Annotated in this window: 29 protein-coding genes, 4 pseudogenes and 1 riboswitch; of the genes and pseudogenes, 32 read left to right on the top strand and 1 reads right to left on the bottom strand. The window is 32.6% G+C overall.

Features of this window, described 5'->3' with window-relative positions; genetic code table 11:
- Positions 1-25 precede the first annotated feature (25 nt).
- From Q428_RS08675 to cobO, 6 genes and pseudogenes are all read left to right on the top strand, one after another.
- A pseudogene (locus tag Q428_RS08675) lies at positions 26-382 on the top strand (NifB/NifX family molybdenum-iron cluster-binding protein).
- A gap of 22 nt (positions 383-404) precedes the next feature.
- Positions 405-878, top strand: coding sequence for a Fur family transcriptional regulator (locus tag Q428_RS08670; RefSeq protein WP_035380088.1), 474 nt, complete (start codon positions 405-407; stop codon positions 876-878).
- Positions 848-1,285 carry a DUF134 domain-containing protein gene (locus Q428_RS08665; protein ID WP_035380086.1) on the top strand — a complete coding sequence of 146 codons (438 nt, stop codon included), beginning with the start codon at positions 848-850 and terminating at the stop codon, positions 1,283-1,285. The genes Q428_RS08670 and Q428_RS08665 overlap by 31 nt, the downstream gene beginning before the upstream one ends.
- A 72-nt stretch (positions 1,286-1,357) precedes the next feature.
- A complete protein-coding gene (locus Q428_RS15185; protein ID WP_152539101.1) occupies positions 1,358-1,552 on the top strand; it encodes a hypothetical protein in 195 nt (64 codons plus the stop codon).
- Positions 1,545-1,811: a cysteine-rich small domain-containing protein gene (locus tag Q428_RS08660; protein ID WP_035380084.1), complete on the top strand. Its 267-nt coding sequence runs from the start codon at positions 1,545-1,547 to the stop codon at positions 1,809-1,811. Before Q428_RS15185 ends, Q428_RS08660 begins: the two co-directional genes overlap by 8 nt.
- 18 nt (positions 1,812-1,829) lie before the next feature.
- Complete coding sequence (gene cobO, locus Q428_RS08655; RefSeq protein ID WP_035380082.1) at positions 1,830-2,345, top strand: cob(I)yrinic acid a,c-diamide adenosyltransferase; 516 nt, start codon at positions 1,830-1,832, stop codon at positions 2,343-2,345.
- A gap of 230 nt (positions 2,346-2,575) precedes the next feature.
- Here the strand turns inward: cobO and Q428_RS08650 are convergent, their stop codons facing one another.
- Positions 2,576-3,889 carry a 4Fe-4S binding protein gene (locus Q428_RS08650; RefSeq protein WP_051515068.1) on the bottom strand — a complete coding sequence of 438 codons (1,314 nt, stop codon included), beginning with the start codon at positions 3,887-3,889 and terminating at the stop codon, positions 2,576-2,578.
- Positions 3,890-4,169: 280 nt separating this feature from the next.
- Positions 4,170-4,340, top strand: a riboswitch (cobalamin riboswitch).
- Between the two features lie 150 nt (positions 4,341-4,490).
- Here Q428_RS08650 and Q428_RS08645 point away from each other — a divergent pair.
- The 26 genes and pseudogenes from Q428_RS08645 (at position 4,491) to Q428_RS08520 (ending at position 40,880) form a co-directional block, all read left to right on the top strand.
- Entirely contained in the window at positions 4,491-5,207 is a 717-nt protein-coding gene (locus Q428_RS08645; RefSeq protein ID WP_035380080.1) for an energy-coupling factor ABC transporter permease, read from the top strand.
- Between the two features lie 4 nt (positions 5,208-5,211).
- Positions 5,212-5,502, top strand: coding sequence for an energy-coupling factor ABC transporter substrate-binding protein (locus Q428_RS08640; protein WP_035380078.1), 291 nt, complete (start codon positions 5,212-5,214; stop codon positions 5,500-5,502).
- A gap of 139 nt (positions 5,503-5,641) precedes the next feature.
- Complete coding sequence (locus Q428_RS08635; RefSeq protein WP_035380076.1) at positions 5,642-6,139, top strand: SEC-C metal-binding domain-containing protein; 498 nt, start codon at positions 5,642-5,644, stop codon at positions 6,137-6,139.
- 113 nt (positions 6,140-6,252) lie between these two features.
- Complete coding sequence (locus Q428_RS08630; protein ID WP_035380074.1) at positions 6,253-11,661, top strand: diguanylate cyclase; 5,409 nt, start codon at positions 6,253-6,255, stop codon at positions 11,659-11,661.
- A gap of 109 nt (positions 11,662-11,770) precedes the next feature.
- Positions 11,771-12,868 (top strand): AI-2E family transporter, encoded by a 1,098-nt coding sequence (locus tag Q428_RS08625; RefSeq protein ID WP_035380072.1) that lies wholly within the window; start codon positions 11,771-11,773, stop codon positions 12,866-12,868.
- Positions 12,869-13,474: 606 nt separating this feature from the next.
- Positions 13,475-13,972, top strand: coding sequence for an NADH-quinone oxidoreductase subunit NuoE (gene nuoE, locus Q428_RS08620; protein ID WP_035380093.1), 498 nt, complete (start codon positions 13,475-13,477; stop codon positions 13,970-13,972).
- Between the two features lie 11 nt (positions 13,973-13,983).
- The gene (locus Q428_RS08615) at positions 13,984-14,385 is read left to right on the top strand and encodes a (2Fe-2S) ferredoxin domain-containing protein (RefSeq protein WP_035380070.1); all 402 of its coding nucleotides are present in this window, start codon (positions 13,984-13,986) and stop codon (positions 14,383-14,385) included.
- Positions 14,386-14,400: 15 nt separating this feature from the next.
- Positions 14,401-16,193, top strand: a pseudogene (gene nuoF / locus Q428_RS08610) (NADH-quinone oxidoreductase subunit NuoF).
- A gap of 25 nt (positions 16,194-16,218) precedes the next feature.
- Entirely contained in the window at positions 16,219-17,955 is a 1,737-nt protein-coding gene (locus Q428_RS08605) for an NADH-dependent [FeFe] hydrogenase, group A6 (RefSeq protein ID WP_035380069.1), read from the top strand.
- Between the two features lie 424 nt (positions 17,956-18,379).
- Entirely contained in the window at positions 18,380-18,625 is a 246-nt protein-coding gene (locus tag Q428_RS08600) for a TM1266 family iron-only hydrogenase system putative regulator (RefSeq protein WP_035380067.1), read from the top strand.
- Between the two features lie 10 nt (positions 18,626-18,635).
- Positions 18,636-19,667 (top strand): [FeFe] hydrogenase H-cluster radical SAM maturase HydE, encoded by a 1,032-nt coding sequence (gene hydE, locus Q428_RS08595; protein ID WP_035380065.1) that lies wholly within the window; start codon positions 18,636-18,638, stop codon positions 19,665-19,667.
- A gap of 22 nt (positions 19,668-19,689) precedes the next feature.
- On the top strand, positions 19,690-21,111 hold the full coding sequence (gene hydG / locus Q428_RS08590) for a [FeFe] hydrogenase H-cluster radical SAM maturase HydG (RefSeq protein ID WP_423219582.1): 1,422 nt from the start codon (positions 19,690-19,692) through the stop codon (positions 21,109-21,111).
- Positions 21,112-21,124: 13 nt separating this feature from the next.
- Entirely contained in the window at positions 21,125-22,327 is a 1,203-nt protein-coding gene (gene hydF / locus Q428_RS08585; protein WP_035380061.1) for a [FeFe] hydrogenase H-cluster maturation GTPase HydF, read from the top strand.
- Positions 22,328-22,514: 187 nt separating this feature from the next.
- The gene (locus Q428_RS08580; RefSeq protein ID WP_051515067.1) at positions 22,515-23,351 is read left to right on the top strand and encodes an ABC transporter substrate-binding protein; all 837 of its coding nucleotides are present in this window, start codon (positions 22,515-22,517) and stop codon (positions 23,349-23,351) included.
- A gap of 38 nt (positions 23,352-23,389) precedes the next feature.
- On the top strand, positions 23,390-24,076 hold the full coding sequence (locus Q428_RS08575) for an ABC transporter permease (protein ID WP_242847808.1): 687 nt from the start codon (positions 23,390-23,392) through the stop codon (positions 24,074-24,076).
- A 15-nt stretch (positions 24,077-24,091) separates the two neighbouring features.
- Positions 24,092-25,900: a sigma 54-interacting transcriptional regulator gene (locus Q428_RS08570; protein WP_035380059.1), complete on the top strand. Its 1,809-nt coding sequence runs from the start codon at positions 24,092-24,094 to the stop codon at positions 25,898-25,900.
- A 544-nt stretch (positions 25,901-26,444) separates the two neighbouring features.
- A complete protein-coding gene (carA, locus tag Q428_RS08565; RefSeq protein WP_035380057.1) occupies positions 26,445-27,512 on the top strand; it encodes a glutamine-hydrolyzing carbamoyl-phosphate synthase small subunit in 1,068 nt (355 codons plus the stop codon).
- 2 nt (positions 27,513-27,514) lie between these two features.
- Positions 27,515-30,708 (top strand): annotated as a pseudogene (carB, locus tag Q428_RS08560) (carbamoyl-phosphate synthase (glutamine-hydrolyzing) large subunit).
- 301 nt (positions 30,709-31,009) lie between these two features.
- A complete protein-coding gene (locus tag Q428_RS08555) occupies positions 31,010-31,540 on the top strand; it encodes a tetratricopeptide repeat protein (RefSeq protein WP_035380055.1) in 531 nt (176 codons plus the stop codon).
- 210 nt (positions 31,541-31,750) lie between these two features.
- Positions 31,751-32,959 carry a hypothetical protein gene (locus Q428_RS08550; RefSeq protein WP_035380054.1) on the top strand — a complete coding sequence of 403 codons (1,209 nt, stop codon included), beginning with the start codon at positions 31,751-31,753 and terminating at the stop codon, positions 32,957-32,959.
- A 100-nt stretch (positions 32,960-33,059) separates the two neighbouring features.
- Positions 33,060-34,577, top strand: a complete 1,518-nt coding sequence (locus tag Q428_RS08545; protein ID WP_084478238.1) for an ABC transporter substrate-binding protein — start codon at positions 33,060-33,062, stop codon at positions 34,575-34,577.
- Between the two features lie 69 nt (positions 34,578-34,646).
- Positions 34,647-35,609: an ABC transporter permease gene (locus tag Q428_RS08540; protein WP_035380049.1), complete on the top strand. Its 963-nt coding sequence runs from the start codon at positions 34,647-34,649 to the stop codon at positions 35,607-35,609.
- A gap of 20 nt (positions 35,610-35,629) precedes the next feature.
- Positions 35,630-36,601, top strand: a complete 972-nt coding sequence (gene opp4C / locus Q428_RS08535) for an oligopeptide ABC transporter permease (RefSeq protein ID WP_035380047.1) — start codon at positions 35,630-35,632, stop codon at positions 36,599-36,601.
- A 19-nt stretch (positions 36,602-36,620) separates the two neighbouring features.
- A complete protein-coding gene (locus Q428_RS08530; protein ID WP_035380045.1) occupies positions 36,621-37,607 on the top strand; it encodes an ABC transporter ATP-binding protein in 987 nt (328 codons plus the stop codon).
- Positions 37,607-38,570 (top strand): annotated as a pseudogene (locus Q428_RS08525) (ABC transporter ATP-binding protein). The gene Q428_RS08530 and the pseudogene Q428_RS08525 overlap by 1 nt, the downstream one beginning before the upstream one ends.
- Positions 38,571-38,750: 180 nt before the next feature.
- Positions 38,751-40,880 (top strand): heavy metal translocating P-type ATPase, encoded by a 2,130-nt coding sequence (locus tag Q428_RS08520; RefSeq protein ID WP_278244891.1) that lies wholly within the window; start codon positions 38,751-38,753, stop codon positions 40,878-40,880.
- Positions 40,881-41,016: the final 136 nt, after the last annotated feature.

The following is a 41,016-nucleotide window of genomic DNA, read 5'->3' as shown; positions in this document are numbered from 1 at the left end:
CCAATAAATTTGAGGAGGAATAGAAATGAAAATAGCAGTTGCTTGTGAAGGAAAGGTTGTCAGTGGACATTTTGGACATTGCGAAGGATTTGAAATTTATGAGGTAGATGAGAATAAAGTAGGTAAGAAGGAGTTTGTTGCAAATCCAGGACACAGACCAGGTTTTCTGCCTGTATTTTTAAAGGAACAGAATGTAAATGTAATAATCGCTGGTGGCATGGGAGAAACAGCACAACAACTTTTTTGCCGAAAATGGCATTCAGGTAGTAGTTGGGGCAAAAGGAAATTGTGATGAGGTTGTTAAGGAATATATAGGCGGTACGTTAAAATCAACAGGAAGTGTTTGCAAAGAACATCAGCATGAAGCCATTGCCACGAATAGGGTTAATTAGGGTGTAAGTTTGATGGAAGATAATTTTCAGATTATAAAAAAAATTATTGAGAAGAAAGGATATAAATTTACACAGCAGAAAAGAGTTATACTTGAGGAATTAGTTAAGTCTAAGACACATATAAATGCAAAGGAAATATATGAGAGAGTTAAAGATAAAAATATTGGATTGGCCACTGTCTATAGAAATATAAGGCTATTTAGTATGCTAGGAATAGTAAAAGAGATTGTTATTAAAGGACAGAGTTATTATGAAATAAAAATATTTAGTAGAAAGCCCCTGCATATACATTTTAAATGTGCTAATTGTAATAGTATAATAGATATAGATGACTATAATATAACTTATGAGTATGTAAAGCTTAACAAAGTTGTTGAAGAAAAATATAATATACAAGTATATGATTCCGATATTATGCTTATCGGACTGTGTGATAGATGCAGGGAGGAAGAAAGATGCCAAGACCGACAAAATTCAGAAGGGTAGAATACTTTCCAGAGAAAACCTATTTTATACCATTTGGAATGCCAAAATGTCAGGTTGAAGAAGTTGTATTAAAATTGGAAGAACTGGAAGCTATGAGATTAAAGGATATTGAAGGGTTAAGTCAGGAGGAATGTGCAGAAAAAATGCATGTATCCAGACAGACTTTTCAAAACATAATAGATAGTGCCAGAAAAAAAGTAGCCATTGCATTAACTGAGGGTAAGGCAATTAATATAAGCGGTGGTCATTTCACATCCAAGTATTGCAAGATGAAATGTTTAACCTGTGGTAATGAATATAATATAAATTACCAGCAGGATAGGTATACATGTCCCGAGTGTGGCTCTAAGGAAGTGTTATGTAGTAGAAAAAGTGGTATTTGCAATAAGTGGTGTGGCAGGGAGTAAATAATAAAAATATTTTCAAACTTGCCTTCGTTGAATAACGAAGGCTTTTATTATATATAAAATTAGGAATTTTTGGGTCAACTCAAAAGAAATTATGTTAAAATAGAAGGAGATATGGAAGAGCTTCTTGAAAACTCAAAGGGAGAATTTCAGGGCGGTAGAATAGAAGTTCAAAATTATAATGAAGTAAAGGCTTGGAGGGATAACCTTAAGGAGATTGAGGATGTTTTCAAATTAAAAGGAATGGAGAGTGTTAATAATGAGTGAAAAGTATAAGTTTTTTCAACACAAAGAGTGTGAGTTTTTTCCATGTCATAATGTAAAGAATACTGAGAAATTTAATTGTTTATTCTGCTATTGTCCACTATATTTTCTAGAGGACTGCGGTGGAAATCATACATATATAAATGGAATTAAAAACTGCACTGATTGTATGATACCACACTCAGAAAAAGGATATGACCATATTATAGGTAAAATAGTTGAGCATAACAAAAAGAAAGCTCAAAATGGGGACAGTAAATAATTATCAGGAAGTGATGCTATGGATAAAGGTTATATACATATTTACACTGGAAATGGAAAAGGAAAAACCACTGCTGCCTTTGGGCTGGCTGTAAGGGCCGCCTGTGCAGGCCTTAAGGTCTATATAGGTCAGTTTGTCAAGGATATGAAATACCACGAAGTTGGTGTTGAAAAGGTTTTACCTAATATTAAGATTGAACAGCTGGGAAAGGGATGTTTTATAGATAAGCTTCCAGATGAAAAGGATAAACTTTTAGCAAAGGAAGCCCTTGACAGATGCGCAGAAATATTAAAGGACGGTAAATATGATGTTGTTATTCTTGATGAAATAAATATAGCCCTGTATTTTAAACTGCTGAATGTAGAAGACGTAATAGAGGCTTTAGAAGAAAGAAAAAATAATGTTGAGGTTGTATTGACAGGAAGATATGCCCCAAAGGAGCTTATTGAAATAGCTGACTTGGTTACGGAAATTAAGGAAGTAAAGCATTATTATGAACAAGGTGTACTTTCAAGAAAGGGCATTGATAATTGAGTTAGATTTAATTATATTTTAGAACGTCATAAATGATTGCATAAGTTGCAGGTCACTTCATCAAGTAAGTCAAAATTTTTATAAGACTTATCATCATTCACCGTATGCACTTTTGCAATTATTTCAATGACGTTCTTGTGACTTTTTTGTAAATAATGTTAGTAAACAATCTGAGTACCAAGTAAGCGGGGTAGCCTTTTTAGTATATTGGCATATTAAAAGAAATTGTGTTAATTAATTTCAGCCTTTGCCAGGGCATCATTGACAGCATTTATTATTCCAATTGAGCTCATAGTTGCTCCCGATACTGTATCGATATTTGTTGATTGATTTTCGATGATTTTTGTGGGTATAGTTTCAAAGGCTTTTTCATAGAAACCAGGTGTTTCGTTGTGAGATATAATTTCAATTGATTTAATTTCGTTGTTTTTAACTGTAACTGATACTGTAAGATTTGGAGAATATCCTACAGCTTCGCCAGTGAATACCCCATCTTTATATTTTTTGTTTTTCATATCTATATTGTTCATTATTACCTGTTGTTCATGCTGATACCTCTTTCTTTTATGATGAAATCCATCAGGTCTATTGTTTTCAGGGGAGAAAGTACTTTCTTTTTTCAAATCTTTTATAGAAAAGAATGTCCATATACCTAGTATAATGGTTATACATGTCAGGATTATTAATTGTACCACTTTTTTGTCGTGTTTTATTTTACCTTTATCTATTTCAGATAAATTAAATCCATCATTAGTACAAAATCTTCCTAATGAACATTCCATACATGATATACATTGAATGTCTCTAATTTCATCCAGGTCTGAAATTTTAATATTCATTGGACATTTATTATCACATTTTCTACAGTTAACACATGTTTTTTTCTCATTTTTTATAGTTAACAGCTTAATTTTATTACTTAATCCCAGTAAAGCTCCATATGGGCAGAGGTATTTACACCAAGGTCTTTGAATAATTAAAGATATCAATGAAATAGCAGATAATACGATAAACCCCGAGAGTGTAAATTTATTTTGGAAAAAATTTAATAAACTATGATAGGGATTTATTTTTTCAAGAAGACTGATATATGACCTTGACGTCATATATATAACTACAATTAAAACCACATATCTCAACCATTTTAAAGTGTTATGAGTTTTACCCTTTACTGATGTATTATAGTTTTCCTTAAAAAGTCGTTTTCCCAACTTAGCTAATAAATCTTGATATGCACCAAAAGGACACATCCACCCGCAGAAAACAGGGCCCCCAATTACTGCTATTACCAAGGAGATAGTTACTATTAGCGTAACTGGATTCAACAGCTTGTCCTTTATTAAAGTTCCAGAGAATATCAGCTGTTGAATTGTAGTAATACCACAAATAGGACACACGTAATGCAGATATGAATTAGAAAGCCATTGTAGCCCTTTTCCACTTTGTATTAAAACATGATTAATTGTCACAATTACAGCTATTATTAAAAAGGTTGCTTGTATATAAATTCTATTTTTGATTAGTCTTTTGGTGAAGTTCTTCATAACTGCCTCCTTTGAAGTATAATAATGGTTTGCTTAGTTGTTTAACTTGATAATATTTTAATATATATTTGTGTGTTTTCTGTGATGAATTATTAAGAAATATGTTTTTTATATGAAAAATAAATAGAATTTATTTAATTAATGGTAATTATATCATGAAATAATAAGGAATTATTAAAAATTAAAATGTCAAATAATGTAAACAGATGATTTTTGCAGAAAATATTCAAAAAATATTGTATATTGTAGTGCAAAAGTTTATAATTATATTTAAGAGAAAACTGAATAATATGTTTTAGGCACCTGATTAGGTTTAATAGGGAAAGTGGTGAAAATCCACTGCAGCCCCCGCTACTGTATACGGAGACAAAGCCAGATCCACTGGGAAACCGGGAAGGATGGTGGAGGATGACCCGTCAGCCAGGAGACCTGCCTAAAGCAGAAAATGGAACTTCGGAGGGAAGGGAAACCATGATGAGATAGTTATGTGGAATCCTGCCTTTTTGGCGGGATTTTTTATAGCTATGATTATGAAAAATATTTGTTTTTGTCCTTCGTAGTTCTATACGAAGTTTTTTTATTTATTAAGGGAGGTTTTATTATGAAGAAAAAACTTTTATACTCATTACTGCTCTTAATGGCAGTTCCAACTGCTGCCAGTGCTATGCATATAGCAGAAGGATTTTTACCTGTTAAGTGGTCTGCTTTTTATTTTATACTATGTGCTCCATTTGTAATAATGGGAATAAAGTCAATTAAAAGTCAAACCCAGTCTAACAAAGATTTAAAAATGCTGTTAGGTCTTGTTTCTGCATATTGTTTTGTTCTTTCTGCGTTAAAACTGCCTTCAGTAACTGGAAGCTGCTCACATCCAACAGGTACAGGCTTTGGAGCCATAATTTTTGGGCCATTCACTATGGCTGTAATAGGTTCTTTAGTTCTTTTATTCCAGGCAATATTCCTTGCACATGGTGGACTTACTACCCTTGGTGCAAATGCTTTTTCCATGGCAATTGCAGGGCCAATAATATCCTTCTTTATTTATAAATTACTAAAAAACAAAAATAAATCCTTGGCTGTTTTCCTTGCAGCAGCATTGGGGGATTTAGCTACATATACCATAACTTCTATGCAATTAGCACTTGCTTTTCCAACAAAAGATGGAGGTATCTTAGCTTCCTTTGGTAAATTTATTGCAATATTTGGCTTAACTCAAGTTCCCTTAGCAATAGTTGAAGGTATTGTAACTGTAATGATTTTTAATTTTATCGAAAGATATTCAAAGGATGAAATAGAGATATTAAGCAGGGAGGTGTAAAATAATGAAGAAAAAAAATATTATGCTTATTTCTGCCTGTATAGCCCTTATTATAGTATCATTAGTATTAGGCGGAAGGGCTGGGGAATTTTCAGGTGCAGATAGTCAAATAGAAGGCGTTATTTCAGAGGTTAATAAAGACTATCAGCCATGGTTTGAAAGTGTCTGGGCACCACCATCCGGTGAAATAGAGAGTATGTTGTTTGCGCTTCAAGCTGCAATTGGAGCAGGCTTCGTAGGATATTATATTGGGAAAAAAAAGAAATTGCAATCAAAGGCAGGCTGCAGGAAATAAGTAAAAATTAATTAAAGAACTAAGGCATACATAGCCTTAGTTTTTTAAATTTAAAATTGAATTTTTGATGAAAATTAATTATAATATGATATAATATTTATGAAATTTACAAATGAATTTTACAAAAGGAGCAGTGAAAATGAGTTTATACGATAAGTGGTTGGATTTAGTAAATATTGAAAGAGATCAGGAAGAATATGATGAATTTTGGGAAGGCTATTTTGTTGCAGAGGAAAAGGTTTACCAGAAAATATTAGGGGACAAGCTTGAAGTAGTTTCTGGTAAGGTTTCAGAACTTGCAGAGGGCTTTAAAATGGATTTGGTAACTTTTGCTGGTTTCCTTTCAGGTATAAATACTAGTTTAAAACAGGAAATAGATTTAGATAGTATAACTGAAGAAAGTGAAATTAAACTAGAAATAGATTTTGAAAAACTATATTTTAATATGCTTGATGCTCAGGCAGACTGGTTATACACGTTAAAAGAATGGGATGATATTTTAACTGTTGAGAAAAGAAAGGAAATAAAAAAGCAGTACAATGCAACAAAGACCATTGTAAAGGAAGACAAGACAGGAAGAAATGAGCCATGTCCATGTGGAAGTGGAAAGAAATATAAAAAATGCTGTGGTAAGTAGCAACAAAAATGACCTCTTGAAGGTCATTTTTTGCAAGAAAAAAAGGAAAATTTATCATTATGTAGAAATATTTACATAAAATTTTATTAATAACTTTTTGGTGGTGAAGAAAAGTGCAGATTATCAATAACAGATACAGAGTAATAAACCAAATAAATCAGAATCCAATATATGCAACTTATTATGTTAACGATATAAAAAAAGATATGGAGCAGATGGAATTAACACTTATAAATCCAGAGCATTTAACGGAGAATTTAAAGAACTTTTACATAGATGAATTTATAAATCTAACAAATATAGATCATCCCAACATAATTAAGTTGCATAAATTTGGTACTGTTAGATTTATTGATAATAAACTTGTAAAAAATAATTTGTACTATTTTACACGCCAAAATAATTCTTGGAGTTGTGATATTTTTGAAAAAATTAAAAATATCAACCAGAATGAGATATTAGTTATTTTTTCCCAAATAAGTGAAACGGTTAACTATTTGCACAAAAAAGGCTTTATTTATGGCGAAATAAATTTAAATAATATAATGCTAAATTATAATAATGGTGGTTGGAGAATTACCTTTAAGGATTTGGCAACAGTTAAGCTGGAAACTACTAACCCTTGGCTAGATAAGACCGGTCAAACAGTTTTTAAAGCACCGGAACTATTACTTAATTACGATGCTTCAATATCATCGGATATTTATTCACTTGGTGTCTTGCTTTTGGTTTTATGCAAAATAAACGTTTTTGCTGCTGATGATAATAAAATCAAGATAGAAGACATTAAATTAAATATACAGAAACAGCAAATGAATGAAGAAAGCAAAAGGTTTATAGACAAAATAATTCCTATTGTTGAGAAGATGATAGATCCTGATAAAGATAAAAGATTTAAAAACATATGTGAGTGCATAGGAGAAATAAATTCTGTTTTTTATAAGGAATTTAAATCTTTTAACAAGCCTCTATTAGAGAAACTTTCCTTTAAGACGAAGATGTCAGGAAGAAAATATGAGTTAGAACAGATACTAAATGTATTTGAATCCGTTGAACAACACAAAGCACATGGCAAATGGGTTTTTGTACATGGTGAAACAGGAATAGGTAAAACAAGATTACTAAAGGAAATAAAGCATATTTTAAGATTTAGAAATACAAAGATATACTATTACATCGATAACAATAAAGGTAATAATCAAATGGTTTTTGCTGAAATATTAAAGAATTGTATTTTAGAATGTGATAAGGAATTGATAGAAAAATACAAGCAGTATCTATGTAAATTGATTCCTGAGTTAGATGAGCAGCAACACATGATTGAAGCAGAATATTTATCCAATGAAAAAGAAAAAATAAAGCTTTTGAATAATATCTATGGATTTATTTCGGAATTTGTAAAGGGGAAAACTTTAGTTGTTCTGATAGATGATATACATTTAATTGATGATTTATCAATTGAAATTTTGGATTATATTTATACAAGAAATTATAAAAACAAAAATGTAATTGTTGTAGCAGCTTATAATGATGGGGAATATTATTTCAGCCCTAAATTCAGTGGCTTTTTAAAGAAAACTGATAAAGTTCATACACTGGATATGCCAATACATTCATTAAACGATGATGAAGCTGGTATGATGGTAAAAAATATACTTGGAATATCATATGTACCTAAAAATTTTTCTTCTACTTTAAATTCTGTTGTCTTTGGAAACCCATTGTTTTTAGAGGAAGCTGTTAAATATTGTTTTAACAAAGGCTATGTTTATATAGATGACTTCACTGGAAACTGGACTACTTCATATGATGATTATAGGGAAATCCTTATTCCTTCAACATTGGAACAGATATTGCAAAATCAAATAAAAGAATTGGATGGATTGAGTTTAGACATACTTACAAGTATTTCAATTTTTACAGAAGCAGTTCTTTTTGAAGTTTTAGAAAAGTTGGTTGAAGGCAGCAGTGAAGAGATAAAGAATTCTCTGCAATACTTGATATCCAGAGGTATAATATGTAAGAAAATTGAAGATAAAGGATTTGCCTTTGATTTTAACAATAAGGTACTTAAAAATCTTATTTATAGCAGGGTAAAGGATGACGAAAAGAAAACTAAACATCAAAGAGCTGCAGATATATTAGAACAAAACTATATCGATGACTACGAAACAAACAATGAGCTTATTACCCACTTAGAGATGGCTGGAAATTATGAAGGTGCAATTAAATATTGTGTGAAGAATGCAGAAAAAATGGAAAAGCTTCGAAACAGATATGATGCTATAAAAAACTATAGTAAGGCAATCAGCTTATTTTCTGATGATAGTAAGGATGACTATAAGATCGAATTGCTATTAAAAACAGGAAAGATTTACTACGATATAGGTGATGTTAAAGAAGCTTCTAATGCATGTGATTTGGCGAATAAACTTTCAACTGAGACGTCAAAGCATAGCTATAAAATTGACGCATTGATTTTAAAATCAAGAATTTATCTGGATAAAAATGATATATTAAAGGTTATTGAAACCTTGAATGAAATTGATGAGATTTTAAAAATTTCATTTGATTTAAATGGTTATTTAGATAGTATGCATATAAAGTGTGTAGTTGCAATGAGAAAAGGGGACTATACACGAACGATTGAAATATGTAAAGAGTGCCTTGAAATATGTCCTGAAAATCTTGTAACCTTCAGAGGAAAATTTCATAAATCCCTAGGGGATGCTTATGTTTATATGCATGAGATTGACAAAGCCGTTATTCATTTTGATAAAAGCCTGATGTATTTTGAAATGGCTGGAGATTATAATTATAAGGTAATGGTGCTTAACAATATAGGTGGAATTTATGCTGATTATTACATGAACGATGAGGAAGCACTAAGATATTTCCTGCAGGTTAAAGAAATCAGCGAAGCAAACCATATACTTAAGTCTGAGATTTTAGCTTTAACTAACATTGCTTCAACTTATTGCAGCATGATGAAATATGATCGTTCATATTTCTTCTTCAAAGAGAGCATAGATAAATCAATTAATATGGAGTTTATTGATAATTTATTTTATTGTTATATACATATATGTGAAGTTTGCATAAAGACAGGTAATTTAAAGGAGGCAAATCATTATTATAAACTAGCTAAGGAGTTAGTAAGTAAAAATCATGTTTATCCAAGTGAAATAATAGATTATTATGCTATAGGTGCAGAGCTATTTTATCAATTAGGGGATATAGACAAGACTTTTAAAAATGCAGACTTGGCAATTGAAAAAGCTGATAAATTTGATTTTAAAACAAAGTGGAATACGGAAATCATTAGAGAAAGAGCTAACATTGTAAAAACTAATAAATTAAGTGAAATAAAGAACTCTGTAACAATAATCTTAAGTTTAAGTAAAAAATATGTTTCATATCTGGACCAATTTAATATAATACTTGATCTTTGTTTATTGCTATATGATAAGAATTTAGTTGAAATGGCAGGAAGTATTTTAAAAGAGTATGAGAATATAAGCAAATTTCAGCAGATAGAATATCTGAAGGTTAAATATCTGTTTTTAAAGGGAATCCTTAGCGATAAAACCTATAAATTAAAATATTTGATAAATGCTCTTGAAACAGCAAAACAAAAGAACATAAAGCAGTTTTTATGGAAGATTAACTTTGAAATAGGAAATTATTATTTAGATAATAACAATTATTTTAATTCAATAAACTACTATTTTGAATCCTGTGAAAATGTAAGAGAGTTATTAAATTTAGTTCCAAATAGTAAGAGGGTTGATTATATCAAATTTCATAAACTGTTTGTTCCATTTAATAAAATCAGGCTGATAAAACAAAGGGGAAATTCAATTATCCTTGATGAGTTGAATGAAGCAGCTTGTTCCTTTGATGTGACAAAGGAAGATATAGATAAGATTTTAGGTTTTGAAGATATTATAGATATTTTATCCAACAGATATTTTATTAGGTCGGCAATGGAAATGTACGATACTACTATGCCCTTTAAAGCTAACAGTGTAAGGGACATTGTGGCTAATATGCATCAGGACCCCTTGAAAAACCTTGAGTGGATTTCTAAGTACCTTGCTAAAATAACTTTAGCTACAAGATGTTTAATTGTCCAACAGAATATAGGGGATAACATAAATATAATAGCATCAAGCAACGAAAACTTATCTTTGCCAAGGGACAACAGTATATTCAAGAAAGTAAGCGAACTGAAGGAGAGCATAGTACTAACGGAAAGCCAATTAAGGGATTACAATAACAGATATTTAAATTCAGATGATACATTAAAGTCTGTAATGTGTATTCCCATTTTGCTTAAATTTGATAGAGATATGGCTTATACAAACAGGATTAGCAGTGTGATGGGACACATCTATCTAGAGTCGGATAGGGTGATAAATAATTTTAATCAAAAGAGTCTTAAAAAGTGTAAAGAATTAACAGGGTTAGTAGCTTGCATGGTAGATAAATACAACCTGATTTTAACATCAAATATAGATAAACTTACAGGGGTGTATACTAGAAAGTATTTAGAGGATACACTAGAGCTTCTTATACAAAATGCAGAAAAGATGCATACTACCTTTTCTTTGATTATGTTTGATATAGACCATTTTAAAAAAGTAAATGATACTTATGGACATCAAACAGGGGATGAAGTACTTGCTAATGTGTGTAAAATTATAATGAATAACATAAGAAGAGGGGATATGTGTTATAGATACGGGGGAGAGGAATTTATTGTTGTTCTTCCATGTACAGATTCAAATGAAGCCTTTGATATAGCAGAGCGTTTAAGGAGTAAAATTGAAGATGAAAAAATATTAGGAAGCAAATTTTCTGTAACAGCAAGTATGGGTATTGCAACATATCCAACCCATGGCAGGTGGAGAGAAGAGCTGATAGAGAAAGTCGATAAAGCCCTTTATGTAGCGAAGGAATCTGGGAGAAATCGCTGTATCTTGTGGGATGAAGAATACTCAGGCAGAACCAGTGGAACTGACAAGTTAACAGGAATAATTACAGGCAATCCTGTACAGGATTCAAGAAATGTTCTTGTTATGGTTGAATTAATAGAAATGATAAAAAATGGAGATGACTTTGAAGAAAAAATATATAATCTGTTAGGAAGAATAGTAGAAATTACTGAGTCTCAGTATGGCATGTTATTTTTAGTCAAGGATAATGAAGTAGCTAAATCATATTGCAGGAAAATTTATGAGAATGATTGGCTTGAAGGAAGGTGCTATAACGAGGAATTACTTCAGTCAATAATCAGCAGTAAACAAGGAATACATGGTATTGATTGGGACAAGGTTATTGATTATGATTCAATCAGCGGGTTACCAAATTTTAATTCGGTTGTGGTTTTACCTTTGATTAAATCAAATGAGCTTAAGGGAATATTGTATTTGACTGTACCTTCAAAATTAAAGGAATATAAATCATCAGAATATAACTATATTAAAACTTTGGGAGATATTGTATCTGCAATATTATAGCCGCTGTTAAAACAGCGGTTATTTTGTTTACATAATAATTACAAAGTATATGATTGATGTTATAATTAAGTATATTGAAGTATAGTGAATAAACAAAGGAGAATGAATTATGAATGACAGGATGCAGTATTTAAAGATATTATCAATCATTCTAATATCAATTATCTTTTATAAAATAATTGATAACATAAAAGTTGTTGTGGAATTGATGAATGTAGTGTTATCCTTAATAAGTCCTCTATTGTGGGCCTTTTTAATAGCATATTTACTAAATCCTTTTATGAAATATCTACAGAGTAAATTTAAATTTAACCGGGCAATTTCAATACTTGTTGTATACTTTGTAGTAATTGGAATAACAATACTTTCAATAACTATTATAACTCCAAAGGTTGTTTCAAATAGTGCAGAGATTTTAGAAAATCTTCCTGACTATATAAATAATACAAAGGAATTTTTAATAAAAAAAATATCAGATGCAAATCTTTTGGAAAAATATGGAGTAACCCAATATGCATTAGATAATGTTGACTATTTTATTGAAAGTTCAAAGAATTTTTTAGATGAGTCTTTAAATATTATTTTAGCAAAACTGATAGGATTTACATCAGAGCTTTTGAAATTTATTATTGGCCTTATAATTTCAGTTTATATGTTAATAGAAAAAGAAAGCATTTTAAAGGGAGTAAAAAGAAGTATAAATGCCTTCTTTAGCATTTCAAAGGCAAATAAAATAATTACCTTTATTAAAAGCATCGATACAATTTTTTCAGGTTATCTTACAGGTAAGATTCTAGATTCAGTAATTATGGGAATTATTTGTTTTATAGGATTAATTTTAATAAAAGCACCATACAGTTTCTTAATTGGTTTACTTTTTGGATTAGCAAATTTAATACCTTATTTTGGACCAATTATAGGCATGGCAATAGCAGTTGCAATAACATTATTTTACAGTCCTATTAAGGCAATCTGGGTGTTAATCTTTATATTGATTTTAGAACAATTTCATGCATGGTGGATAGCACCAAAGATTTTAGGAGATAAAGTCGGTCTTAAACCATTTTGGATAATAGTAGCTATTGTAGTTGGAGGAGAAAGTTTTGGGGTTATTGGAATGTTCTTTGCAGTGCCGGTTATGGCGATAATAAAGATGTACTATGAGGAGCTAATAAATAAAAGGCTAAGCTTAAAGGGAAATATATAAGATAAATTAATAATAGCGGCTGCATGTAAAGTAGAGTAAAAAAAATCATGCAGTCTTTTTTTATGGAGCATAAAAATATGAAATTAATCATGTTAAATACATCACAAACAATTCAGTTCATAATGTTAAAAAAGTGAAGGAAAATATGTTGAAATTCACAATAAAATATGCAGTTATGTGTCTAAATAACGTAATAAATATAAAAATAAATCCATTAACTTAATCGATTAAATAAAAATAAAAAATTCAGCAATTTGAGAATATTTTAACTATTAATTAAAATTAACAATTTTATTACGAATATAATAGATTTTTTGTGTTCTATTACAGTTGATATTTTGATATAATAGCATTAGCATAGAGAGTAAATGCATATAAGAAGATATCGATGAAGACGAAAATATGTCGTAATTGGTAATTTTATATGTATTTTATTATGTCTATATGTGAAAGAATTCTTGCATATATAATATTCTAATAATTCTATAAATTCAATCTAATAAATAATGTCCTGCAAAATATATGCAAGATATCAATTGTTGAATTTTTAATTGCAAAAACAAGTTAAGTATTTAACAAGAAAGGGAGAGATGTGTGGTGTCAAATATGGAAAACAAGTGCTGCTGCTGCAATTGTGGACAGCCAGATGAAAGGCTTGAAAAAGTTAAAAAGTTTATTAATGACCACAAGGATGTAAAGGGAGGATTAATTCCTGTTTTACATTTCATTCAGGAAACATATGGATATTTACCTGAGGATGTTTTAGAACATGTTTCAGATGGATTAAATATACCAATGACAGAGATTTTTGGTGTTGCTTCATTCTATCATTTCTTTTCACTTGAACCAAAGGGAGAACATATTATCAGAGTATGTATGGGTACAGCTTGTTATGTAAAAGGTGCTCAAGGTATATTGGACAAGTTTGCTAGAGAGTTAAACGTTGAGGTTGGTAAAACAACTGAAGATGGAAAGTTTACACTTGAAGCTACAAGATGCCTAGGAGCCTGCGGATTAGCACCAGTATTGACAATAGGCGAAAAGGTTTATGGAAGATTAACTGTTGATGATGTTCCAAGAATACTTGATGAATATAGAAAGTAAGGGGGATATATATGAAGACAATTCAAGAACTAGAAGAAATAAGAAAGAAAACTGCAAGTCGTATAAATCAAAGACAAGATAGGGATACAACAAGAATAGTTGTTGGAATGGCAACTTGTGGTATAGCTGCAGGAGCTAGACCTGTTTTGATGGCAATAATGGATGAATTAAAGGAGCTTGGAATTAACGATGTTGTTGTTGCACAAACAGGTTGTATTGGAATGTGTAAGTTAGAACCAATAGTTGAGGTTATAACACCAGGCAGTGAGAAGGTTACATATGTAAAAATGACAGCTGAAAAGGCAAAGAGAATGGTAAGGGAACACATTAAGGATGGAAAAGTAGTTGATGAATTCACTATGCATATTGTAGATGGAAAAATTTTAAACGATTACACAGTTCAAAACGACTAATAAGGAGGGGTTGAAATGTCATTCTATCGTTCACAGGTATTAATTTGCGGTGGTACGGGATGCACATCATCAGGTTCAATGGATTTGATGAGCGCTATTAAATCAGAAATAAAAAAGCACGGAATAGAAAATGAAATAGAAGTAATCAGAACAGGTTGCTTTGGTTTATGTGAATTAGGACCGATCATTATAGTTTATCCAGAAGGGGCATTTTATAGCAGGGTTGAAGTTAAGGATATACCAGAGCTTGTTGAAGAACATCTGGTTAAGGGAAGAATTTTAAAGAGACTTGTTTATCATGAGGCTATCGAAAATGATAGAGTAAAATCATTAAATAACGTAGATTTTTATAAAAAACAACAAAGAATTGCACTAGGAAATTGTGGTGTTATTGATCCAGAGGAAATAGATGAATATTTAGCAGTTGATGGCTATAAGGCACTTGAAAAGGTTTTAACTTCAATGACTCCTCAGGATGTTATCGAAGAAATGAAAAAATCAGGTCTTAGGGGAAGAGGAGGCGGTGGCTTCCCAACTGGTTTAAAATGGGAATTTGCTGCAAAACAGGTAAATGAACAGAAATATATTATCTGTAATGCTGACGAAGGAGACCCAGGTGCATTTATGGATCGTTCTATACTTGAAGGAGACCCACATGCAGTACTTGAAGCAATGGCAATAGGCGGTTATGCAATAGGTGCAAACCAGGGTTATATATATGTCAGAGCAGAATACCCAATTGCTGTTGAAAGATTAAAGGTTGCAATAAAGCAGGCAAGGGAATATGGACTATTAGGGGAAAATATTCTAGGAACAGGATTTAAGTTTGATGTTGAGATAAGGTTAGGAGCAGGTGCCTTCGTTTGTGGAGAAGAAACTGCACTTATGAACTCAATTGAAGGTAAGAGAGGTATGCCAAATCCAAAACCTCCATTCCCAGCAGTAAGTGGATTATGGGAAAAACCAACTGTTATTAATAACGTTGAAACATATGCAAATATTCCTGTAATAATAAGAAATGGTGCTGAGTGGTTTGCAAATATAGGAACGGAAAAGAGCAAGGGAACTAAGGTTTTTGCTTTAGGTGGAAAGATTACAAACACAGGACTTGTGGAAGTTCCAATGGGTATTACGTTAAGGGAAGTTATTTATGAAATCGGTGGAGGAATACCAAACGGAAAGAAATTTAAGGCAGTTCAAACCGGTGGACCATCAGGTGGATGTATTACAGCAGAACACCTTGATACCCCAATAGATTACGATACATTAACAGCATTAGGCTCCATGATGGGTTCAGGTGGAATGATTGTAATGGACGAAGATAACTGTATGGTTGACGTTGCAAGATTTTACCTTGATTTTACTAAGGATGAATCCTGTGGTAAGTGTACTCCTTGCAGGTAGGTACAAAGAGATTACTTGAAATGCTTGAAAAGATTACTGAAGGCAAAGGAACATTAGAAGACCTTGACAAAATGGAAGAACTTGCTAAGCAGATTAAGGCTTCATCACTTTGTGGTCTTGGACAAACAGCACCAAACCCAGTTTTATCAACACTTAAATACTTCAGAGATGAATATATAGCACACGTTGTTGATAAGAAATGTCCAGCTGGTGTTTGTACGGCTCTTATGAAATACACAATAATACCTGAAAAATGTAAGGGATGCAGTATTTGTGCTAAACAATGTCCTGTTAATGCAATCAGTGGAAAGGTTAAGGAACCATTTGTAATAGATCAGGATAAGTGTGTAAAATGTGGTGTTTGTATGACTAAGTGCCCATTCAAAGCTATTGAGAAGAAATAATATCAGCATGTAAGGAGTGAATATGATGGAAATGATTAAATTTAAGATAGATGGCATTGAACTAGAAGTTCCAAAGGGAACTACGGTTTTAGAAGCTGCAAGATCTGTTGGCATAAAAATTCCTAGTCTTTGTTACTTAAAGGATGTCAACAAATCATCAAGCTGCAGAGTTTGTGTTGTTGAAGTAGGACCAAGACTTATTGCTTCATGTACACTGGCAGCTGAAAATGGTATGGATATAAAGACAAATACAGCTAAGGTCAGGGAAGCAAGAAGAACAGTTGTTGAACTTTTATTATCAAATCATAAAAGAGAATGTACAACCTGTGTAAGAAGTGAGAATTGCGAACTACAGGCTTTAGCAAAGGATTTAAACATCAGGGATATAAGATTTGAGGGAGAAAAAACAACTTGCCCAATAGATGATTCTTCAACTTCCGTTGTAAGGGATCAAGAAAAGTGTGTACTTTGCGGCAGATGTATAAGCACATGTGGAAATGTACAAAGTGTTCATGCAATAGGTTTTGCAAACAGAGGATTCTCAACAGTTGTTGCTCCAGCCTACCACAAGCCACTTTCAGATACAGTTTGTATTAACTGTGGACAGTGTATAATGGCATGCCCTGTTGGTGCATTACATGAAAAGGAAAACATTAAGGATGTTTGGAATGCTATTGCTGATCCAGATAAATATGTAGTTGTTCAAACTGCACCAGCTGTCAGAGTTGCTCTTGGAGAAGAATTTGGAATGCCAGTTGGTTCAAGGGTTACAGGTAAAATGGTATCAGCTTTAAGAAAACTAGGTTTCGATAAGGTATTCGATACTGATTTTGCAGCTGACCTTACTATAATGGAAGAAGGAACTGAACTATTGAAGAGACTTGAAAGCGGAGAGAATCTTCCACTTATGACATCATGCTGTCCAGGATGGGTAAAATTTGTTGAGCATTTCTATCCAGATATGCTTGATAACCTTTCAACATGTAAGTCACCACACCAGATGGAAGGTGCTTTAATTAAGTCATATTTTGCAAAGAAAATGGACATTGATCCAGCGAAGATTACTGTTGTATCAATTATGCCATGTGTTGCCAAAAAGTTTGAGAACCAAAGAGAAGAACTTTCAAGCGAAAACCTTCAGGATGTGGATATAGTTCTAACAACTAGAGAACTTGCACAAATGATAAAGGAGGCTGGAATTGACTTTGCAAATCTAAGTGATGAAGAATTTGATAACCCATTAGGTGAGTCAACAGGTGCTGCTGTAATATTTGGAGCAACAGGGGGAGTTGCTGAAGCTGCTCTTAGAACTGTTTTTGAAATAACAGCAGGAAAGGAGCTTGAGGCAATTGACTATGAAGTTGTTAGAGGAACTGAGGGAATAAAGGAAGCTACAATAGAACTTCCAAATGGTAAATCAATAAATGCAGCGATTGCTCATGGTCTTGCTAATGCAAGAAAACTTCTTGATATGGTTAAGAGTGGAGAGAAGAAAATTGATTTCATTGAAGTCATGGCATGTCCAGGAGGATGTGTAACTGGTGGAGGACAACCAATAATAGATGCAAAGACAAGGGAAGTTATGGATGTGAAGATTGAAAGAGCAAAGGCTATCTATGATGAAGATAAATCTCTTCCAATCAGAAAATCACATAAAAATCCATATATTAAGCAGATTTACGAAGAATTCCTTGGTGAACCAAATGGTCACTTAAGCCATGAGTTACTTCATACACACTACCAAAAGAGAAACAGATTCTAATAGGGACATTTAATTTTTGATTCATTCTAAGGGGGTTGTGCCCCCTTAGAATGTTAAAAAGTAGCAGGGACATTTACTTACCTTTGTTACAATACTAGTGAAGGTGAAATTACTTTATTAGTTCATGGAAATAACATTTTATGACCAGAAATGGATTATACAGTGCTAATCTGTTCTTAATCAAAGGACAGATTTATATAATCTATTTTTATTAGATGATGTATTAAAATTCTGTGTTAAAGACATGAGTTAATACATAAAATATACTGTAATGCATCTGTTAAATTGGAAATTTCTGATTTGATGGACAAAACTAATTATCCTGATTGCAAGGTAGTTCTAAGCAAAAGGGGAGAAGGGAATAAAAGAAATTTTTTTCATCCTCTAGCCTTTGCTAGGGGATTTTTTGTTGGAGGAGATTTATATGGAAAAAAGAATTGGTGTTGTTGGAATTGTTGTTGAAGATTTAGAGGCTGCCCCAAGGGTAAACAGCGTTTTGCATGAGTTTGCTGAAATTATTGTTGGTAGAATGGGTATTCCCTATAAGGAGAAACAAATATCCGTTATTTCTCTTATTGTAGACGGTACATCTGATGAAGTCAGTGCCCTTACAGGTAAGCTTGGTAAAATAAGTGGGATAAGCGTTAAATCAGCATTAACTAAGAAATAGGTGAAATAAAATGGATTTTAAGAATTTAATAAATAAAATTGCAGATAACTATATTCCAACTATAAAAGAGATGGCTGCTATTTTAGAACTTGATGAAGAGAAAAGTCAATATCTATTTCGTGTGGCAGATGAAGTTAAAAAGATATATCATGGCAATTATATACACATAAGAGGAATCATAGAGTTTTCAAATTACTGCAGGTGTTTATGCAAGTACTGCGGACTTCAGGCCGATAATAACGAACTTATAAGATACAGGATGACACCTGATGAGATTGTTGAGAATACAAGGGAAGCATTTGAAGCAGGGTACAAGACAATTGTTCTTCAATCAGGTGAGGATATGTGGTATACAAGAGAAAAAATTTCCTATATTATAAGAAACATAAAAAAAATTGGGGATATTGCAATAACCCTGAGTGTAGGAGAAAGAGACTTTGATGACTATAGACAATGGAAGGAAGATGGTGCAGATAGATTTTTAATAAAGCAGGAAACGGCAGATGAAAACTTATATAACAGCCTTCATCCCCATTCAAATTTTAAAAATAGAATTGCTTGTTTAAAAGAGCTTAGTAGACTTGGTTATCAGGTAGGTAGCGGCTTTATGATAGGGCTGCCTGGGCAGACAACTGAAACCATAGCTAAGGACATTATGCTTTTGGGTGAAATAAAAGCTGGAATGGCAGGTATAGGGCCATTTATTCCACATAAGAGAACACCTCTTAAAGAGCATCCAGTTGGTGATGGATTTATGACACTGAAAGCAGTGGCATTATCCAGGTTGTTATATAAAAAAATGCATCTTCCAGTAACTACTTCCCTTGGAGTTTTAAGTTCAGAGCATAAGGATATTGCCTTTAAAGTTGGAGCCAATGTAATAATGCAAAAGGTTGAACCTTATAAATTCAGAAGGCTTTACGAGATTTATCCAAAAAAAATAGGAGATGAATCCACTATAAAGGAAGAAAGGCTAAGACTGGAAGCTTATTTAAAATCCCTTGGACTTGAAATTGCAACAGACAGAGGAGATGCCTTTTGAAAAATATTATTTTAATGGAGGGATAATTATGAATAATGAAGTTAAGCAGGATTTTATAATAGACAGAGAGATTGTATCAACATTGGAGGAAGCGGAAAAACTGGCAGAGGATAAGGAATATGTAAGAAAAATTTTAAATAAGGCAAAGACTTGTGTTGGTCTTAGTCATAGGGAGGCAGCAGTATTACTTAACATTAAAGATAAGGACATATTGGAAGAAATGTTCAGTATGGCAAAGGAAATAAAGGAAAAAATTTATGGAAAAAGAATAGTTCTTTTTGCACCTTTGTATGTAAGCAACTATTGTGTAAATAATTGTGAATATTGTGGATATAAGCATTGTAATGACAGCTTCAAAAGAAGAAAACTTAATATGGAGGAGCTTGGAGAAGAAGTTAAGATATTAGAATCACTGGGACATAAGAGATTAGCACTTGAGGCTGGGGAAGATCCTGTAAATTGTCCAATTGATTATATTTTAGAGTGCATCAAGAAAATATATTCAATAAAATTTGAGAATGGAAGTATCAGAAGAATAAATGTAAACATAGCAGCAACCACAGTTGAAAATTATAAGAAATTAAAGGAGGCAGAGATAGGAACATATATTTTATTCCAGGAAACATATCATAAGCCTACCTATGAAAGTATGCATAAAACAGGACCTAAGCATGATTATGACTATCATACAACAGCAATGGATAGAGCTATGATGGGTGGAATTGATGATGTAGGTATTGGTGTTTTATACGGTCTTTATGATCACAAGTATGATACCGTGGCAATGCTGATGCATGCAGAGCACCTTGAAGACAGGTTTGGAGTTGGACCACATACAGTTTCTGTTCCAAGATTAAGGGCAGCTGAAGGCGTTGATATAAAAAAATATCCTTATTTAGTTTCTGACGAAGAGTTTAAAAAAGTAGTTGCTGTATTAAGATTGTCTTTACCTTACACTGGTATGATTTTATCAACAAGGGAGGAAGCTGTCCTTAGAGATGAGATTATAGCTTTAGGGATTTCACAGATAAGTGCCGGCTCTTGTACTGGGGTTGGTGGTTATGTCGATGAGTATAAGAAACATCATCACGACGAGAAACCACAGTTTGAGGTTGGAGATCACCGATCACCACTGGAAATAATAAAGAGTTTATGCAGAGGTGGATATATTCCAAGTTATTGTACAGCTTGTTATAGAGAAGGAAGAACTGGTGACAGATTTATGAGACTTGCAAAATCTGGTCAAATTCATAATGTATGCCAGCCCAATGCTATTTTAACCTTTAAGGAGTTTTTACTGGATTATGGAGATGATGAGGCTAAAAATATAGGAGAAGAGGTAATTAAAAAATCTCTGGATGAAATTCCAAAGGATTCAGCTAGAATTGCAACACTTGAACGTTTAGAAAGAATTGAAAAGGGAGAAAGAGATTTAAGGCTTTAAAGGGGAGAAAAATATGATAAATACACCTAATGCTAATAGACTTCATATAGGGATTTTCGGAAGACGAAATGCAGGAAAATCAAGTTTAATTAATGCAATTACAGGTCAGGATATTGCCCTTGTTTCTGATTTTGCCGGGACAACAACTGATCCTGTCTATAAGGCTATGGAGCTTCTTCCTATTGGACCTGTGGTATTTATAGATACGGCAGGTATTGATGATGAAGGAACAATAGGTGAACTCAGGGTTAAAAAAACCAAAGACGTCCTAGATAAAACTGATATTGCCCTATTAGTATTTACAGGAGAAAGTAGCAATTTAGAGTTAGAACTAGAATGGTATAAAAGTTTAAAGGACAGAAATATTCCTATAATAGGGGTTATTAACAAAATAGATGAGATTAATGTTGATGAAGATAAACTAAAGTCAAAGTTCAATATTCCCTTTGTTAAAGTAAGTGCAAAAAATAAAACAGGAATAGGATTAGTAAAGGAAGCAATTCAAAATTATGCACCTATGGATTTTGAAAAAGAAACCATAGTTGGAGATATTATTAAACCTAAAGAACTTGTATTATTGGTAGCACCACAGGACATACAGGCTCCAAAAGGACGTTTGATTTTACCACAGGTTCAGGTAATAAGAGATTTACTTGATAATGATGCCATGGTTTTAACAGTAAAGGACACGGAGCTTGAGGATTCATTAAAAGCCCTTAATAGAAAACCAGATTTAGTTATAACTGATTCTCAGGTGTTTAAAAAAGTCAATGAGATAATTCCAAAGGATGTTCCACTTACCTCCTTTTCAATATTAATGGCAAGGTATAAAGGAGAATTAGACATATTTATAAAGGGGGCTGAGGCCATTGATAAATTAAAGCCGGGGGATAAGGTTTTAATAGCAGAGGCATGTACACACCATCCTTTAAAGGGAGATATTGGACGTGAAAAATTACCAATGTGGCTTGAGGATAAAGCGGGTGGAAAACTAGACATAAGAGTTAATGCTGGAGTTGATTTTCCAGAGGATTTAACCCAGTTTAATTTGATAATTCATTGTGGGGCATGTATGTTTAACCGAAGGCAATTGCTAACAAGACTAATAAGGGCAAATGAACAAAATGTACCTATAACTAACTATGGTACAGCCATAGCACATATTAATGGAATACTTAAAAGAACAACAGAAGTATTTTATAGAATAAACAAATAGAAATATAAAAAATTGTTTATAATTATTTGTATAGCAAAAAGTGGTAATGTATAATTATAATAGAGTTGGTAATAAAATGAACTTTACAAAATGAAAAATTAGCATTTTGTAAAGTTTATTTTGTTAGTAATTATAAAATATCTATTTATTATCTATATAACATTATTAATTATAGAGTGGTGAGATTATGAAAGGGTCAAAAAAATTTACTTTCCATCTGGTAATTTTTATGTCTATGGCTTTATTTTTTTCATCCTGTGGAAAGGCTTTAGATAAGAAAAAATCAATTATTTTAGCTACAACTACAAGTACCAGGGATTCAGGACTTTTAGACTTCTTATTTCCTGAATTCACAAAGGATACAGGCTATGCAGTTGAAGTTGTAGCAGTTGGAACAGGACAGGCGTTGAAGCTTGCGAGGGATGGAAATGCAGATGTTGTGTTAGTACATGCTAAGGAGGAAGAGGAGAAATTTGTTTCAGAGGGTTTTGGACTTAAAAGGTACGAAGTAATGTATAATGATTTTGTAATTGTTGGCCCTAAGAGAGATCCCGGTGGAATAAGATTTGTTTCAGATGCAGGAGAAGCATTAAAGCTGATAGCAGAGAATAAAATTAATTTTATTTCAAGGGGCGATGAGTCAGGTACTCATAAATTTGAGAAAAAGATATGGAATAAAATAAACATTAAACCATCAGGAAGGTGGTATATTTCAGCAGGTAAAGGGATGGCTGAAGTTTTAGCTATGGCAGAGGAACTTGGCGGATATACAATCACTGACAGGGCAACATATTTGTCTTTAAAAGAGAAACTTAATCTGGAAATTTTATTTCAAAAAAGCAGTGATTTAAAAAATGAGTATGGCGTAATTGCAGTAAATCCAAAGATACATTCTGATGCAAATATACAAGGAGCACAGAATTTGATTAATTGGCTAATTTCACAAAAAGGTCAAATGATGATAGGGATATATGGAAAAGATAAGTATGGAGAGTCTTTGTTTATACCTGATGCACAAAAATAGATTTCTTATTTTGGTTTGTTTATTGCGGGGGGATTTTATTGGATTATTTATTATCTGGCTTTATCGGGGCACTAAAACTACTGTTTAGTTTTGATAGGGAGATACAGGAAATAATATGGTTGTCTTTATTTGTATCCTCTTTATCTACGATATTTGCATTTATTTTATCAATTCCATCAGGAATACTTATAGGTTTAAAAACATTTAAAGGTAGAAATATATTAATAAAAATTATAAATACATTAATGGGGTTTCCACCAGTATTAGCAGGTCTTTTAGTATACATTACTGTATCCAGAAGGGGGCCTTTAGGAAGTTTAGGTATCCTTTTCACTCCTGCTGCAATGATTATAGCTCAGACACTTTTAGTCTTTCCAATAATCTGCGGCATGATAATAAATTATGTTGAAACAAAAGGAGTCAGGGTATATGAAACTCTCTACGCCCTTGGAGCAAACAGATTTGACATGGCTAAATATATAGTAATTGAACTTAAAAAAGAGATAACATCTTCAGTAGTTGCAGGCTTTGGTAGGGCAATATCTGAGGTTGGGGCTGTAATGTTAGTTGGAGGTAATATACAGCATAAGACAAGGGTGATGACAACCTATCTGGTTTTGCAGACTAATATAGGCAATTATCAAGGAGCCATAGCAATAGGATTAGTGCTGCTGACAATTTCCTTTTTGGTTAATACTATTTTAAATAGAATCAGCAGAAAATAATCTGAGGTGATAGTTATGATTGAAGATACTATTTTAAGTCAAATAATGGATAATATTTCAGAAGGAATAATTGCAATTGATAAAAATGGAATTATAAAGGTAATTAACGAAAGGGCTAAGGAGATTTTTGGTATAAAAATAAAGCAGGGAATTGGTCATAAAAAAGGAAAAATAGAAAAAGGAGATGTTGTAATAATAGGAAATAGTTCAGTAGGACTTGATGACGGTGGAATGAAATATGAAGATTTTATGTTATTAGGAATAAATGAAAAAATACCTGAAAACTCAGCCTTCGCATATATCGGAAGATATAATGAGGGCGGGGAATATATCTTTGTGGATAAAATGGAAAAACCACTCAGATTGAGTAAGATTATTGATGACAAAAAATTAGAGGTTGAAATTGACAGGTTGGGTAAGGTTATTAACATAAAGTCAGGCGATATATCATTCCCATATAGTTATGTTAAAGGAATAGGTCATATTGTGATTCTGGATAAGGATACACTTGAAGTGAAATTTTATCAAAGTAAAGGATATACAGTAAGAAAAGAAGATTTAAAAAACATATTAAATGGAAAAAACTACATGGAAAAGCTTCCAGGTGAAGATACGGAGTATGATGTTATAAGCAAGGATGTAAAGGATGTTCTTGGAAAATCCAAGAGTATCAAAGCATTGATTAGTTGTGCAAAGGGGAAAGAACAAAAGGTATTAAGTGAATTTGATGAAATAAATGGGAGACCAGTAAGATGCAGTGTATATCCAATTTTATCTAAAAAATTAGTTGTTGGAGCTTATATCCTTATTGAAGATATGTCAGAGATTAACAGGCTTCTAAAGGAACGGGATGAGTTTTTAGGCAGAATTTTGCAGATTCAGGACATTGCATATAATCCCTTTGAGTTACTTGTTGGAGAAAGTTATACAATTAAGAAAATAAAAGATAATGCCAAGAGGATAGCATTATCCAACTCCAATGTCTTAATACTTGGTGAAAGTGGTACAGGAAAAAGTCTTCTGGCTAGGGCTATTCACGTATATAGCAATAGAAAAACAGAAAAATTTGTTGAGATTAATTGTGGAGCCCTTTCTGAAACTCTTCTTGAGAGTGAGCTTTTTGGATATGTCCCTGGTGCTTTCACTGGAGCCAATAGGGAAGGAAAGATAGGTCTAGTTGAATATGCCAACGGTGGGACGTTATTTTTGGATGAGATATGTGAAATGCCACTAAATTTACAGGTCAAACTTTTACATGTATTGCAAAATAGACAAATTACTCCTGTAGGTGGTACAAAACCAAAGGATATAGATGTAAGGTTTATTTGCGCAACAAACAAGGATATATTGGAGCTTGTTAAAGCTGGGAAATTCAGAGAAGATTTATATTATAGAATAAATGTTATGTCATTGGAACTGCCTCCTCTTAGGGATAGAAAGGAGGATCTGCCTTTGCTTTGTCAATCAATAATATCAAGGATTTGTTCAAAAAATATTATACCCCTTAAACAAATAACGGATAAAGGAATAGAAAAGTTGTATCAATATAATTTTCCAGGAAATATACGTGAACTGGAAAATATATTGGAACGTTCTTTGTATTTTTCAGAGGGAAAATACATAAATGATGAGGATATAATTTTAAATTACAGAAAAACTCAATATGAAGGAAATTATACTTTGAAAGAGATTGTGGAGGAAACTGAAAAAAGGGTAATAAAAGAAACATTACAGAGGTTTGGAGGAGATAAACAAAAAGCCATGGAGGCATTAGGAGTTAAAAAGACATCTTTTTATGAAAAATTAAAGAAATATGAAATGTAAAAGGGATGGTCAGTAACAATTTCGAGGTAATAATTAAGGACATCTCATTAATTTATACTATAGCGAGGAGTAAATGGATGGTATAAACAGAAGGACACTTAATATATCATGTTATCAATAGGAAACTGAAATCTTTGACATTAAAACTGAAAATTTGACAAAATACATGAATTATGATAAGATGATACAAAATATAGTAGACATTACTTTAAGTCAGTCCAGAGAGGCTGGAAAGGATGTTTGAGTCTGATAGTGCAGAGAAAATTCTGTCTATCTTTAATTAGTATGTAAAAACACGCCTTCTACCTGCTGGTAGAAGGCTTTTTTATGGAATTAATATGCTAAAAAAATAATAAATTCAAATTTTGAAATGAATTTTATATGAATAATAATAACAAAAATCAAAATAATTATACTAATTAACTCAAACTTGGGGTAAAAGTGTGTCTATATCCAAATCAAAAATTAAAAGGAGGAGGGTGTAAACTCAAGGTTTATTTTCAGCAGGCAACTTTCAAAAGAAAAAACAGTAAGAGGTGCAGTTATGAAAGGAATATTATATCTTGAAGATGGTACACTTTATACCGGTATAGGGATAGGCAAAAAAGGAACTTCTGTTGGCGAATTAGTCTTTAACACGTCTATGACTGGATATCAGGAGATACTAACAGATCCTTCTTATGCTGGTCAGATAATAACAATGACATATCCGTTAATAGGAAATTATGGAGTAAACAGTTTTGAAAAAGAATCCAATTATGTATATGCCAGAGGTTTTGTGGTAAAAAATATTTGTGAAAATCCATCAAACTATATGTCCGAGAAAACGATAGATGAAATGTTAAAGGAAATGGGCATAGTAGGTATTTCAGGGGTAGATACAAGAAGTATAACTAAGAAAATAAGAAACTGTGGAGCATTAAAGTGCGTAATTACCAATGAAGAATTATCGGAAGAAGAGTTAAAGCTGCATTTAAAAAATCTTCAGCAAAGGGAAGATTGGATGAAGGAAGTTGGAACCCGGGAGATTATCCATATACCAGGAGAAGGACATAGAGTTGTACTTGTTGATTTTGGAGTAAAGAGAAACATAGTTAGAAATCTAATGGCAAGAAATTGTGATATAACTATAGTTCCATATAACATAACCTTTGAGGAAATTGAAAGAATAAATCCTGATGGGATACTTTTAAGCAATGGACCTGGAGATCCAAAGGAAGCAACTGAAGCTATAGAAATGGTGAAAAAGACAATGCTTAAATATCCTATATTCGGAATATGTTTAGGACACCAGATATTAGGACTTGCTGTTGGAGGCGACACATATAAGTTAAAATATGGGCATAGAGGTGGAAATCACGGAGTTAAGGATTTAGATTTGGATAGAGTATTTATAACATCACAGAACCATGGTTTTGCAGTAGATGAAGAAAGCATAAAGGATAAAGATATGATAGTAACCCATATAAACCTTAATGATAATACTGTTGAGGGTATGAGACATAAAACATTACCGGTCTTTTCTGTTCAGTTCCATCCAGAGGGAGCACCTGGACCACAGGATTCTGCTTATCTATTTGATAAATTTATCAACAGTATGAAGGGGGAATAAAGATGGGTAAAAACCAGGATTTAAAAAAGGTTATAATAATAGGCTCAGGGCCAATAGTTATAGGACAGGCTGCAGAATTCGACTATTCAGGAACCCAGGCATGTAAAGCCATAAAGGAAGAAGGAATTGAAACAATATTAGTCAACAGTAATCCTGCTACAATAATGACAGATGAAAATATAGCTGATAAGGTTTATATAGAACCTCTGAACATAGAAACTTTAGAATATATAATAAAAAGTGAGAAACCTGATGGAATTTTAGCTGGTTTTGGAGGGCAAACGGCATTAAATTTAGCTATGAGGTTAAAGGAAAATGGTATTTTGGATAAATATAACGTAAAACTGTTAGGTACTGGCAGCGAAACAATTAAAAAAGCAGAGGACAGGGAAGAATTTAAAAGGCTTATGCTAGAAATTGGGGAACCAGTTCCAGCAAGTATTATTGCAACAAGTTTAAAAGAATGTTATGAGTTTGTTGAAGAAAATGGATATCCTGTGATAATAAGACCTGCTTATACATTGGGAGGAACAGGTGGAGGAATAGCTAATAATGAAGAAGAGCTTAAAGAAATCTGTCAGAGAGGACTCATTAACAGTCCAATAGGTCAAATACTTTTGGAACAAAGTGTGGCTGGTTGGAAAGAAATTGAATACGAAGTTATCAGGGATAAAAAAGATAACTGTATTGTTATATGCAACATGGAAAATATTGATCCCGTTGGAATTCATACAGGAGACAGTATAGTTGTAGCCCCATCCCAGACACTAAGAGACAGTGAGTATCAAATGCTGCGTAAAGCTGCTATAAAAATCATAAGAAGTTTAGAAGTTGAAGGTGGTTGTAATGTACAGTTTGCACTGGATCCTAGCAGCAATAATTATGTAGTTATAGAAGTAAATCCAAGGGTAAGTCGTTCCAGTGCTTTAGCTTCAAAGGCAGCGGGCTATCCAATTGCAAAGATAGCAGCAAAGATAGCAATAGGTTACAGCCTGGATGAGCTAAAAAATTATGTCACTCAAAACTCAAGTGCATGTTTTGAACCAAGCCTTGACTATGTTGTGGTAAAAATACCTAAATGGCCCTTTGATAAGTTTAATAGGCAGATAGAACCCTTGGAACTCAGATGAAGGCAACTGGAGAAGTTATGGCAATCGATAGAAGTTTTGAAAGTGCTTTGCTTAAGGCAGTTACATCTCTTGAGGTTAAGGCAACTGGGCTTTGGCTTAACAGTATAATGGAAATGTCAGATAAGGAGTTAGAGGATAAAATAAAATCCAGTGATGACGAAAGGATTTTTGCAGTAGCCGAAGGATTAAGGCGAGGTGTTACAATTGGTAAACTCCACGAAATAACAAAAATAGATAAATGGTTCTTAAATAAGATAAAGAATATAGTTGACTTTGAAAATAAATTGAAAAATGAAAAACTTACGATAGAACTGCTAAGAAAAGCAGAATCCATGGGTTTTATTGATAAGGATATATGTGAGCTGTCCATGATTAACTATGAAGAATTAAAGAAAATGAGAGAAGAAAATAAAATTTATCCTGTTTATAAAATGGTTGATACCTGTAGTGGTGAATTTGCTGCCAAAACACCATATTATTACTCTTGTTATGAGGATGAAAATGAAAACATAATTTCTGATGATAAAAAAATATTAGTTATAGGCTCTGGACCAATAAGGATAGGTCAGGGAATAGAATTTGATTACTGTACGGTACATGGTGTATGGGCAATTAAGGAAGAAGGCTATCAATCAATAATCATAAATAATAATCCAGAAACAGTAAGTACAGATTTTGACACTGCCGATAAGTTGTATTTTGAATCCTTATATATAGATAATGTTATTAATGTAATAAGAGAGGAAAAACCTGAAGGAGTAATAGTTCAGTTTGGGGGGCAGACAGCAGTAAACTTAGCTCAGAAACTTCATCAAATGGGAGTCAAAATCTTAGGAACTCAGTTTGATTCAATAGATATTGCTGAGGATAGGAAAAAATTTTCCAAAATGCTCAAAGAAATAGGAATAGCTGCACCAAAGGGAGAATCGGTTACCAATCTGCAGGAAGCGTTATCTGCAGCAGAAAGATTAGGATACCCGGTATTAGTAAGACCTTCTTACGTAATAGGTGGTCGCGCAATGGAAGTAGTTTATGATGTTGAAACACTTACAAAATATATTAATGAAGCGGTAAATATATCAGAAAATAGACCTATACTTGTTGATAAATATATAAGAGGGACGGAAATAGAAGTTGATGCGGTGTCTGATGGAGAGGATATATTGATTCCGGGAATAATGGAACACGTTGAAAGAACTGGTGTTCATTCAGGTGATAGTATAACAGTATATCCTCCAATAACTTTAAGTGACGAAGTAATAGAAAAATTAATTAAATATACAAAGGAAATAGCGGTAAAATTAAAGACAATTGGATTAATAAATATACAGTATGTGTATAATGGCAAGGAAATTTATGTAATTGAGGTTAATCCAAGGGCATCAAGAACTGTTCCAATATTGAGTAAGGTTACAGGAGTTCCAATGGTAAAGCTTGCAGTCAACGCTATGGTTGGTAAAAAACTGAAAGACACTTTCTATGGAACTGGACTTGTTAAAAATAAAAATCTTTACGCTGTTAAAGTACCAGTGTTTTCAGGCGAAAAGTTGACTGATGCAGATATTTATTTAGGACCTGAAATGAAGTCTACAGGTGAGGTGTTAGGCCTTGATGGTGACTTTGATAAAGCAGTGTATAAGGGTTTTGTTGCAGCTGGATTTAAAATACCAGAAAAGGGAAATGTATATGTAGCATTAAAAGAAGCTGATTATGAGGAAGGTTTAAATTTAATTAAGGATTATATAGATGCAGGCTTTAAAATACAAGCTTCATGTGGAACAGCAGATTATTTAATAAAAAATAATATTGATTGCATAAAAGTAACATTGAAAGACGCATTAGGCAATATTTCAAGGGGCAATATAGATTTGATTATCAATACCCCAACAAGGGCAAATAGTATTGAAACATCAGGTTTTAAACTTAGAAAAAAAGCTTTAGAGTATAAAATTCCTATATTTACGTCACTTGATACATCAAAAATTTTTCTTAAAGCCATCAGGGTTGAAAGGTATAAAAAAGACATAAAGTATAAAACTTTAAAAGAATATTTATTTAGAAAATAAAAATAGATGTTTAGGAATAATTTAAAAAAGGAGTTGAATATAATTCAACTCCATCTTTTTTTTCACAAATAATTAAATACCAGGTAAAAGTTGGTCATAATATTAAAAAATAGGTCGAAAAATTTCGACAAATAAATTTTTCGGTAAAATAAAATTCTATTGAAATACAATTTTTAAAATGGTATTATAAGAAAAAAATACCACAAATATTGATAATGTTTAACTTATATCCAAATTTTTGTTAAAGTAAAAATATTAAATAATAGATACAGCATATAATATTTAAGTGGGTGATGAGTTTATGACATTAGATGAGCTGTATGACAAGGGTTGTGGAGAATTGGATTTAGGAAAATATGAACAAGCCCTTGAAACCTTTAATAGTATTTTGGAGCAAAATTCAGAATATTATAAGGCTTTAAATAAAATAGGTGTACTTTACGCAAGACAGAATGATCTTGGAAATGCAAAAGAATATTTTGAAATGGCTCTGGACATTAATCCGGATTATGGGCCATCGTTAGTGAATCTTGGTAATATATATAAAGAAGTAGGAGATGTAGAGCTTGCAAAAAGATATTACGAAGAATCAATAAAAGTTGATGTTGATTATTATCTTGCATATTATAATATGGCTTGCATATATAAAGAGAGAGGGGACATTGAAGAGTATATAAAATATATAAAGAAATACAAAAGGTTGTATAAAAGACATCTAGATACACCAGATTACAGAAAGATGATATACAATAAAAGATTTAAGAAGGTTAAAAACATATTTACAGCATTAATCGTAACAGTACTTGTCTTAATTTTTATGTATTTAAAATAGTTTACGTAGTTTCAAAGCAGCATTTCCTATAAATTTTCTAGCTAAAATTGTTTTTTACACAAATAGTTTTTAGTCAGCAGCCTTTAAAGCTTATTTCAAAAACTATTTGTGTTTAACTTACATATATATGAAAGGAAGGTGAAGTAATACAGTTAAATTGATTTATGTCAATTTAAATTATCACCATAATTATGTAAAGGGGGAAAATGTGTGAAAAAGCTAGCATCATTATTATTATCAGTTTGTTTTTTAGTAAGTCTTAATGGTAATGCTCTTGCAGCAACAAAGACTACTACAAAAAAACCAGTTGTTAAACCAGTTGAATTAAAGGCAACAGGTGTTCTTAAGAACTATAACTCAAAGTCAGTAGTTATCAATGTTGCTGGAAAGGATATTACTTTCCAATTAACAGCTTCAACAAAAGTAACACAATATGGCGATTCAGTTTTATTCTCAGATGTTGCAAGAAAAGGATTAAAGGTTTCATTTAAATACATGAGCAATAATAATGCATTGACCGCAATAGAAATTCCGGGATTTGGTAGTGAAAATCAGGGAGATTTAAAATTAAAATCAGTTGATATAAACGTTGCTTTAACTGATAGTACAATACCAGTTTCAGCTCCAAAGGTTACTCCTTCATTCTTCAGTAACTCAAGAAGCCAGGTTAGAGAAGCTGCTGGTGAAGAAGAATCTGATTCATATGTATACAGTATGGACCCAGACTCAGGAATAGGTAGCGGTCTTGATATAGTTGACCTTGGTCTTATTGACGTAATTCCTGAATCAATCAAGATAACACTTGATGGAAAAGAAATAAAGGTTTTAACAGATGCTAAGGCTGAGTTTGACAACAAAGTTGTTGGTGATGAGGCTAAATTCTTCGTTAACAAAGATGGAATAGCTCAGATTAAGTTTGAAGTTAAACTTTACGAAGATGAAAAGAGTTATTCAATAGAGGATCTTGAAAAGAGATTACAAGTTAGTTTCAAAAAGAAAATGTACAAGATAACTACATATGAAATTACAGACTTCCCATTCAGTGAAGATGTTGTTTGTGAATTAAATGGAAAACCAGTGTCACTTGCAAAGGCATTAAATAGATCAAACTACAGTAACTTTACTACAAACCTTGATGGAGAAATCATATATGTAGATGCATTCTATAGAGCATTGACATGTAAGGTTGTTTCAATTAAGGGAAATGCTATAACAATAGCAAAATTAGTTAACGATGCTGATCCTGAAAGTCAGGTTAAATGGACAGATACATTAACACTTTCAACAGGTCTTACAGTTCAGGATACAAATGGTACACCAATCAGTTTAGAAAATGTTAAGGCTGGAGATATGATTAAGGTTACAGTTGAAGCAGCTGATGGCTACAAAGTAAACTTAATCGAAAAAATAGTTAAATAGCCTTAACTAAAATATAAAAAATAAAAAAGAGGGGGACGAACATGAAAAACTTGAAAAGACTTATTACAGTCGTAGTAACACTTTCACTGGTACTATCAACATGTGGTCTTGTTTTTGCAAAACAAAATCAAATGGCTACATAAGATGGGCTACATTCTCAGATCCAAAAACTTTATGTCCAATTATGTCAGATGACTCAGGTTCATCAGACGTTATAGGAATGCTATTTACTGGTCCATATAAGTATGACAAGAAGACAAACATGGTTCCAGACATGGCTACTGCTATGCCAGAAATTTCAAAGGATAATTTAACTATTAAATTTAAGATTAAGCCAGGAATTAAATGGCATGATGGTGTAGAACTTACTTCAGCAGACATTAAGTTCTCGTATGATTTAATAAGAGACCCACAGGTACTTTCACCAAGATATGCTGATTTTATGAGTATAAAGAACATTGAAACTCCAGATAAGTATACAGTAATTATAAATCTAAAGGAAGTTGACTCAGCTTTCCTTGACAACTTAACTAACCCTTATATAATTCCAAAACATATTTGGGAAAAGGCTGACAAAACTAAATTAAAGGAATTTGAAGCAGCAAGAAAGCCAATAGGTAATGGACCATATATGTTCAAAGAATGGAAGAAATCAGAAAGAATAGAAGTTGTTCCATTTAAAGATTACTATGACGGAGCACCAAAGAACTCAGGTGTTATTTATGACATTACTCCATCAACTGCAACAGCTTTAGTTAAGATGGAAACTCAAGAGGATAACATGACTCAGGTTCCAGAATCTGATGTTGCAAGAATGAAGACTAAGCCATTCTTAACAGTTAAGCCTTATACTTCAACTACATTTGACTATATCGTTTATAATATTAAATCACCATTCTTCAGCGATAAGAGAGTAAGACAGGCATTTACTTATGCTATAAACAAAGAAGCTATATTAAAGGGTATCTATAAGGGTATTGGTCAGGTTGCAGAAGGATCATATGTTCCTGCATTATGGTGCTATAATCCAAATGTAAAGAAATATCCATATGATTTAGCAAAGGCTAAAGCTTTATTAGATGAAGCAGGCTGGAAGGTTGGACCAGATGGTATAAGAGTAAAGAATGGTAAGAAGTTTGAAGTTAAGATTCTTACTAACCAAGGTAATAAGATGAGAGAAAAAGCAGTTGTTCTTGTTCAGAACCAATTAAAACCACTTGGAATTAAGGTTGAACCAAGAATACTAGACTGGAACACAATGTGGTCAAACTATATAGATATAGGTAAGTTTGATTTATATTACAGTGGATTCATAACAGGAATCACTGGAGATCAGACAGTAATGTTCCACAGCGACAAGACAATAGGTTCCTTCAACAGAGGAAGATACGTAAATCCAAGAATTGATGAGTTATATACATTAGCAAAGAAGACATTTGATAAGAACCAGCAAAAGAAATATTTCTTTGAAGCTCAACAAATAATTGCTGAAGATCAGCCAATGACATTCATAGTTTACAGAGGAAGAAACTGGACATTCAATAAAGAGGTTACTGGTACAGAGGTTTACAACCTACTTGGATTCATGAACATGGACAAATGGGTTGTAACAAAATAGGTTAGTATTATAAATCTCTATGGAGGTATGCAAGGTTTTGCATACCTCTGTTATGAAAGGAGTTAAATCATGCTTAAATATACTTTAAAGAGAATACTACAAGCGATTCCTTTATTGATAATAATATCTATATTGACTTATCTAATAATTAACCTGGCTCCTGGGGATCCAACAGCCTTTTTTATAAACCCTGAGAAGGCTTCAAGGCTTGGTCCAGATTATGTTGCAAACATTAAACATCACTTAGGACTTGATCAGCCTTTACACATAAGATATTTTAAATGGCTTGGAAACGTCTTAAGAGGAGATTTTGGAGAATCCTTCTTTGAGCAAAGATCAGTTATGTCAATATTATGGGAAGCTCTTCCAAACACAATTATACTTTCTTTAGTTGCAGAACTCATTGCATTAATAGTTGCTATTCCAGCAGGAATTATATGTGCATTAAAAAGAAACAGCATCTGGGACTATATATTCTCAACAATTTCATTTATAGGAATGTCTCTGCCAACTTTCTGGTTTGGACTAATGCTTATACTTGTTTTCAGTTTAAAATTAGGCTGGCTTCCAACAGCTGGTATGAGAGATAATTTTGACGCATTTGTGTTTACAGACAGATTAAGACATATAATACTGCCAGCTATTGTACTTGGTATGGGTGGAATGGCTGCTAATATGAGATATATGAGAGGAGCTATGCTAGAAGTTATCAGACAGGATTACATAAGAACAGCCAGAAGTAAAGGATTATCAGAAAAGGTTGTTATTGTTAAACATGCATTAAGAAATGCACTTATTCCTATTGTAACAATGTTTGGTTTCTCAATTCCAGCACTTTTCTCAGGAGCGGCAATTACTGAGACAATATTTGCATGGCCAGGGGTTGGAAGAATTGCAATTGAAGCTGTTTTCTCAAATGACTATCCTCTAGTTATGGGAAATTTCATGATTATCGCTGTAATGACAGTTGTAGGAAGTCTTGTTGCAGATTTGCTTTATGCAGTTGTTGATCCGAGAATTAAGTATGAATAATTGTTGGAGGGGGGAAAAACATGGCTGAGTTAAAATTAAATAATAACGATGCTCAGATTGAATTAGCTGAGAGCGCTGAATATAGTGATACTATTGGTAAAAAATTAAAGATTTTCTGGAGAAGATTTAGAAAAAATAAGCTAGCTGTAATTAGTTTATTTATGCTCATATTCTTATATATGGTGGCTATTTTTGCACCATTAATTGCTCCATATGATCCAGATGGAACTGCAGATGATGTTATGATGGCTGATATGGCTCCTTCATTCCACAGCTATCAATCAGATGTAACTGGGGAGATGAAAACATATGCACCAAATTATTTTGGTAGAGACGAATTAGGTAGAGACGTTTTCTCAAGATGTGTATATGCGGGTAGAATATCTCTTACAGTTGGTTTTGTATCTGTTGCAATATTCATTACAATAGGTACAGTTTGGGGATGTATTGCAGGATACTATGGCGGTATAGTCGATAATATAATGATGAGAATTGTTGATGCCATAATGTCTATTCCTACTATGCCCCTTTTGATAACGGTTATGGCTCTATTTAAACCGAGCATTTACAACGTTATGATTGTTCTTGGACTTACAGGTTGGACAGGCATTGCCAGATTCGTAAGAGCAGAATTTCTTTCATTGATGAAGAGAGACTATGTAGAGGCTGCAAGATGTATTGGTGCCAGGGATAGGAGAATAATTTTCAGTCATGTTCTTCCCAATGCAGTTGCTCCAATTATAGTTGCTGCAACAATGGGTATGGCTAGTGCTATTCTTTCAGAATCAGGTCTAAGTTTCTTTGGACTTGGAGTTCAACCACCAACAGCAAGCTGGGGTAATATGCTTATGAATGCACAGGAACTAAGTACAATGGTTGAAGCACCATGGAAGGCATTCTATCCAGGTATGTTAATATTCATTACAGTTTTATCCTTCAACTTTGTAGGTGACGCACTTAGAGACGCACTAGACCCAAGGTTAAAACAATAATTAGATTCGAGGTGTTAATATGGAAAAATTACTTGATATAAGAAATTTAAGAACATATTTCTATACTGAGGATGGTGTGGTGCCTGCTGTTGATGGAGTAAGCTTTTATATTAAGCCTGGTGAAACTCTTGGTGTTGTTGGAGAATCAGGTTGTGGAAAAAGTGTTACGTCAATTTCTACTTTAAGATTGGTACCAAATCCTCCTGGTAAAATAATGGAAGGCAGCGAAATTATATTTGAGGGTACAGACTTACTTAAGCTCTCAGAAGCTGAAATGAGAAAAATCAGGGGAAATAAAATATCAATGATATTCCAAGAACCAATGACTTCTTTGAATCCTGTTTTTAGAATAGGTGATCAGATTGCTGAAGTATTATTGCTTCATCAGGGATTAAATAAAGCTGAAGCAAGAGAAAAGGCTATTGAGATGCTAAAGTTAGTTGGAATTCCAAGGCCAGAAAAGGTTGTAGATGACTATCCACATTCATTAAGTGGTGGTATGAGGCAGAGAGTAATGATTGCTATGGCACTTGCATGTAATCCAAGATTATTGATTGCAGATGAGCCAACAACAGCGCTTGACGTTACTGTACAGGCTCAGATACTTGACTTAATGAATGATTTAAAGAAAAAAGTTAATGCAGCAGTAATGCTTATTACACATAACTTAGGAGTTGTTGCAGAAAGCTGTGACAGAGTAGTTGTTATGTATGCAGGTAAGGTCGTTGAAGAAGGTGACGTTTACTCTATTTTCGAAGATCCAAAGCATCCTTACACAGTTGGATTACTTAAATCAATGCCATCAGCAGTTGGTGGACAAGATAAATTAGATTCTATTCCAGGGGTAGTTCCTAACCCATTAAATTTACCAAAGGGATGCCGTTTTGCTCCACGATGCAATAAAGCAATGGACATTTGTAGGGAAAAACAGCCAGGACTAACTGTTTTAGGAGAAGAAAGAACTGTCCGCTGCTTCTTATATAATAGGGAGGATGGTGTTAAGTAATGGAGAAGTTAATTGAAGTTAATGGTTTAAAAAAATATTTCCCTATAAAGGGCGGATTTTTTAATAAAACTGTGGCACATTTAAAGGCAGTTGATAATGTAAATTTTTATATAAATAAAGGTGAAGTTCTAGGAGTTGTTGGGGAGTCTGGTTGTGGAAAGTCAACAACAGGAAGAGCTATATTAAGGCTTCATGAACCAGATGCTGGAGAGGTTATTTTTGAAGGAACAGATATATGCAAACTTGATGCAGAATCACTAAGAAGAAAAAGAAGGGATATGCAGCTTATTTTCCAGGATCCATTCTCTTCATTAAATCCTAGAAAAACTGTTGGAGATATAGTTGGAGAACCTATTTTAATTCATGAAAAAATAAGTACCAGTGAAAGAAGTGAAAGGGTTAAGGAGCTCCTTAACATGGTTGCTTAAGCCCATATCATATAAGAAGATATCCACATGAATTCAGTGGTGGACAAAGACAAAGAATAGGTATAGCAAGAGCTCTTGCTTGTAATCCTAAATTTGTTGTATGTGACGAAGCTGTTTCTGCCCTTGACGTTTCAATTCAGGCACAGGTTATAAATCTTTTTGAAGAATTAAAGGAAAAACTGGACCTGACATATATGTTTATCTCCCATGATTTAAGTGTTGTTAGGCATATATCTGACAGAATTACCGTTATGTATCTAGGAAATATTGTTGAAATGACAACTTCAGAGGAATTGTTTAACAATCCTTTACATCCATATACAAAGCGTTGCTATCAGCTGTGCCAATTCCAAATCCAAGACATAAAAAGGAAAGAATAAGACTTCAGGGAGATGTACCATCACCTGTTAACACACCAAAGGGATGTGTATTCTCAACAAGATGTCCTTATTGTATGGATGCTTGTAAAGATGTAAGACCTGAATTTAAAAATTTAGGAAATGAACATTATGTAGCTTGTCATTTATATAAGTAGTTTTTACTTAAGAGTTGTGGCATAAGCAATTTTCAGTTGCTTGTGTCACAGCTTTTTTATTATATGCCACTTTGTCTCAAAGCTATAATTTTCTTTGATTTGATATTGAATGTTATGAATAAAAGTAATATAATAAAAATGAACATATGAACAATCATTCATATAAAAGGGGGCATGGAGATGATAAATAAAAAAGAATTAATTCTTGAGGGACTTTGCTGTGCAAACTGTGCTTCAAAAATTGAAAGTAAAATAAATCAATTAGATGGAGTTAAAGACGCTTCAATTAACTTTTTTAATAAAACACTTACAATAGAAATATCTGATTTAAAAGAGTCAGAAAATATTATGGTACAGACAAGGGGAATAATAAAAAAAATAGAACCCCATGTAATAGTTAGAGAAAAAGAAATTAAAAGTGAAAACACAATCAGAATAGATGAAAAGAATACCGAGACAGAAAAAGAAGAATTTAAATTTAAAGAAGAAATCCTTAAATTAACTGTAGGTCTGTTATTTTTTGTAGCTGCACTGTTTTGGAAAAGCAATTGGGATATAATTCTTTACTTTATCAGCTATCTGATTATTGGTAAAGATGTCTTATTAAAAGCCTCTAAAAACATATTAAATGGACAATTATTTGATGAAAATTTTTTAATGACTTTAGCAACATTAGGGGCATTTGGAATCAGGGAGTTTCCAGAGGCGGTTTCTGTAATGCTTTTTTATGAGATTGGTGAGCTACTTCAGGATTTAGCAGTTGATAAATCAAGAAAATCAATAACGGATTTACTTAACATCAAACCTGACTATGCAAATCTTAAAAAAGATAATAAAATAATAAAGGTATCTCCTTATGATGTTAATATTGGAGATGAAATAGTGGTTAAAGCAGGTGAAAGGGTTCCACTGGATGGAGTTGTAATTAAGGGGCAGTCATTAATAGATACCTCAGCCCTTACAGGTGAATCTGTTCCCAAGAATATATATGAGGGTGAAGAGATATTAGCTGGTTTTATAAATACAGGCGGTGTTTTAAATATAAGGGTAACAAAAGGTTTTAAAGACTCATCGGTTTCTAAAATACTTGATATGGTGGAAAACGCAAGCAGTAAAAAGGCAAAGAGTGAGCAGTTTATAACTAAATTTGCAAAAATCTACACACCTGTTGTAGTTATTTCAGCATTATTAATAGCTTTTTTCCCTCCAATTTTATTACAGAACCAGAATTTTAATGATTGGATATATAAGGCATTGATATTTTTAGTAGTTTCTTGTCCTTGTGCCCTTGTAATTTCAATACCATTAAGTTTTTTTGGAGGTATAGGAGCTGCTTCAAGAAGGGGTATATTAGTTAAGGGTGGTAACTATTTAGAAGGTCTTAACGAGGTAAATACTTTTGTATTTGATAAGACAGGTACACTGACTAAAGGAGTTTTTAAGGTAACAAAAATAAAAGCATACAATGGTTTTGATGAAGAAACCCTTCTTAAATGTGGAGCTTATGGAGAAATATTCTCAAATCATCCTATCGCCCAGTCAATTATAAAAGAATATAAAGGTGAAATAGATAAAGAATTAATAAAAAATTATCAGGAATTGCCAGGGCTTGGAGTTAAGGTTAAGGTAGAGCTAAATGATTTACTAATAGGAAACTCAAAGCTTATGGATAATGAAAAGATAATCTATGAAAAATATAGTGGTATGGGGACAGTTGTATATGTATCAGTAGATAATATTTTTGCTGGGTATATTGTTGTTTCTGATGAAATAAAAGAAGATGCAAAAGAAGCAATAAGCTCCTTAAAAAGTTCAGGTATAAGCAAGGTTGTTATGTTGACTGGAGATAATAAACATAACGCTGAAGCTGTAGGAAAGGAGCTTAACATTGACGAAGTATATGCAGAGCTACTTCCAGAGAATAAGGTTGAAATTCTGGAGAAAATAAAAAATAAAATGCAAAATGGTAAGGTTGCTTTTGTTGGGGATGGTATTAATGATGCACCGGTTTTAGCTGCATCAGATATCGGGTTTGCTATGGGTGCTCTAGGTTCAGACGCTGCAATTGAGGCTGCAGATGTTGTTTTAATGGCAGATGAGCTTTCAAAAATATCTACAGCTATAAAATTAGGAAAAAATACAAGAAAAATTGTAATTCAAAACATTGTATTTTCAATTGGGATAAAGCTTTTAGTTTTATTAGGGGCGGTTTTTGGTATAGCAACTATCTGGGAAGGTGTTTTTGCTGATGTGGGTGTTGCGTTGATAGCAGTATTAAACTCACTCAGAATTATAAGGATGAAATTTTAAAGTCAAATATAAAATTTATTGTTATAAGTTAAAATTTTGATTAAAAAACTTTAAAGGGTGATTAATAACACAAGTGTGTTGCGCTATAGACTTTGATTGGGGCATCATAAAGGTTATTAACCATCCTTATTTTATT

Origin of the sequence: Fervidicella metallireducens AeB (assembly GCF_000601455.1) — a bacterium.
GTDB lineage: Bacteria > Bacillota > Clostridia > Clostridiales > Caloramatoraceae > Fervidicella > Fervidicella metallireducens.
Note: the sequence above shows the minus strand (reverse complement) of the source record. Positions and strands in the feature narration are given on the sequence as shown.

Bases quoted from the DNA above. Each gene is read 5' to 3' on its own strand.
- Q428_RS08670 (WP_035380088.1), top strand. From the start codon at position 405: ATGGAAGATAATTTTCAGATTATAAAAAAAATTATTGAGAAGAAAGGA.
- Q428_RS08665 (WP_035380086.1), top strand. From the start codon at position 848: ATGCCAAGACCGACAAAATTCAGAAGGGTAGAATACTTTCCAGAGAAA.
- Q428_RS08660 (WP_035380084.1), top strand. From the start codon at position 1,545: ATGAGTGAAAAGTATAAGTTTTTTCAACACAAAGAGTGTGAGTTTTTT.
- cobO (WP_035380082.1), top strand. From the start codon at position 1,830: ATGGATAAAGGTTATATACATATTTACACTGGAAATGGAAAAGGAAAA.
- Q428_RS08650 (WP_051515068.1), bottom strand. From the start codon at position 3,889: ATGAAGAACTTCACCAAAAGACTAATCAAAAATAGAATTTATATACAA.
- Q428_RS08645 (WP_035380080.1), top strand. From the start codon at position 4,491: ATGAAGAAAAAACTTTTATACTCATTACTGCTCTTAATGGCAGTTCCA.
- Q428_RS08640 (WP_035380078.1), top strand. From the start codon at position 5,212: ATGAAGAAAAAAAATATTATGCTTATTTCTGCCTGTATAGCCCTTATT.
- Q428_RS08635 (WP_035380076.1), top strand. From the start codon at position 5,642: ATGAGTTTATACGATAAGTGGTTGGATTTAGTAAATATTGAAAGAGAT.
- Q428_RS08625 (WP_035380072.1), top strand. From the start codon at position 11,771: ATGAATGACAGGATGCAGTATTTAAAGATATTATCAATCATTCTAATA.
- nuoE (WP_035380093.1), top strand. From the start codon at position 13,475: ATGGAAAACAAGTGCTGCTGCTGCAATTGTGGACAGCCAGATGAAAGG.
- Q428_RS08615 (WP_035380070.1), top strand. From the start codon at position 13,984: ATGAAGACAATTCAAGAACTAGAAGAAATAAGAAAGAAAACTGCAAGT.
- Q428_RS08605 (WP_035380069.1), top strand. From the start codon at position 16,219: ATGGAAATGATTAAATTTAAGATAGATGGCATTGAACTAGAAGTTCCA.
- Q428_RS08600 (WP_035380067.1), top strand. From the start codon at position 18,380: ATGGAAAAAAGAATTGGTGTTGTTGGAATTGTTGTTGAAGATTTAGAG.
- hydE (WP_035380065.1), top strand. From the start codon at position 18,636: ATGGATTTTAAGAATTTAATAAATAAAATTGCAGATAACTATATTCCA.
- hydF (WP_035380061.1), top strand. From the start codon at position 21,125: ATGATAAATACACCTAATGCTAATAGACTTCATATAGGGATTTTCGGA.
- Q428_RS08580 (WP_051515067.1), top strand. From the start codon at position 22,515: ATGAAAGGGTCAAAAAAATTTACTTTCCATCTGGTAATTTTTATGTCT.
- Q428_RS08570 (WP_035380059.1), top strand. From the start codon at position 24,092: ATGATTGAAGATACTATTTTAAGTCAAATAATGGATAATATTTCAGAA.
- carA (WP_035380057.1), top strand. From the start codon at position 26,445: ATGAAAGGAATATTATATCTTGAAGATGGTACACTTTATACCGGTATA.
- Q428_RS08555 (WP_035380055.1), top strand. From the start codon at position 31,010: ATGACATTAGATGAGCTGTATGACAAGGGTTGTGGAGAATTGGATTTA.
- Q428_RS08545 (WP_084478238.1), top strand. From the start codon at position 33,060: ATGTGGTCTTGTTTTTGCAAAACAAAATCAAATGGCTACATAAGATGG.
- Q428_RS08540 (WP_035380049.1), top strand. From the start codon at position 34,647: ATGCTTAAATATACTTTAAAGAGAATACTACAAGCGATTCCTTTATTG.
- opp4C (WP_035380047.1), top strand. From the start codon at position 35,630: ATGGCTGAGTTAAAATTAAATAATAACGATGCTCAGATTGAATTAGCT.
- Q428_RS08530 (WP_035380045.1), top strand. From the start codon at position 36,621: ATGGAAAAATTACTTGATATAAGAAATTTAAGAACATATTTCTATACT.
- Q428_RS08520 (WP_278244891.1), top strand. From the start codon at position 38,751: ATGATAAATAAAAAAGAATTAATTCTTGAGGGACTTTGCTGTGCAAAC.